The sequence below is a fragment of the Armatimonadota bacterium genome (genome assembly GCA_036504095.1).
Taxonomy (GTDB): Bacteria; Armatimonadota; DTGP01; order JAKQQT01; family JAKQQT01; genus DASXUL01.
Map to the genome: position 1 here is coordinate 1 of DASXVS010000059.1, position 57671 is coordinate 57671.

The window sequence follows — 57671 nt, forward strand, 5'->3', positions numbered from 1 at the left end:
ATCGGGACTGCCCGATGGCGCGCCGGTCCTAATCTTTCATTGCCAGGCTGGATTACAGCCCGATGGAGCGGTCCGGTCTTACCAGCGTCCGCCGCCACCGCCGTAGCCGCCGCGATCGCCGCCACGGTCACCGCCGCGGTCGAACCCGCCGCGTCCGCCTCCGCCGCCGCTGCGCTCTTCGCGCGGCTGTGCTTCGTTCACCGTAAGCGTGCGGCCTCCGAAATCCTTGCCGTTAAACGCCTCGATGGCAGCGTCGGCCTGGCCATCGTCAACGGTCACGAACGCGAAGCCGCGCGGGCGGCCGGTCATGCGGTCCGTGGGCATATGTACGTCGGACACACCGTACGGTGTGAAAGCGCTCTGGAGGTCGTCTTCCGCTGTGTTGTAGGACAGGTTGCCCACAAAGAGACGTTTGCTCATCCTTCTATCATCCTTCCCAATACATGGCCCAATGAGTGGGCGATTAGTCGCGAGTGGTGTAGTCGAGACCTCGATCTGGGAAGGAAGCGTGCTAGCCCTCGACGGGCTGTGACAACCAATAGCCAGGAGAGTGAGTCTCCTCCGATGAGGCAACCGAAACGGACTGGATCTAATCTGCGGGATCCCGGTAACCGATACGAACCCATCTGGAAGGCGCACCACGCGCACAGCAATATTACCACAGAAAAAACACAAATACAACCCCCTTTGAGCCTCTTTTTTCGGGAGTCCAGTCGTCACGCAGAGCGACCGGGCGCGGTCATTTGCCCTTGCCGCGCGCCATGACGTAGGATGTGCTTGTGATGAGACGCACCCCCCTATTCAATGCCCACGTGACCGACGGCGCGCGCATGGTGGATTTTGCGGGCTGGCAGATGCCGGTCCAGTACGGAAGCATCCTCGACGAAGTCCGCGCGGTCAGATCCGGCGTAGGAGTCTTCGACGTAAGCCATATGGGACAGGTACGCGTGTCAGGCGCCGGCGCGTTGGGCGCCATTCAGCGCCTGCTCACGAATGACGCTTCCAAGCTGGCTCCCGGCCGCGCCCAGTACAGCCTCATGTGCGATGATGGCGGCGGCATTCTGGATGACTTGATCGTATACCGAAGGGATGGCGGCGCCGGCGCGCCGGATTTCCTCATCGTCGTAAACGCGTCAAATCGCGAAACGGATTTCGACTGGATGAGCGCGCGAGGGAGCGGGCCGGATGCTGTGTTCGACGATGTTTCGGACGACTACGCCCTGATCGCGGTCCAGGGCCCGATGGCGGAGGCAACCCTCGCACCGTCGCTCACCGGCTGCGATCTGGCTAAGCTTCCGGCTTTCTCACACGCCGCGGCGGTATTCGGCAGCGCCCCCGTCCACGTCGCCAGAACGGGGTACACAGGCGAGGACGGCTTCGAGATTTTCTCCGCGCCGACCGCCGCGGAGACGATATGGCGGACGCTTCGGGACAGCGGGGTTGTTCCCTGCGGCCTCGGGGCGCGCGACGTTTTACGCATCGAAGCCTCGTATTCGCTTTATGGCCATGAGATCAACCGGGAAACCAACCCCTATGAAGCAGGGTTAGGTTGGGTGGTGAAGCCCTCTAAGGGCGATTTTATCGGGCGCGAGCCGATCGTGGCCGCCAAAGCCGCCGGGCTCACGCGCCGTTTGACGGGCATTCTCCCGGACGACGTGAGGGCGATACCAAGGCAGGGGACGGTGGTTACCACCGCTGCCGGAGCCGGAATTGTGACGAGTGGCACGATGTCGACCACGCTGGATCGTGCCATCGGAATCGCCTATCTGCCCAAGGACGCCGAAGGCGACGTGACGCTGGCAATGCGAGGGAGGGAATTACCCGCCCGGATTGTCGACTTGCCGTTCTACAAGCGCTGCCGCTGAACGGGAATCTCATCCCCAGGAAGGAAATCCACAGCATGAACAACCCCACCGACCTGAAGTACTCCAAAACGCACGAATGGGTGCGCGTGGAAGCCGACGGCACCGCAACGATCGGCATCACAGATCACGCTCAGAGCGAACTGGGCGACGTGATCTACCTCGAACTGCCCGCGATCGGCGCCTCACTGACCCTCGATGAGCCGTTCGGAACGGTGGAATCGGTCAAAGCCGTCTCGGACCTGGTCGCGCCCCTTTCGGGCCGGGTTGTCAGAGTCAATTCCGATCTCGTAGACGCTCCGGAGGCGATCAACCCCGATCCGTACGGCTGCTGGCTGCTCGTTATCGAGGCATCAGCCCTCTCTGAGGCCGCCGATCTCCTCAGCGCCGAGGATTACGCGCTGTTCACCGAGGAGGGCTGACACACCTTGCCGGGATACGTGCCCCATACACCCGAAGACCAGCGCGGAATGCTGGATCGCATCGGCATCGCCGCCATGGATGAGCTGTTTGCGCAGATCCCCGGGAATCTGCGCCTGGCGGCATTGCTGGACTTGCCGCACGGGCTTTCCGAGGCGGAGTCGGTCCGCCACCTGGAAGGGATCGCCCGCACAAATCTCGATTGCGGGCGCGGCGCGTGCTTCCGCGGAGCCGGCGTTTACCGCCACTTCACACCCAGCGTCGTCCCGGCCATCATGGCCCGCGGCGAGTTCCTGACGTCGTACACCCCCTATCAGCCGGAACGCAGCCAAGGGATGCTGCAAACGATTTACGAATTCCAGTCGCTCGTCTGCCGCCTTCTCGGGATGGACGCTGCGAACGCCAGCATGTACGACGGAGCGACGGCGCTGGCCGAGGCCGTGGTTATGGCGAGTTCGATCACGGGTCGAAAGCGCGTCCTGATCCCCGCATCGCTTCATCCTGCTTACTATGATGTCTGCCGGACGTTTGTGCAGGGTCACGGGATTTGCCTGGAAACGGTCCCGCAGACCAACGGGCTCACCGACATCGACGATACGCGTAAGCGCTGCGGGAACGACGTTGCGGCGGTCGTGGTGCCACAGCCCAACTACTTCGGGATGATCGAGGACGCCTCCGGCCTCGCCTCAGTCGCCCACGAAAACGGAGCCCTTGCGATCGCCGTCGTCAACCCGATGTCGATGGCCCTGTTGCCCCCTCCGGGTGAGTGGAAAGCGGATATCGCCGTGGCCGAAGGACAGGCCCTCGGCCTCCCCATGAACTTCGGCGGGCCGCTGGTAGGACTCTTTACGTGCCGCAAGGAATTCGTTCGCCAGATGCCTGGGCGTATAGTCGGCGGAACGGTGGACAGCGAAGGCAAGCGAGCCTATACGCTCACACTCCAGACCCGCGAGCAGCACATCCGTCGGGAAAAGGCCTCGTCCAATATCTGCAGCAACGAAGCGCTCTGTGCGCTGGGCGTGACGATTTACCTGAGCCAACTCGGCAAGATAGGACTGCGCCGGGTCGCGGAAGTCAGCGTGCAGCGCGCCCACGAGGCATTCGAAGCCATTCGGACCGTCCCCGGGTTCGAACCGCTTTTCGACGGACCGTTCTTCCACGAATTCCCGATGCGCTGTCCGGTTCCGGTGGCCGAGATCAACACGAAACTCGCGGAACGAGGCATCATCGGCCCGCAGGACCTCGGCGCGGACTATCCGGAACTCGGGAATGCCGGCGTGTTCTGCTGCACGGAGATGATTTCGCACGAGGACATCGCCGCGCTCGTCGCCACGCTCAAGGAGATCCGCTGATGTTCGACGAACCCACAATCTTTGAGCGGTCGCGTCCGGGACGCTGCGGCATCAACCTTCCGGAGGCGGACGGCGCTGCCCTGGAAACCTTGCTGCCCGGTGTGGCGCTCCGGGAGAACCTGCCGCTGCCGGAAGTCAGCGAGATAGACGTTGTGCGGCACTTCACGCGACTCAGCCAGACGAACTTCGGCATAGACCTCGGCATGTACCCGCTTGGCTCCTGCACGATGAAGTACAACCCGCGCCTCCACGAGCGCGTTGCAGCCCTGCCCGGGTTCGCCGATCTTCACCCCACGCAGTCCGCATCGACCTGTCAGGGCGCCCTGCGCCTCTTGTACGAACTGCAGGGCTACCTGGCCGAAATCGCCGGCATGGACGCCGTGACCTTGCAGCCCGTCGCCGGCGCGCATGGAGAGATGACGGGCCTGCTACTGATCCGCGCGTACATGCGACATCGCGGGGAGACCGCCCGCACGCAGATTCTCGTGCCGGATTCGGCCCACGGGACCAACCCCGCGACCGCCAGCCTCGTGGGGTTCGAGATCGTCAAGATCCCCAGTAACGCGCGCGGTCGGGTTGACGTCGATGCCGTTCGCGCCGCTGTTGGCGAGCGCACCGCCGGCATGATGATGACCAACCCGAATACCCTTGGCCTGTTCGAGGATCAGATTGCCGAAATCGCCGGGATCGTACACGACGCCGGCGGCCTGATGTACGGTGACGGCGCCAACATGAATGCCATCGTGGGCGTCGCGCGTCCCGGCGATATGGGTTTCGACGCCATGCACTTCAATCTGCACAAGACGTTCACCACCCCGCACGGCGGCGGTGGACCGGGCAGCGGCCCTGTCGCGGTGAAGGCCCCGCTGGAGCCATTCCTCCCGGCGCCGCGTGTTCAACGCCTCGACGACGGAACCTACGACTGGGATGCCGGGCGCCCCGAATCGATAGGCCGGATGCACGCCTTCAACGGCAATTTCGGCGTTCTGGTGCGCGCGTACACCTACATTCGGACGCTTGGCCCGGACGGCCTGAAGGCGGTAGCGCAGAACTCCGTTCTCAACGCCAATTACCTCCGCGTGGGGGTCGGCGAAAAGTACCAGATCGCGTATCCTGAACCCTGCATGCACGAGTTCGTCGCGAGCGCCACTGAACAGAAGAAGACCACGGGCGTGCGGACGCTGGACATCGGCAAGCGCCTCATGGACTATGGCTACCACCCTATGACGGTCTACTTCCCGCTCATCGTCCCCGAAGCGATGATGATCGAGCCGACGGAGACCGAAACACGTGAAACGCTGGATGAGTTCGTCGCCGCGATGCACGCTATCGCCGCCGAGGACCCCGAATTGGTCAAGTCCGCGCCGCACACCATGCCGGTGAAGCGGGTCGATGAGGTTCGCGCGGCAAGGGTTCTGGATATCGCGTGGGAGGGGTAAGCGGCTTGCCCGAGGTGGGCCGCCTTCTGCCGGTCGAAACAGCGAACGGCGCGTATCAGATGCACCGGGATGAAAGCCTTCTGGCCGAATGCTCGCTCGGGCTTGCCGGCGCGGGTCCGCGCCTCCCCTACCCCGCGCTGCGGTTCTACCACTGGGATCCCCCCTGCATATCACTCGGCAGAAACCAGGACCTCGCCAACCCCCGCCACGGATTTATCGATCAAGCTTCGGCCGGACAATTGGGCGTGGAAATCGTCCGCCGCCCATCAGGTGGAAGGGCTATCCTTCACTTCCATGACCTGACTTACGCCCTGGTGATGCCCGCGCCGTCGGACGACGTTTCGTCGTCACACCGAACTATCGCGATGGGGCTTGCGGCCGGATTGCGCCTCCTCGGCCTGAGCGTGGATGATGGCCTCTCCATCATGCCGGCGGACCGGAATCCCGCGGATTGCTTTGCCGCCGTGGCGGGCGCCGACCTGCAGGCCACAGGGCGCAAAGTGATGGGAAGCGCGCAGCGGCGCGCGGGCGGCGCGCTGCTGGAACACGGGACGCTGTATCTGGAATCGCCGGAGCCTCTATACAGCGAGGTGTTTGGGCAGCCGTTCGGCGGCGCTGTCATGGCGCTGGACGAAGCATTGGGGCGGCAGGCGACATTCGACGAAGTGGCCCAAGCCCTCCGCCTGGGGTTGGAGGCAGCGCTGGGCGTCGCGTTTCGTCTAGCGTGAAGCGGCAGTCATCGACGTAACGGCCGTCTTCCCGGCGTCGTTGGCCGCATCGATCATCCGGCTGGGCGCGAGGAACGCGAATACCGTGAACAAAGCACAAGCCGCGACGACGATGGCGATCCCGGGCGCTACGTGCAGTTTCCGCGAACCGGGCTCACCCTCCCGCATCCACATGGCAACCACCACCCGCAGGTAGTACCAGGCGCTCACAACGCTAGTGAGGACGCCGACGACCACCAGCCCCGTGTACCCGCGTTCAACGGCGTGCGCGAACAGGTAGAATTTGCCGTAGAATCCCACCGCCGGGGGGATCCCCGCGAGGCTGAACATAAACACGCTCATCGCCAGCGCGAGGCCCGGGTTACGATGGTGAAGGCCGTTATAATCCTCGAACGTATCGTAGTCCCGTCCCTGACGGCTCATCGCGGCCACCACGGAGAAAGCGCCGAAGTTCATCACTGCATAGCACAGCAGGTAGAACAGAATTCCGGGCAGGTCGCCGGCAACGATCCCGATAAGCACGTAGCCGGCGTGAGCAATGCTGGAGTAAGCCAGCATGCGCTTTACGTTGTTCTGGCATACCGCCACGAAGTTGCCGACGATCATCGTGGCCAACGCCATCGACGCAACCAGCGGCTGCCACGACTGGCTGGCTGTGGGAAACGCGAACAGAAGGATCCGCCCCATCGCGCCGAACGCGGCGGCCTTTGTCGCAACGGACATGAACGCCGTAACCGGGGTTGGAGCGCCTTCGTAAACATCGGGCGTCCACAAATGGAACGGCACCGCGGCCACCTTGAACCCCAATCCCACCAGCATGAGGCCTATTCCCGCAGGAAGCATGTAGGGGCCAACGGCCGCCAGTGCTCCGGGCTGGGCAAGCGTGTCTGCGATGACGTTCAGGTTGGTCGTCCCCATGGCGCCATAGATGAAGGCGATGCCGTACAGGAGGAACGCGGAGGAGAACGCGCCGAGCAGCAGGTATTTCAGGCCCGCTTCCTCGGAGCGCTTCTTTGATCTCGCGAAGGCCGAGAGCACGTACAGCGAGATCGAGAACGTTTCCAGCCCAACGAACAGGGTAATCAGTTCCGTTGCCTGCACCATCAGCATCATGCCGCTGATGGCGAACAACATCAGCACATAGTATTCGCCGTGCATCAGATTGCGCTGGGCGAGCCATGTGTGCGATATCCACGCCGTCGCGAGACCGACCGACACAAACAACATGCACAGGAACAGCGCGTAGTTATCCGCGATCAGCTGGCCCGCAATAGGCGCGTCGATCGGCGCGAAAGTCGCGTGGAAGCCATTTCCCCAAAGGCGCAGGCAGGCGAACAAGGCGACGACGAGTCCGCCAATGGTCACGAGCGCCGTGTATTCCTTGCGCTTTGAGAAGGCGTCGGTCATCATGGCTCCCATCGCCGTCAAGACAACGATGGCGATGGGAATAGTGATGCCCCAGTTGACGGAGATGCCGGGCGCGCTCCACAGGCCGACAGGCATTGTGTTCATCGGGCGCTCCCTCCCGGAACGGTCCAGTCAGGGGATACTCTGTCGTGATAGGCCTTCACCGCGTTGGTGACGGTTAAGTGTGTCTTATTGAAAACCGTGTCCGGGTGCACACCAAGCCAGACCATCAGGGCGAGCAGCGGCAGCAGATAAGCCATCTGCCATCGGGACAGGTCCTTCAGCGAGCGCGTCTCTTCGTGGGTCACGGGGCCGTACATCACTCTCTGGAACATCCACAGCAGATAGACGGCCGACAGGATCACTCCCGATGTCGCGAGCACGGTCATCAGCGGATGCGACTGGAATGCGCCAAGCAGGATGGTGAATTCCCCTATGAATCCGTTGAGCCCGGGCAGACCGGCCGATGACAGCACGGCTATCAGGAACACCACGTTCAGGAGAGGCGTAACCTGTGCCACACCACCGTACTCGCGGATCAAACGTGTATGCCGCTGATCGTAAAGTACGCCTACCAGAAGGAAGAGGGCGCCCGTGCTGATACCGTGATTCACCATTTGGATCACGGCGCCCTGCCACGCCTGCGCGTTGAAGGCGAACAGCCCCAGCATAACGAATCCCAGGTGACTCACAGAACTGTATGCCACGAGGCGCTTCATATCCGGCTGTACGGCCGCTACGATTGCCCCATAGATGATTCCGATGACCGCCAGGACAATGAACAGTGTGCTGAATTGCCGGGCCGCGTGCGGAAACAGCGGAAAACAGAATCGCAGAAAGCCGTACGTCCCCATCTTCAGCAACACTCCGGCGAGCATCACGGAACCTGCCGTGGGGGCTTCCGTATGCGCGTCGGGCAGCCAGGTGTGGAGCGGGAATACCGGCACCTTGATGGCGAATGCCAACGCGAACGCCAGGAAGAGCCACGTCTGGACACTTGGGGGAAGGTTCGCAGTGCGGGTAAGGGTTTCGATGTCAAACGTATGCCCCGCCTGGCTCCAGAGCCACATAATCGCGACGAGCATCAACAGGCTGCCGACGAGTGTGTACAGCACAAACTTGATGGTCGCGTAAACCCGGTTTGCGCCGCCATACATCCCGATGAGGAAGTACATCGGGATCAACTGGAACTCCCAGAAGCCGTAGAAAAGGAACAAATCGCGCGCCACGAACACTCCGATGAGCCCGGTCTCCAGCATCAGGATGAAGATCAGGAACTCACGGACGCGATCCTTGATGCTGTTCCACGAGGCCATCAGGCTGATGGGGGTTAGCAGCGTCGTCAAGAGCACGAGGAACAAGCTGATCCCATCTACCCCAATGCTGAAATTCGCCTTGAAAGCGCCCGCGGAAATCCACGGCACGTCAACCTGAAACTGGTAGCCGGACACGTTGGGATCAAAGCCGGTATACAGCCCCAGCGAAACCAGGAACAGGAGGATGGCGCCCGAGAGCGCAATCGTCTTCTGCAATCGAACGTTGGCGCGGGGCACCAGAGCAATCGCCAACGCGAAAAGTAGCGGGCCGACCAGTAATGCTGTGAGAAGGAGGCCTGTCATCTCAGAACGCCCCCTTCCCTACTAACGATACCGGCGGCAATGGCGTCGCGGATCCCTGTGCCGCCGCATGGAGCAGGAGATAGGCGACGATGATAATGGTGCCCACAAGTACACTGAACGCGTAACTCCTGGCGTAGCCCGTGTTCCATTTTCGCAGAATCCTACCGACGATGCTTACCACGCGCCCGATGCCGTTGACAGCGCCGTCCACAATCCGGGCGTCAATCACCTGCCAGAGGAAACCGCCGAACTGCTTTCCGCCCGTTTGAAACACCGCTCCATAGGCTTCATCTACCCGGTACTTCGATGAGAACAGAGCGTAAAGCGGTTTCGGAAGCCCGGACGTTTCGAGGGTGCGCTTGCCGAACAACACACGGGCCGCGAGCATGCCCGATATCGCGACCACGAGTGAAACGGCCGCAAGTGCAAGGTGGCTAACCACCTCCGGGTGGTCCGTCACGATGTGACCGCCGACGGCCGGTTCCAGCCAGCGCTCGAACGAGAGGTTTTCCAGAGTTCCGCGCCACAGGGATGCGACTCCGAACACGCCGGCCACCATGCTGCAGGCAGCCAGCACCCAGAGCACGAAACTCATACCGGGCAGTTCGTGGATCAGTTGGTGCTTTTCATCGGGCAGCGGTTCATACGGCTCGTGCTCGGGTTCCGCCTCGCCCGGGTGCCCGTGACCGTGCTCCGATGCGTATTTCAGGTGCGCCCAATCGATCTTTTCATCGCCCTCGAATGCCAGGAGATATGATCGGGTCATGTAGAGCGCGGTCAGGAACGCGGTCACCAGCCCGATGGCGTAAATGGCGTAGTAATAGCCGCCGCGGTCAAACGCCGCCGCCAGGATATCATCCTTGCTCCAGAACCCCGCGAACGGGAAGATTCCGGCGATGGCGACGACGGCGATCAGGTAGGTGATGCGCGTTGCCGGCATGTATTTCTTCAGGTTGCCCATCTCGCGGACATCGATCCGGTTAGCCAGGCCGTGCATCACCGCGCCGGCGCCGAGGAACAGGCAGGCCTTGAAGAACGCGTGCGTGAAGAGGTGGAATACGCCCGCGGCATACGCTCCGGTCCCCACCCCGATGAACATGTAGCCCAACTGCGAGACGGTGCTGTACGCGAGGATCTTCTTGAGATCGAATTGCGTCATCGCGATCGTTGCGGCCATGAGAGCGGTGAGTGCTCCAATTCCGGAGACGACCATCTGCGTCGTCGGCGAAGCGCTGAACAGCACGTGACAGCGAGCGACCATATAGACACCGGCGGTGACCATTGTGGCCGCGTGAATCAGAGCGGACACCGGGGTTGGGCCGGCCATCGCGTCCGGAAGCCACACGAAGAGAGGTATCTGGGCGGACTTACCCGTTGCCCCGAGGAACAACAGAAGGGTAACGCCCAGCAAGCCTGTATCACCGAGCAAGCTGGCATGGTCGAAGACTTCCGCAAATCTTAACGTGTGGGTAGCGGAAAAGATCCAGAACATCGCGACCAGGAAACCGAAGTCGCCTATCCGGTTCACAATGAACGCCTTCGTGCCGGCGGCGGAGTTCGCCATGTCCTCCCACCAGAATCCGATGAGGAGGTATGAGCACAGCCCCACCCCTTCCCAGCCGATGAACATCATCGGGAAGGACGCGCCCATCACGAGGACGAGCATGAAGAAGACGAACAGGTTCATCAGGCTGAAAAAACGGCTGTAACGCGCATCGTGAGCCATATAGCCCATCGCGTAAAAGTGAATCAGCGCGCCAACACCCGTGATGATGAGCGTCATAGTGACGGAAAGCGGATCCAACAGTAAGTCAACGCCAAGGGTCAGCGACCGCGAACCCGCTTCGGCGCCGGGGATGGTGATCCATTGCCACAGCGTCGTGTCGAACGATCGATCCCCTGCCGCCACGCCAAGCATGGTCCGAAAGACGCCAAGAGCCAGGACGAAGGAAATGCCAATGCACCCGGTGGCGACGGCTCCGACGACCGTCTTTGGGATGCGCTTCCCGGCGAGGCCACAGAAGATGAAGCCCAGCAACGGCAGGAGCGGAATAAGTATAAGCAGAGTGTTCATATATTCGAAGTAGACGGGAATCTGGAGATGGTAGGCGCTAAGCAGTGGCAAGGCGCTTGCGGCCACTGCCTGCTCTCCACTTTCCTCACCATTTCATCACGTTCATCGAGTCCACGTCCACCGTGTGCTCGCGATTCCGGAATATCGCCACGATGAGGCCCAGGCCCACAGCCACCTCGGCGGCTGCCACTGTCATGACAAAGAAGACCATTACCTGGCCGTCCAGATGGCGCCATTGGCGCGAAAATGCCACAAGGGCGAGATTGGCCGCATTCAGCATTAATTCAACGCTCATGTAGATCACCAGCGTGTTTCGCCGCGTGAGAACCCCCACGATTCCGATCGTGAACAGAAAGGCGCTGAGGACCAGGTTCCAGTGCAGTGGGATTTCAGACATTGGTACCTTCCGTTTCGCCGTAGTCGTCCGTGTGGTCGCCTTCGTACCTGCGCCCAAGATACAAGGCCCCGACCAAAGCTGCCAGCAGGAGGATGGAAGTCGCCTCAAACGGCAGCAGGTAGCGGGAGTAGAGAAGGCGACCGATAGACGCTGGATCGCCCATCGGGGTGGGAGTGCCGCCGGAGTCAGGTGGCGCGATCTGGAGCCAGCCCACGGTGACGATGCCGACAAGGAAGGCCGCCGCGGCGATCCAGGCCGCGGGCCGAAGCCAGCCAAGGTGGGGATGAGCGCCTTCCTCTTTGCCGGCGGCAAGCAGCATCACAACGAACAGGAAGAGGACAACGATTGCCCCGGCGTACACGATTAACTGGACTGCCATCAGGAACGGTGCGTTCAGCAGGTAATAGATGACTGCGAGGCTCACGAGGTTCAGGATGAGCCACAACGCACTGTGGACCGGGTCCTTCTGCGTAATCACCATCACCGCGGAGGTAACCGCTACAAAGGCAACAAGTATGAAAATGATGACGGGCGCGCTCACGATGGCTCGATCCTCGGATCCTCACCGGCCCCATGCCGGAATCGCAGGGCTCAGACGGCCTCCAGCGGACTCAGCGGGGCGTTATCCTCCGGCTTGTCCACCAGCAGCCTATCCTTGTGATATATGAAATCTTTACGATCGTAATCGGCGAGTTCGTAGTTTCCCGTCATCACGATCGCGGTTGTCGGGCAAGCCTCAACACAGTAGCCACAGAAGATGCATCGCAGCATATTGATGTCGTAGACCTTCGCATAACGCTCTCCTGGAGAACGCCGGTCCTCATCCGTGTTTTCGGCCGGCTCAACGTAAATGCAGTCGGACGGGCACGCGGCTTCGCACAGCGAGCAGCCTATGCACATCTCCAGGCCATCCGCGTAGCGGCGCAACTGATGCAGTCCGCGGAAACGCGGATACGGAACCCATTTCTCCTCCGGGTAACTGATCGTGACGTTCGGGCGAAATATATGCTTGAACGTCGTCAACAGACCCACGGTGAAACTGAATACCGTGTTCCAGGTTTTCCGCAGCGGCAGCTTAGTGCCGCCGACAACCTTCGCCATTATGTAAACTCTCCGGGCAGGCGCTCGCGAGTGAGCCTTCACTCACGCACCAAAGCCCCAAGACGAATATCTACTAGCCTCTAAACACAACCCATACCGCAGTCATTGCCACCCAACACAAAGCGGTGGGGAGCAGCACCTTCCACCCGAGTTTCATCAGGCGGTCGTAGCGCAGACGCGGCCACGACGCGCGAATCCAGACATAAACGAACATGAAGACGGCCGTCTTCAACAGGAACCATACGAGCCCGATGATCGGGATTTTGTCCACCAGCGGACCGTGCCACCCTCCGAGGAATACCGTAACGGCAAGCGCGGAGAATGTGATCATATTCACATATTCGCCCATATAGAACAGCGCGAATTTGAAGGACGAGTATTCCGTATGGAATCCGGCAACCAGTTCCTGCTCCGCCTCCACGAGATCGAACGGAGCGCGGTTCGTCTCCGCGACCATACAGATCAGAAAGATGACGAACGCTGGGAACTGTTTCCACCAGAGCCCGCTGAAGCCGACGATCTCGTCGGGGCGAAGGGTGCCGGTGTATATCAGGACACTGACGAGGGCCAGCCCCATCGACAATTCGTAACTGATCATCTGCGCCGAAGAGCGGATGCCGCCCAGCATGCTGTACTTGCTGCCGGAGGACCACCCAGCGAGAACGATGCCATATATACCCAGCGACGCCACGCACAGCAGGAACAGGAAGCCGATGGGCACGTCCGCCCCGATATGCAGCGGAATCGTGTAGCCGAACGCCTGGATGTCCGGCCCGAACGGAATGATCGCAAACGCGAGAAGGGCGGCAATCAGCGAGATCATCGGCGCGATCACGAATACCGCCTTATCGGCGTTGGCCGGCGTGAGGTCTTCCTTCATCGCAAGCTTCAATCCATCCGCGGCCGGTTGAAACAAGCCAAACGGGCCGCAGCGGTTCGGGCCGATGCGTACCTGGATGGTTGCGATGAGCCGGCGCTCAAACCACGTCATAATGGCGAAGCCGCTCAGGAGCCCCACGGGCACCAGGATGATCTTGACCAGAAGTATGAGTATATTGATCAGCATTGGGTTGGTTGGGAACTCGGCGGAATCAGTCCGCCTTCCGGGCGATTCGAACCCGCTGAGTCTCGCGAATGGCGCTGGTGAGGGTGTTCACTCGGAAGGATGCGACCTTGTTCGGAATGAAGACCGTTCCGGGCGATACCTTGTCACCCACTCGGGCCGGCAACTCCACCACATCAAACTCCGACGACACGGTGATCGTGTCCCCATCGGCGATCCCGGCGCTGGCGGCGTCGTGCCGCGAAACATCCACCCAGGGAGCCGGCTCAATCTCAGCGAACGCGGATGTCTCTCGGGTCAGTGGACCGTTGTCAAACAGCAGGTCACCGGTGAGAAGGACCAGCGGCAAGGCCGCGCTTCCTTCTGAAGGCACGTGCGGCGCCGGCGGCACGGGGTGCACGGGCGGCCTGCGGTCATCCACCATCACGCCCGTGTCCGGGATGGACCCCGGAACCGCGCCCTGATACTCGGGCACCGCGCGCGCAATCTGACGCGTGACGTCCTCGACTGTTTTCACCCCGGGATCTCCGCCGAGGGCTTTCAGCAAGGCCGCGCATATCTCCCAGTCCGGACGTGCACCGCCCATGGGGTCGATCGCCTTTGAGAAGAACTGGATGCGACCCTCAAGGTTCGTGAACGTTCCCTCGCGTTCGGCAAAGGCCAGCGCCGGAAGGACCACATCGGCACGGGCCGTCAGTTCGGACTTGGCGATATCCTGAACTACCAGGAACGGCACCGTATCAAGCGCCTTGTTGACCAGCGCCGCGTCCGGGAAGTTGGCCAACGGATCAGTGCCCATCAAATACAGAACCTGCATGTCTCCCGCGAGCGCCGCCTGAAGCATCCGGGTTGCGTTCATACCGGGGCGCGGAACGGGGAGCCATCCCGGGCCGTGATCGGGCACGGCGCCGAGGTCATACGCGCCGCGTGTATTATTGTTCGAATGCAGCAATCCGAAGCGGGCCCCCGGAACGGAATCCATCAGCGCCCAAAGCGCCTTGACGATGTCGGCGCCGTCCGTTTTCCGGGTTACGCGTGGACCGGCCACGAGTACAAACCCGCCCCTCAGGTCAGCCGCCAACTCCTGAAGCGCGTCAGGTTGAACCCCGGTCAGGCCGGCCCCCGCAACGCTTACATCCGCGGCCCCGAGCATCGCGGCCAGGCTCTCCAGAAGCAGTACGTCCGCGCCGGCCTGATAGCGGACAAGACGGTCCGCGAAGCCATCCGCCTCGGAGCCGCGTTCATCGATGATGATGAGCCTGGTGCCGCTGAAATGCGCATGGTGGGCGCGGAGCCAAACCACCGGTGCCTCCTCACGCGCATCGCAGGCGAACAGCACGACGGTCTTGGCGCGCTCGATCTCTTCGAGCGGAAGCCCGGTGCCGGGGATCAGGGACGATGGGAAAACGGCGCCCTCGCGGTGGTCGATGTTGTTTGTCCCGACCCCGTCGCGCGCCAGTCGTTGGAACATGAAAATGTCCTCGTTGGACACCTTCTGGCTGCCGAGGAATCCGATCGACTCGGCGCCGTGCGAACGCTTCGCCGTTTCCAGCGCCTGCGCGACAGAGGACAGCGCCTCCTGCCACGAAATGGGCACCAGCCTATCGCCCCGGCGCCCCATCGGCGTTTTGAGCCGATTGCCGCTGTTGACGTAATCGAGGCCGAACTTGCCCTTGTCACAGGTCCATGAGACATTGACATGGACGTTTTCGCGCGCAACGATGCGCACCAGTTCGTTCTGCCGCGTGTAGTTGGTGATGTTGCAGCCGACGGCGCAGTGAGGACAGATGCTCGGCGTTGCGTCCATCTCCCACGGGCGGGCCACCAGGCGGAACGGTTCGCTTGTCAGCGCGCCGACGGGGCAGACTTCGGTCGTGTTGCCGCTGAATTTGCTCTCGAAAGGCCCGCGCGCGAAGGTGGTGACACTGGTGGACGCGCCACGTCCGAAGAAATCGATGGCGTGGTCGCCGGACCATTCCAGTCCGAACCGGATGCACCGCTGGCACTGGATGCAGCGATCCATATCGCGCGCCACAAGCGAACCCATGTCGTAATCGACAAAATGCCGCTTTGTCTCACTGAACAGGCTGTGCCCACGTCCGTGGCCGAAGGCATTGTTCTGAAGGTCGCACTCGCCACCCTTGTCGCACGTCGGACACTCCAGCGGGTGATTGGCGAGGAGAAAACTCACGATGCCTTCCCGCCAGCCGCGAACTTCGACGGACGATGCGTCCACGACCATCCCCGGCGAGACCGTAGCCGTGCAGGAAGCGACCGGCTTGGGGACCTTCTCAACCTTCACAAGGCACTGCCGGCAGCCGCCAAACGGCGACATGTGCTTGTGGTAGCAGAACGACGGCACATCGACGCCAACGCTTCGGCACGCCTCAATGAGCAGCGTGCCCTTGGGAACGCTGATCTCCTTGCCGTCGATCACGCAGGTTACCATCTCCACTTGTGTTGTGGTTTCTGTCATATTACCGTGTCAAGTCAGAATCCTGAGAGCGCGAATCAGTGTGCCAGGTGCAATTCAAACGGGCAGTGGCCTTCCGTGATGTGGCGGTCGTAGTCTTCCCGGAACTTCTGGATGCTGGTTCTTACCGGCACAAGAGCGCTCTCACCCAGCAGGCAGAAACACTTGCCGTCCATGCTGTCCGTCAGCTTCAGAAGGAGGTCGATATCCTCCTGGTTCCCCTTGCCCGCCTCGAAGCGGCGCAGCAGTTTGTAGAGCCAGTCGGTGCCTTCCCTGCACGGCGTGCACTTGCCGCAGCTTTCGTGACGGAAGAAGTGGATCAAGTTAAGCGCTACGCCCACCATACACGTTGTGTCGTCCATCACGATGATCGCCGCGGAGCCCAACATGCTGCCGGCGGCGGCGACGCCCTCGAAATCTAGCGGCGTATCCAGCGCGTCCGGCGTCAGAATGGGGGCGCTCGCCCCACCCGGTATGACCGCCTTCAACGTTCGCCCTGGCCGGAGACCGCCCGCGTAATCATCGATCAACTGCCGGAGCGTGATCCCGAACGGCGCTTCGTAAATATCGGGCTTCTGCACGTGGCCTGAGATGCAATAGAGCTTCGGGCCCTTGCTCTTCTCCGTGCCGATGCCCGCGAACCATGCGGCGCCCCGTTCGATGATGTGCGGCACGCAACACAGCGTTTCGCAATTGTTGACCACCGTCGGCGCGAAATACAGCCCCTTTGCCGCCGGGAAGTACGGAGGGCGTAGGCGCGGATTGCCGCGCATGCCTTCCAGCGCTTCCAGCAGCGCCGTTTCCTCTCCGCAGATGTATGCGCCCGCGCCGCGATGGACCGCCAGGTCGAAATCCCAGCCGGTGCCGAGGACGTTTTTACCGAGGTAGCCCTTCCGGTATGCCTGGTCGATGGCGAACTCCAGGCGCTCCGCGGCCAACGCCATCTCGCCGCGGATGAAAATGTAACTCTGCTTCGCGCTGATCGCGTACGAAGACAGGATCATCGCCTCTATGCACTGATGCGGGTCCCATTCCAGAAGCTGCCGGTCCTTGTACGTTCCCGGCTCCGACTCGTCCGCGTTCATCACAACGTATCGCGGAATGCTCAAATCCTTCGGGATGAAACCCCATTTTCGCGCCGCCGGGAATCCCGCCCCGCCCCTTCCCCGCAACTGCGAGTCGGCGACCTCCTTCATCACGTCGTCTGGCGACATGGTCTTCAGGCCCTTGCGCGTAGCAGCGTATCCGCCCCGGGATTCATAGACGTCTATGTCCCATGCGCGGTCAACGAAGCGGTTCTTGAGCAGTACTTGTTCGAATTCAGGCATATCAGGAAACGATGAACGATGAGAGATGAACGCCGGAATGGCCGGCGGTTCACGTCCCTCAGGCGTCATCCGAAAGATCATGGTTGTCGTTCAGGCCGGTGCCGGCGGCGGGCGTGTTTTCCCGGCCGACACTGGTATACCGGGTGCCGCTTGCCAGGCCCTTGTAGCGCGGGTCGTACGCGCCGGCAATTTCACGCCCGAAATGCCCGGTCTTGCCCCTCAGTTCGTCGATCAGCGCGTCGGCCTGTTCAAGCGTCAGGTTCTCGACGTAAAGATCGTTCACCTGCATCATCGGAGCAGTCCCGCACGATGCGAGACACTCGACCGGCACCAGCGTGAACTTGCCATCCGCGGTCGTCTGGCCCGACTTGATGCCCAGCTTATTCTCCAGATGGTGCAGCAAGGCAATGCCGCCGCACAAGGCGCAACTCAGTGTCGTGCAAACCTGGAGGACGTGCTCGCCTACGGGCTGTTTGGCGTACATCGTGTAGAAAGTGGCGACGCCCTCAACCTCCGTGGGGTGCATCTCCACCATTCTGGCGATTTCCAGGATGGCCCCGTGAGTGACGTAGCCGTGGTCGGCTTGCGCCACAAACAGCGCCGGCAACAGCACTGACTGCCTGCGCGGATAGCGGGCCATCAACTGGACGATCTTCTGGCGCGCCTCATCGCTGAGAGGCCGCATGTCCGGCGATCGCTTCGTCAGTATCTGGATGGGTGTGTGCCCGGTGGTCTCCGTCATCGGTCCACCTCGCCCAGAACGATATCGATACTTCCAATGAGGGCGACCACGTCCGCGATCATCCGTCCTTTCACCATTTCCGGCAGGGCCTGCAGATTCACAAAGGATGGCGGCCGCACACGAACCCTCTGCGGGCGTCCGCTGCCGTCACTCACAATATAGAAACCGCACTCACCCTTGCTGGATTCCACCGGAACATAGGCGTCGCCTTCGGGCACCGGGAATCCGGCCGTAGCGATCTTGAAATGATGGATCAGTTCCTCCATGCCCATCATGATCGTGTCCTTGGGCGGGCGCCGGTATTTGTCGTCGCTGATGTTGATATCGCCGCCAGGCATGCCGTCGAGCACCTGATGAAGGATCTTGACGCTCTCCCGCATCTCGGCCATGCGGACCTTGTACCTTGCATAAACGTCGCCGGCCTCTTCCACGCAGACTTTGAAGTCCAACTGGTCGTAGATAAGATACGGGTTGTCCTTGCGAAGGTCGTGGGCCACACCGGCCGCTCGCAAAACCGGCCCGGTCACCCCCAGGGCAAGAAGCCGGTCGGGGGCTATATATCCGATCGACTGGGTCCGTTCGAGGAATATCTCGTTGTGGGTGAGAAGCGCTTCATAGTCATCGATCTTCGCCGGAAGCGCGTTCAACCACTCCTTGCAGCGCTTCTCAAAACCCGGGGTGAGGTCCGCGGCCATGCCCCCGACGCGGGTGTAGGAAGTGGTCATGCGGCCGCCGCTCAATTCCTCGAAGAAGTTGAGCACATCCTCTCGGTCGCGGAACGCATACAGGAAGGTGGTTGAGGCCCCGAGGTCCATTCCGCTGGTACCGTACCAAACCATATGTGACGCGAGACGCTGGAGTTCGCTTACAAGAACCCGGACGTAGGCGCATCGAGGGGTGATCTCAATGCCGCACAGTTTCTCAACCGATTGAACGTACGCGACGTTGTAGATCATCGCGCTGAGGTAGTCCATGCGGTCCGTATACGGGATGGCCTTGTGGTAGGTCTTGGCCTCCATGTTTTTCTCGAAGCCGGTGTGCAGATAGCCCATGTGCGGGATGCAGTTGACAACGGTTTCGCCGTCAAGCTCCAGCACCAAGCGCAGCACCCCGTGGGTGCTCGGATGCTGCGGACCCAGGTTCAACGTCATCGTCTTCTGAGTCACGCTGCCGGGCGTGCCAATCTGCTCTTCGAGAATGTCGGTAGGCATGGTCTGAATTCGTTTCCCGTTTGGCCGGGCAAACTCGGTGGTCCCTAGAATACGTCCGTCACGCTATCGTACAACTTCACAACACCAGGGCCTTGCAGAGGGAAATCCCTGCGCAGCGCAAAATACGGCCATCCCTCGGGCGAGAGTATGCGTCGGAGATCCGGATGCCCGGTGAAGACGACGCCGAACATATCGTAGACTTCGCGCTCAAGCCAATTGGCCCCTTCCCACACCTCGGTCACCGTCGGGCATTCGCACGGCTCTGCGGAGACACCCACCTTCAGGCGCAGATACGAGTGCGAATCCAGCGAGTACAGGTGATAAACCACATCGTACCTGGGGTCGCGATCCAGAAAATCCACGCAAGTCAGGTCGGCGAGAAGCACGAACCTGTAGTCCACGGCGTCGCGCAGCCACCTGCTTACAGGCACGATCGCATTGGGCGCCACACGCAGGCACGGCATGTCTACGCCCGGCGTAACCTGAAGGATGGAACCCGGGAATTCCGCTTCCAGGCGACCGGCCAGCTGCTCCAGCGCCGTATTGTTAGTAGTAGATTCGGTCTGCATGCTTGTTCCGATGGTTTACTCCCAACGCGAGCCTTTGCCGATTTTCTCCTGCAGTTTCAAGATGCCGTAAATGAGCGCCTCGGGGCGCGGGGGACAACCGGGAACATATACATCCACGGGAACGATCTCATCCACGCCCTGCAGGATGGCGTAATTGTTGAACATGCCGCCGCTGCTGGCGCACGCGCCCATCGAGATGACCCATTTCGGATCCGGCATCTGGTCGTACACCCGCCGCAGGACCGGCGCCATCTTCCGGCTCACGCGGCCGGACACGATCATCAGGTCGCTCTGGCGCGGCGACGCCCGGAATAATTCCATGCCGAATCGTGCAAGGTCATAGCGCGAACTGGCGGCGGCCATCATTTCGATCGCGCAGCACGCGAGGCCGAACGTCACCGGCCAGATGGAGTAACGGCGCGCCCAGTTGACGAGCTTGTACAGATTGGTGGTGAGCACCGTTTCCTGAACGTCATCGCCGTCATCGAGGCGAATGATCGTCCCGCGCGGAACCTGGGCCCGGGGATCGTCGCGCATTTCCAATCCGCTGTTGTTCGGTTCTAGTCCCATTCGATGGCCCCCTTCTTCAACATGTACACGTATCCGACGAGAAGGATTGCCATGAAAATGCCCATCTCCACCAGGCCGAACCGCCCAAGGCTGAATTGCCCGGCGTGAGCGCGGAGCAAGATGGCCCAGGGATACATGAAAATGGTCTCAATATCGAAGATAATGAATACCATTGCCACGACGTAGAAATGGACGGGAAACTGCTGGCGAGCCGCGCCGATCGGGTTCATGCCGGACTCGTAAGGCATGCCTTTGGCTCTTGATGGCCGACGCGGGCCTAGAAACACGCTGACACAGATGAATATCCCCGCCAGCAAGGCAGCGAAGAGGAACAGCGCGAGGATAGCGGGAAACCCCGTGATGGGTGGTGGTTGCGTCACGGCCGGTCAGTCCTCCATAACTCCTGGCGCTCTAACAAGCGACGAATACCGCGCGGAACCGACGTCCCGCATCGTTTACAACCCTCGAAAGCGCCGTCAGGTTTCGCCGAAACCGCGGTCATTCCAATGTGAGCGTCACCTCACCGCAGTCATTACAGTAGCACGATCTGATGACTCCCGCGGATTGTGATCCGCCCGACTCGCCCAACAGGACGAAACTCACCGGGTTACCGAGGGAGTCATGAATGCGGCCAATGAGGATCATCTCGCTGGCGCACCGGGGACACTTCGGCCTCACCCGCCCCCGAGTGTTTATGTTGATCGGCGGCTGGGACGGTGAATCCATTATCCTGGTCCGTGATCGAGCAGGAACGGGTTCGACCGCGCCTCTCGCCCGATGGTCGTTTTTGGCCCGTGCCCGGGGTACACAATCGTGTTTGGGGGTAAGGATAACAGGTTTCGCCGTATGCGGTCAATCAGCGTGAGGTGGTCCTGCCCCGGCAGGTCTGTACGCCCGATACTGTCGGCAAAAAGCGCATCTCCCGTAAACACTATCCCGGGCGCGGAGTATGCCACACCCGCGGGGCTGTGTCCCCTCACGTCCAGCGTGTCAAACTCGATTGGCCCAAACCTGAGCGTGCTTCCCGGGGTGAACCATTCATCCGGCGGCGGCGGTTGTGGTACGGTGAACCCCCAAAGCGTGCAGAATTCCGAAGCCAGCGCCCACAGATCCTGTTCCCCGTCCGGGGCAAGCACCGGCGCTCCAAACGCGTCCGCCACGTCATGCGCCGCCACGATATGGTCGGCGTGCGCGTGTGTGATGAGGACAGCCAGAACGCGAAGGCCCTGTTCCTTCGCCCGCGAGACAATGCGGAGGCCCTCAGAGCCGGGATCGATGCACACCGCGTCCCGCGAGTCCGGATCGCCGTAGAGGTAGCAGTTCACACCGAGCGGCCCGACGACCAGGCGCTCGAAGAGGATGGGTTCAGCCATTCTGGAGTTTGCTCCAATCCAACGTCCCGGTGAGGACCGCGCGCCCCTCCTCTGTGGAGACGCCGCTGATAACGAGCGCGGGATATACGGTCGCGAAATCGAACGAACGGGTGACCGGTATCGGGAATGGCAATCCGGCGGCGGTTACTTTATCCGAGACGAATTCGATGCCCGCGACGCCCACGACACGCGCCTTACCGGTGGCGACGATGCTCACCGGGAGAGCGCCGAGTACGGCGTATCTGCCGGAAATGACAATCTGGTCGGGGCGAATTACCACAGAGGCGTCAGAGATCGTCCCTTCGTCGTCCACCATTTCCGCGAGGGAATTCGCGGTGACGTAAGCGCGCGCGGTGGTTTCTTCGGCGGTTTCGACCGTGCGCTTCCCACGGTCAACCTTCACGTTTCGTGCGCTTACGAATATCTCGTCCAGTATGAGGCCGGGTCCCGGCCGGACGTTCACACCGTGAATGTCAACCCGAGCGATCCGACCATCCTGGAGACGCTGGAGACTGTCCCGTGACGTGGAAACATCGTAGCGATCGGCCGGCCCAAGATGCCGGATGGCAAGCGTGCGAATCGTCTCCCGTACCTTCCGGTAGGTTCCCGGGGGGGCGCAGCCGGCGAGGCTGAGCGCCGCGACGGCCACAATAGCGATTCGAAGTTTCATCGGATCCCGAGGCGCCGGACAGCGGTCAACAAGCCGAGGATCGTCTTGCTGTCGCGAAATTCACCGCGGTCGAGTGCCGCGAGAGCATCGTGCCATGGCATCTGGACCACGTCTATGAACTCATCGTCATCGCATTCGGCCGTCGCGGGAGACAGGTCCTGGGCCAGGAAGAACCGCTGCAGCTCGCTGGTGTAGCCCGGCGAGACGTATCCTTCGCACAGAAGCGTAAGGCGGGCCGGGGAAAGGCCGAGCTCCTCGGCGGTTTCCCGGGCGGCGCAATCTGCAGGATCTTCGTTTGCGCCCATGGTCCCGGCGGCGAGTTCCAGGAGAATTTCACCCGTGGCGTGACGGTACTGTCGGACGAAATAGACGACATCTTCGTTGCACGCCACGATGACCACCGAGCCGCGATGCTCGACAATTTCCCGGAAGGCCTCCCTGCCGTTCGGCAAAGTGACAATGTCCTTGTGGACGTTGAGCGTCTTGCCGGTGTAAATGGTCTCACGGCGCACCAGGGTCTCGAGAAGGTTTTCGCTACTCACAATTGGCCTCCCGCCGAAGGTTCATCGCCAGAATCCCCGCCGCGGCAGCGGCTTCGTAATACAGCGGGTCCTCGGAGCGCCCCCGCCCCATCGTCTTCCAGGCCCGCCAGTCGTTTTCGAACGATTGCAGCGCTTCCGTCGCGCCTTCCACAATATACCCCGAAATGCGCGGGCCCGTTTCGGCGCAGAGCGAGCACCATGCCTCCGCGTACCGGGACGCGAATCCGGCCGGCCACGCCGCCGAGAACGGGGCGGTCGCGACGCGCGTAAACACCGTGCGCGTATGATGGCTGATCCCGGTGTGGCGGCCCCGAGCCTCCGCGCCGCTCGCGCGAACAACGCCGATGGGGCGACCCTCCAGTGCGGCAATGGCATTGATGGCTTCACCCTGCCGGACACCGCTGAAGCCCCACTTCGTTCCCGTGCCCACGGTGCCCGGCCCCGGCGTCACGATGGCGAAAGCCGCGCCGCAGGCAATCCTGGCGGCCAGCAACGCCGAATGCACGTTCACCGCCTCCAGATCGCCGCCGAACGCTTGCCCCGCCGTGATGACCGAGCATACGAATCCGCCCGAGCGCAGGTCCATCATGAGGTCGGAGTATTGCGCGGGCAGCGCGGCCTCATCGGAGACAGTGAGTGCAATGCGACCCGGTTCACCCCGGGATCGCAGCCCGGCGATTACCGCGGGAACCTGGCTCACGAGTTCACAACAGACCACCGGCATACCGGCCAGTGAATCGGCCGTCTCGATCGCGGAGTGGAATTCCGATGCCGGTTCCTCCACCGCGAGGAGCGCCATCTGATGCGGCGTGTACCGCAGTTTGACAATATGGCCGGTGGATTCGCGGGACTCACCCGGGTCCGAATCACGGGCGATGATGAAATGCACGCCGCCGGATCCAAGCGCAAGGTCGACCGCAGTCGTGTTGAGGAGGACGCGATCGCCCTCGGCGATGGTTCCGACGAGTTCCGGGTAGCCAACGGCTTCCGCCTCCGTCCCGTCGTCCAACCGGCAGAGCGCCCGGCTCAACCCGGACCGACCGGCGCGGATAGAGACCACGGACGCCCACGCGCGGTTCATATGCGCCGTGGACCGGATTGGCGTCTCATCCTGGTCAGGCATCGCTTACCCGCTTGTGCTCATCAGTATCTCGCGCGCGACGGAGTTTATCACGGAGCCATCCGCCCGGCCCTTCGCCGCGGGCACGGCATCCTTCATCACTCGGCCAAGGTCCGCGGGTCCTGTCGCTCCCGTGCGATCGATGGCGGCCATAACGAGCGCGCGGATTTCGTCCGCGGTCATCTGCGCCGGCATATAGGCGCCGAGGATATCGAGTTCGGCCTGTTCGCGATCCGCCAGGTCATCGCGTCCCGCCTTCCGGTATTCCGCGATGGAATCCTTCCGCTGTTTCACTTCTTTCGCGACAACGCGGGCCTCGGTTTCTTCGTCGAGTTCACCCTTGTGGTCGATCTGCGTGAGCTTGAGGCTCGAAATCAAGAGTCTTATGGTATCGCGCCGGACAGTATCTCCGGAGCGCATCGAGGCCTTCAGGTCATCGTTCAGGCGTAGAATGAGAGGCATGTGGTACTCCTTTCGCGGGGTTTGAGCCGCCGTGTTATGATAGCACCGCTCTGCGCTCGTGTCTTGCGAGGGGCAGCGCATCCGCTTCCGGGCGGGGGCAGTTTCGCGCGGCAAAGGAAGAGTCATCATTCCTTAAGGCCGGACATCACGATGCCCTGGATGAAATATCGCTGCCCCGCAAAGAAGAGGACGAGAAGCGGGATGAGGACCATCACCGATCCGGCCATCAAGAGGTTCCAGTCGGTGCCCCGGATGGTTTGAAACGTTCGCAGACCCAGTTCCAGCGTGTGCTTCTCGGTGGAATTCAGGTAGATGAGCGGCCCCATCAGGTCCTTCCAGGAACCGATGAAAGCGAACAACGCCACGGTCACGAGCGCCGGCCTGCAAAGGGGCATGAGTATCCTCCAGTATACCTGGAGGAAACTGGCGCCATCGAGGCGCGCGGCCTCATCGAGCTCGCGGGGAAGGGTCAAAAAGAACTGGCGCAGCAGGAATACGTTGAACGCACCGGCGAAATACGCCGGCACGATGAGCGGATAGAACGTATCGATCCAGTGAAGGTAGCGGAACCCGATATAGGACGGAATGGTCGTCACGATCCCCGGAAGCATCATGCTCGCCAGAAGCAGCACAAACAGACGGTCGCGCCCCGGGAAGCGCAATCGCGCGAAGCCGAAGGCAACGACCGACGACGACAAGGTCGTTCCCAGCGTGCCAAGAACCGCAATCAGGAGCGAATTGCGGAAGAACAGCGCGAAGGTGACATCGGTACCCTCGATTTTCCAGGTGCGAACATAGTTTACCCACTGTGGAACCGCGGGGAGCGACCACGGATTCTGCGCAATCTCGGCGCTGGTCTTCAGCGACATGACCAGCATGAGATAGAACGGTGTCAGCGTAAGAAGGGCCCCGACACACGCCACAACGAAGAGCAGGACGGACGCACGCTTTCTGACTCCGCGCTCGGACCCGCGTTTGCCTGCGGGCTGCGCCGAGGGGACTATGGGACGGGCTGTGTTCGAGGCGTCCATTTACTTCGCCTCCCCTCCCTCGTAGTGAACCCAGCCCGAGAGCCTTAACTGCAGGAGCGTGAAGGCAAGGGTGATCAGGAAGAGAACCCACGCCATTGCGCTGGCGTAACCCATTTTCAGGAATTGGAACGCATTCTGGTAGAGGTAAAGCACATAAAAGAGCGTTGCGTTGTTCGGACCGCCTCCGGTCATGACGAACCCCTGGGTGAACACCTGGAACGATCCGATGACGCCCATTATCAGTGTGAAGAAGATCGTCGGGGTGAGAAGGGGCAGTGTCACGTTCCGATACTTCTGCCACGTGCTGGCGCCGTCCACCTCGGCTGCGTCGTAATACGCCTGCGGGATGCCCTGCAGGCCCGCGAGGTAGATGATCATACCGCCGCCGATTCCCCACAGGCTCATGACGATCAGGCTGGCAAGCGCCGTTTTCTCGGAGCCCAGCCAGTTCACATAGCCCTTCACGGGGTCGGTCAGGCCCATCGCCTTCATCACGGGGGTCAGGCGGGCGGCGTCCATCAGATAGTTCACCAGCCCGCTCTCCGGATTGAAGAGGCGCAGCCAGATCAACGACGCCGCCACAGCAGACGCAACGGCCGGGATGTAGTACAGGGTCCGGAACACGGACTGCCCACGAATCTTCGCGTTCAACAGCAGCGCCAGGCACAACGATCCCGCAACGCCGAGAGGCACGGAAAACAGAGTGTAGATGGCGGTGACGCGCAGGCTGGTGACAAACCGCTCGTCTGCCGCCATTTCCTGGAAATTGCCCAGCCCGACCCATTTCGCGGGTCCGATGACGTCCCACGATGAAAACGCGAGAAGGAGTGATACCAGCATCGGGCCGAGCAGGAATATGACAACCCCCACGATCCAGGGCAAGATGAACAGGAAGCCCGCCCGCTGTTCCGCCCGGGAGCCCATCAGCCGCCCGGCCTCCCGATCGGCGCGTGCGCCGGCCATGACCCACCACACGAGCCCGCCGGTGACAGCAAGGAGACCCGCGAGGCCGAGCGGCCAGTTCAGGTTGGAGTGGGCCGGAGGGTTGTTCAGTGAATCCAACATGGCCTGCGCCTTCGGCAGGAACGCCTCCACCGCCTTCTCCGGAGTGATGCTCCCATTCCACACCAGTTCCAGTTTCGGGTTGATGATGCCTTCAACCTGCGACCAACTGGCGTGAATCACGTCCAGGCGGACGTATTCCACCTCTTCGATGGTGAGTTTCCGATTCCGCGGTCGCTGCCCGTCCAGCCAGAGCGGCGACGCAGCGATATTCGCCAGCGCAGGCTGCGCCAGGCCGGTTTGGGCGAGGCGCGAGAGGCCGGGCTTGCCGGCAAGGTATTTCAACAGGTTCCAGGCTTCCCGCGGATGGCGCGTCGCCGAAGTCATCGCGTATCCCGACCAGCCTGTTGCGACCCCCCGCAGTCCCGTGGGGCCCTTGGGAAATGGGGCGATGTCCCAATCGAACCGGTCTGCGATCTCCTCGCGAAAGCGCGGGACCTCCCAGATGCCGGACATATACATCGCGATGCGGCCCTGGGCGAACAGATCGTGTGTGCTGACACCGGAAGCCTGGAGGTCGGTGGAGGACGGCGTTACGTTGTACTTGTAACAGAGGTCCTGGGTGAGACGCATGGCGTTCAACACCCGCGGGTCGTCATACAGCAATTTCGTCGGGTGGAAGACATCATCCACGAATGCCCCGCCGGCAGAGAACACAAGGTTATTCATCGTGTTGCTCGGCCATGCGCCGGAGTAACCGTAAACGGTTCTCTGGCTGCCGCGCGCGGCCCGATGCGTGAGCTTCTGTGCAGACGTCAGGAAATCGCGGTGACCCCTCTCCGGGTGGGGCCGGTAATCCCACGACCAGGACTCGTCCGGGTATGGCACACCGGCCGCATCAAAGAGGGCCTTATTGTAATAGATGAGGCCGATCGGCGCGATGTCACGCGGCAGTGCGTAGAGCTTCCCGTTCTGTGAAAACAGCTTGACAAGCTGCGGATAGTACTCGGAGAGCCTGACGGCGGGATCCCGTTCGACAAACGGCATCAGGTCGAGGAGCATCCCTTTCTCCGCGAACTGGGCGAACTGTGAGCCGCAGAAAATGACGTCAGGGGTCAGCCCGGCGGCCTGTTCTATGAGCAGTTTCTGCGTGTACTCGCCGCCCGCCGGGACCCTCTCGCCGCGCACCGTCACGCCGGGGTAGTCCCTTTCGAACGCCCGGATCGTATCCTGAAGCGCCTGGATCTCCTTGAAATCGCCCCAATACCGGAACCTCAGCGCCACCTTCTGCTCGTCGGCCCTCGCGCCGAACGGAGACAAGGCGAGCATCACGAGCATCGGCACGGCCGCGCGTAACCATATCTCGCAGCGGCGACGAAATCGGCTTCGGTTAGTCATCAATTGCCGGCTTCCCGGGTTATCACAACGGCGACATCACGGAGGACCTGCGGTGTCGCGATCGATAACGCGCCGTCCTCGGCGACGAAAACCCTGTTCTTCCGCAACGGCCTGCCCGCCTCGGTGTCCCACCAACGAACGGTGCACCCGCCGCGTTCCAGCCCCGGAACCTTCAGCGTCCCGGAAACAGGCGTGTCCGTCCGGTTGTAGACCCACAAAACCGCGCAGGCACGGTTCGCCTTGCCGGCGACGCCAAGCCGGTATGCGTACGGATCCAGCGTGATGGATTTGAGGCAAACCCAGTCTTTGCCCGTGTTATCGAGCCTTATGTCGTGCCGGCCGGCAGGCACGGGAATCTCCACGCCGGCGTCCACGTCCATGTCCTTGTCGCCGGCCGGGAAATCGCGGGTGGAAAGAGGTGCGCCATCAAGTGACAGGACGATCCGGGCTCCGGCTTTCGCCACCTGTCCGATCCGCACCGAAAACGTGCCGGGTTTCGCATACTGCACGTGGAACGCCGCGTAAGGGAACAAGGCGCGGTGGGCGTCGCCCTGCAGGAAACGGGGCATTTCGGCAAGTCCCCGAACGTCGCCCGAAGGCGGCGCTATGAAGTCGGTCTGCTTCGCCGCCTCCCATTCGCCGCCGGGGCCGAACGACAGCGGGCCACGGTCATCCGTCTTCACGGTCGCGGCCACTGCCTTCAATCCGTGCATCTCCGCGAGACTGCTCCACGTCGCAAACGCCGCGGCCGATCTGAATATCGGAAAGAGGTTGTTCACATCGACGATGTGCCAGTCCCAGAACTGCGCCGCGCCGCTCGACTCGGACATCAGGCTGCCCCACAGGGCGCGACGAAGGAACGATGTGACATCAACGGAAGCGCTTCCACCGGGACCGATCTCGCCGAAAAAGGCGGGACGATCCGGCGGGAGCCCGTTCAGGCGCGACACGGCGGACAGGGGGTCGGATGTGTAAACGTGGGGCTGCCAGTAGTCCAATCGATTGCCCAGGATCTTCGGATCCATGCTGAAACTGCTCGTAACGAGGTGCTTGTACGGATCGTGTTGGCGAAGGAATGCCGCCATGTCGTCGTGCCAGGCCGCGACGACCTTTGGATCCCCGCTTCGCGCGGCATCGGTCCACTGAACCTCGTTGAACAGCTCCCACGCCATGAGGCTGGGGCTGTATCCCCACCGGGCGATGATATAGCGGTACTTCGCCTTCGTGAGGGCGATCGCCCGGGCGCTGGTGAAGAATTCCTCCGGCTTTGAAAGGAAACCGCCGTTAGCCACGTTCCACGGATTGTCCGCCCAGTTTGAATCTGTGCCGGTAGTGTACGGCCCGTGATGCTGGAGGACCAACTGGAAGAGCACGCCGCTCTTTTCAGCCGATGACACAACCGCGTCCCAGCGTCTGGCGACGCCGAGGTCCAGCGACCCGAACGGGATCGATTTGTGTTCCACCCAGTCGAGGTTCTTGCCGTCCCAATGGTCCATCCAGATACGCGCCCAGTTTTCGCCCGCCCGTCCCATTTTGGCGAGCATCATCTCCACGGTGTCGGCTGAGGTAATCGTGTCCCACGCAACGTTGTTTCCGATGGGATAGTAGCCGCTGCCATTGTCCCTCACGAATCGGTGGGGATCGTTACGGTCCCGCCGTACGAATCCAGGCGTCGGGACGCCGCTTACAACGAAAGCCGAGCGGCTGAGGCGAATCGGATGGATGGCATTGCCGTTTCGGGTGACGCCGGTAATCGCGTGCCTGCCGACCTGCGCGGGCGTGAAACGTACGCGCCAGGTCATTCCACCGTCAAAAAACGCCGGGATCTTCCGACTGCTTCCGTCCGGCTGGCGTATGGCCGCGACGATGTCGTTCGCGGTGAAATCGAAAGGGTTGCCTTGAACGCCGGGGATCTCGAAACGGATCTCGACCCTCGCGTATGCGCCGGCAGGGCGTGTTGTCTTGCCGGCGGAGCGGGAGACGACAGGTTGTCGGGGCCTCGGGGGCACAGGGCTGGATGCCATAGACGTAGAGGGTGACAGTGCGCACAGCAGAGTGATCAGTGTCTTCATTCGTCGCTTTCGCAGCGCCGGCGGCATTCGCCCCTACGCGAATGTCGTACAAACGATGCCATACATTGCATATTGTGGCGATCCGGGGCCAAACTCAGAGGCTTTCCGCGAGTCCGGCCGGCGAGGCGTCCACGGTCATTGTGACAGCACCAGCGCATCGAGCCCGAACAGGAAGCCGGTGGATGCCGCGTCCTTTCCAGTGACTTCCACAACCAGAGGGTTGTCACCGGCGGCCAGGGTGACGGTTCCGAGCGCAACGGCCCCGGTCGGGACCACGTCGGGGCCATAGAAGTTCTGCTCCGCTCCCACGTTGATCGCGCCCAATTTGACTTGGAACTTGCCGTAGTCCTTCGCCCTGGTGAAGTACCCCGTCAGGGCATACGTTCCAGCCGTGGTGGCCGGAATGTGCAGCGTCAGCCTTGCTCCAATGGCCGTCGGCTGCCACCACAACTGCTGGCCGCCGCTCCAGCCAGACCCGAAAGTCGTCATTTCCTGGACGCTCACAGCCCCGGCGGTGGCCTGGGCGGCGCCGACAAGCGACTCTCCCTCGATAGCGTTCGGTATCTGGTATGGCGGCGGCGCCACATACGGGAGGAGGAGCGAGGGATCGGTTGGGAACGCCGGGAACGCGGCATGCGGCTCGGCTTGATACCAGTAGGCGACGCTGCTGTAATCGCACTCGGTGTCGTTATTGGTTCCGTGCTCGATGGTCACGCGGATGGAAGTGGCGAAAGGCTTGGCGTCCTCCACGTGCCAGCGATACGTGGAAACGCGACCGAGAGTCGTGTCCTTGATGATGCAGCCGTGATACGGGGCGGAATACGTTCCGTGATCGTAATACCAACCGCTGCTGAAATAGTCTTCCGTACCGGTGCCGGAGACGCTCGGAGTCGTCTCGCCATCCATGTACATCATCTCGTCGCCTTCGAGGAAGCCGAGGCCGGTTCCCTGGCGATTCTGCATGAAAAGCGCTGTGCCCACGAACTGTCCGCGGCCCGTGGCATCGAGGACGGTGTAGTTTTTCCCCCTTGAAGTGGGGTTCTCGCGACGCCATTGAGCGTGGAAATGGTGCAGGTCGCCGGGCAGCGAATCATAGGAGGTGTAATCGATGTTGTAGTAGAAAGCGTCTATGCGCTTCGTGCTCATATTGGTGAGCGTCCACCGGGCCGACTTGTGGAACGGCATCTCCCAGTAGCAGTTGTAACCGCCGCTCGTTTCGTTCAGCGGAAGCGACGTGAAATCTATCTGTTGTCCAAACCCCACCCCGAAGAAGGCGCCCACAGGAACTTCGACCGAGGGTGTGGTCTCCCCGTCCCAGTACATTCGCAGAACGCTCTGGCAGTGAAGGAGCAGGTCGGCGCGGGGGGCGATGGTGCACCAGAACCTTTGCAGGATGCCGGCGCCCTGCGCGTCGAATAGAGTGATGGTCTGCCCCGGATCGACGGTGCGGAAATCGGCGTTGCCGCCGGAAGTATCGTGGCTTCCCTGCTGCCTGGCGTGCCCGGTCCGCGCCTTGGCCAAACCTGCCAGCGGACTACCGAGCCCCGCCGGAGGTCCCGAAATGGACAGGGTTTCCGCTACACGCGCGTATGGCGCCGCTCCCAGCGGAAAGCGCGGGGTCATCTCGGCATCGCCAGGCATTTCGACGCTGAGGTAGTACGGGTGGTCGAACGTCAGTGCCGGTGGAAACGGGTTCGTGTCACCGAGCACGGTGGAATAGACGCCGCGGGCAACGGGGACCGTCTTCGTTTCCTGCCAGAGAGCGACGCCGCCTGCCGGTTGGTCATACAGACGAAAGGTTGTAAAATATCCCCCGTCGGACAGCGGCGATCCGTTTGCCGCGGTGATCCGCCCCTGAAACGGGACGCCCGCCGGCAGGTCGGCGTGAGCGACAAATACCATCGAAAGGGCAATGACGCCTAGAGCGGATAGACGGCGGATAAGTTTCATCTCCCGGGGCCTCCGAGGAAAGTGCCACCCGGCGCTTGCCGCGCCGGGTGGCGAAGCGCCGGCGCCCTGCCTGACCTCCTGGTCCGCAGGGCGCCGGCCGTTTGTTACAGGCCGCTAACCTTTCTCAGAATCGAGACGGCGTCCTCCAGCCCGATGATTCCGGCGGAAGTGCCCTTCACGACGTCGAGACGGAGCATGTCGGCTGATACGGCTGTCTGAAGTCCTCCGGCGACGCGGAGAGCGTTGACAGCATCCTGGCGGCTCAGCGGAACCGTTACCGCCGCGCTGCCATAGACCGCCACGTCGCTGATCTGAGATCCGGCCGGAATCGTGGCCTTGTACTGAACGTACCGACCGGCGACTCCGGTGAGGATAGAGGAACTGGTGGCCGCGTAGGTGGTGCCCGATGTGCCATCCGGTCCCAGGTACGGAAGAGCCGCCAGAGCGCCGAGTGTGTCGGCTGCCCGGTACTGGAGTTTCGCAGCGGTGGAGTTGCCACCGAGCGTGTCGGAGATCAACGTCAAGCCGGAGACGCCCATGTCGAGGACCCGGCTCTCGATCACGCCCGTCGTTGTGAGCGGCGAGAACTTGAAGTAATCGTAGTCGATAGGCTGCGTTCCGCTGGCCTGGTTCCACGTCTTGGCAAAGAAGCCGACGTACATGCCGGGCATCGAGTGCGAAAGCGTGAACGAGGTCGTTGGGGTGTAGGTGACACCGTCCGTGCTCACGGATCCGCTGAACACGTTGCCGGTTTTCCGGAGTCGCAGATAGTACGCGGTGTCGGTATAGCCGCCAACGCCTCCATCACCGTAGACGTTGTTATCGGCATGGAGCATGAAGATCGCGTCCTGGCGGTACGGTCCGTACGCGATGAGGTTTGTCATGTCGAGGCTGGCGTCCGGTGTGGGACCCGTCGCGGTCTGGATGATCGCCAGGCCCTGGTTGCGGTCCGTGTCACGGCCGTTGGGGAACGACACGTACGTTTCGAGCTCGAAGTCGCCCGTCACGGGGGTTGCGTTGTAAAGGATGATGCGCGGCTTCTCAAGCGATGTGCCCGGCGACCAAGTGTCGCAGGGGGCGGTGGCGTTCACGCGAGCCCACCCCGGGTTCTCCGTAAAGGAATACGTACTGGTTCCCGGGGGGGTATTGCTGAACAACCAGCCTGTTGTCGATGCGCTGAAGTTCTCCGTCACAGGCGTGCCGGTCCCAACGGTGGGGGTAACAACGCCGGGGATCGTCGTCATGTCGATGCCATTCTTGACTGTGGCGGCGGCGAAGTCGGCGGCGTTGGTGTCGCGGACTACACGACTGGACGCGGTGGCATATTGAATGCCGGCAGCGTGTATCACCGGCACGGCGGACGAGGTGGCGCCTCCTAGGAAGAGTCGCAGGTTCGGCGTGGTGACGCCGTCGAGCGCCGCGGGAATCTTCGGCTCATTCGCCGTGAAGAATGTGCCGGCGGTTCCGTCCGGCCCAACGAAAGTGCCGCCGGGGCCCTGAACTTGCGCCTTCATATTGGACGTGTTCGAGCCATCGGCGAACGATACCAGGGCGTCCGGGTGGCTTCCAGCCGGGATCGTGATGGTGAAGTCCTTCTGCCCCGCGGGGGTCAGGTTGGAGACAGACAGGTAGTTGTAGTCGTAGTTGATCGGCGCCTCGTCGGCCAGATCGTAGGACTTCCCGAGGAAGCCGATCTGTACTGGAACGAAATCCGCGCCGCCCGTCGCCATGCCCTTCGTATCGCGGTAGGCCAGCACACGCCAGGAGGGCGAAGCGGAGTCGGGGTCACGGAATGAAAGGGTTACCACAGTCCCCAGTTTTGTAACGCGCAATTGAAGCGTGTTTGAGCCGTAGTTGTAAGTGACGGGGCCGGGTCCAAGGTTGTTCAGGACGGTGTCCTCAACCGGGCCCACATCATACGTGTCGGAGAAACGGCGGGCGAGGCCGATGCCCATGAAGTCGTTCGGTCCCATCCACATCTCGAGTGCGGCGAAACGGCTCTGCTGGGTCTCCAGGTTGACTTCAGTTTCAATTTCGAAGTTGTTCACGTCCACGCCTGCGGGAATGTTGCGCAGGAGTTTGACGCCGCCGAACTTAATCGTGCCGGTGTAGTAATCCTGGGGCCAGCCAACCTTCATGCGGAAATAGCCGGGGCGTTCCGTGAGGGAATAGTCGCCGACCACAGTCGGATCAAGGAGGGTATAGCCGGAGTCAAATGTCCAAGCAGGGTCCAGAACGGTCGACGCAAAGTCGTCACGGAACACTTCCGTGCGTTTCAGTGAGACGTCGCCATTGCCCGACTGCGTCTGAATCCCGCCGGCATCGGCTCCAAACTCCGGGCCCGACGAGAGAAGCGTGGCGGTCAGGCCGGCTGGGTGGAATGTGGCGCTGATGCTGCGGAGGAATGCCGGGAGGTTGGCCGGGTTGATCGTGTCATTCCCGGCAGGGGGCGTCGCCGCGTCCATGAACAGCTTGTATTCGAGGTAGCGCTTTCCGGTCGCGTTGGGCGCCACCTGGGCGGCGTCATCGGTGAAGAACGTGGACGAGGTGCCATCGGGCCCAACAAAAGACCCCGCATCGGTGAGGGTGCCCGCGGCCAGGGTGTTACCGGCCCGCAACTGGTATTTCAGAGTTTCTTTGAAATTCGTGTTCAGCGCAACCGTTTGCCAATCCGCGGCCAACCCGGCATCGAAGACGTTGGTGAAACTGCCGGCCATGGCGCCGATCTGATTCACTTTCAAATAATCGAAATCATCGTCCTGATACTGCGCCGCGGAAGGGTTTGTACCGCCCCAGGAGATGGCCACGGGGCCCACCACCAGGCCGGGCCCGGCGGCCAGGTTCGGGTTCTTGAACCACTGATGGAATACCCACGGCGAGGCGTCGCTGTTTTTCACATAAGTGAAGAAGTAGGCCCCGCGCTTGACGACCCGGACATACCAGGTTTGGCCCGGGAAACTGGTGGACGTGTAGTTCAGGGGGTACCCGTTCACGTTCGGGTAAATCCGGGAGCGGCTTATCGCCCGGGCAACGGGGTCAACTGTCACACCCGCCACAATATAGAGCGTGGTGTTGTCCAGCGGGACGTCGGTCGCCTGGCCCACATCGCCGGCAGCGGGCTGGCCGATGTAGATGCCGTCCACGCGCTGGTTGTTCGTCGCGCGATCCTGGGCGATGGTGAACTTCGTCTCGGCGACCCAATCGCCGGTAAGGATCTTCTTGTTGATGGCGAACATGGGCGACTTCTGGCCCGGCAGGCCCGTGTTGAAAAAGTCCTGATTTCGCGAGCAGTGGAGGCGCAGCGCGCCGGCTGCAGGCGCCGTTGCTTCAGGCGCTGTGGGCGTGTCGGCCGAGAAGAGGAATTGCGAGGGGAAGGTGGCCAATTCGGCGTGATCGGCTGTATTGGGCGTTAAGAAGAGGTAGTTGGCAGACGCGCCGGCTACCGTTGTGTAGTTGAAATCGTCATTGATGATTGAGGCGCCAAGTGCCGGCATGACGCCGACCGCACCGGAAGGAGGTGTGCCGGTTGTCGTTTCCTGCATCACTTGAACGATGCCGTCCGAGATACCGGTCTGAAAGTCCGACTGGTTGGTGTGCGCAATGGTTGTTGCAGACGCGGTTCGGCAGGTCAGGAGACCCGCCACGCAGAGCGCTGCCACCGAGAATCGATGAAGACTCATTCGATTTCCTTTCATCTAAGGTCTTGCGTCTTGCTTGAGAGTACGAAAGTGGCGTCCCCGGAAAGGTCGCGCCATGACGCACTGGCCGTGGCGCGCCGGGAGATGATCCGCATGGCTGCCTGGATGGAGATCTTCCCCCGGGGTTCGTCAATTTCTTCAGGTGATTCGATGTCGCTTGTCAGATTGTTCGTCGCTCCGACATCGGGGCCAGCGTCACGGATTGGGGAAGCTGTATGCTCGGCCGGACGCGAGATAGCCGTCCGTTTCAGGGACTCCCCAAAGGTTCTTCTGGTAAACCTCCGGCAGAGTGTAAGCCTGCGCGTGGCCTTCGGCGAACACGATGTTCATCCTCCTGTTGTGGGTGAAGAAGGCGCTGAACTTGCCGCCGTTGCCTGCATCGGCGGGCAAAGCGCCGGTGACGTCGGTAGTCCAGTTGTAGGTCCAGGGGCCGAGGTCCGGGTTAGCGGTCCGGCATTCGATGATAACCATCAGGGAGGCGGGGGATTTGATCATCGAGGTGCGCCGGGTTCCGTTCTGCTCGTGGAAGAAGCCGCCATTGTACGCGTAACCGGAGGGCAGCCATCTCGATTTGTCGGCTTTGATGGCGGGGTCGAGAGCGTTGCTCTCATCCCCGATCTTCAGCGAAAAGGGAAGCAAGCGGCTGCCCGCCGCGAGTTGGGCGCGGTTTGCCGGACAGCGCCAGACGTCGATGCTCTTCATGTAGGGCGTGAGGGCGCGTTTCCACGTGTACGGGCTGCCCGGGTTGAAAAATCTATTGGCGGGATAGCACTGCTCGTTGTCATCCACGTACATCATCAGGCCCTTGCCTATCTGGTTCATATTCGACAGACATGCGGTAACCAGTGCTCGGTCCCTGGCCTTGGCGAAGACGGGGAACAGGATGGCGGCCAGAATCGCGATGATGGCGATAACCACCAGCAGTTCAATCAGCGTAAAGGCCCTTCGAATCATTCCAATGTCCTTTCCCTCCACGCGTGGAGGCAGCGGATATATAGAGCGCGAGCGGACTTATTCCGCTTCCGTAGAAGCACGGATGATAAGGCGCGGTGTCGTACGCACGTCCTGAGACGGCTCGGAGTAATCGGGTTCGAGACGGCGCAGCAGGAGCTCCACCGCGGTTCGGCAAATGTCGACCAGTGGCAGATCGACGGTCGTGAGTGGGGTGTCGAGCTGAGATGCCAGAGGGATATCGTCGAAACCGACGACCGCTACATCCTCCGGCACGCGAAGTCCGGCCCGGCGGAGCCCCATCATGGCGCCGATCGCCACCAGATCGTTGAAGCAGAGCAGGCCGTCGAAGGGTTCAGCGGTGCGCGCGATGGATTCTGCAGCCTCGCGCGCCCGGCTTACGTCGCCCAGCCTGCTCTCATAAGGAAAGACCGCGGGAGGCATGCCGTGCGCGGTTAGGGTGTCGCAGAATCGCTGGAGGCGCAGATTTCCCGACCACAGCATCAATGATTCGCTCGGGCAAAGGTATCCGATGCGCCGCCGCCCCTTCGCCAGCAAATGCTCCACCGCCATCTGGGCGCCGAGTCCGAAATCCGCCGTAACGCAGTCCACTACTGTGCTGGGATATCCGAAGATGACAACCGGGCAACCCATACCCTTCTCCACCAGGCGGCGCCCCTCGGTCTCGCGTTCGCTCCACATGATGATCCCGTCAACGCCGCGGGCGTACAGCGTCTCCAGAAGGGCATTGTCATCGAGGTATCGCCCAGCGTCCATGGCCATCACCAGCTCGTAGTTTGCGTCCAGCAGGAAGCCTTCGCAAAGCGTCGCCATTTCCGCGAAGAATGGGTTCTGGACGGGTCCGGCTGCCAAGCCGATGGTCAGACTGCTCTGGCGTCGAAGAGCCTGGGCCGCTCGATTGGCGCGGTAACCGAGTCGCGCCGCGGCATCGAGCACCCGCTGCCGGGTTTCGGTGCTCACGACGGTGCTGCTGCGGGCGCCGTTGAGGATGACGGCGGCCGTGGCCATATGCACGCCTGCTTCGGCGGCTACGGTGTGCAGGGTCGTTCTCTTGGCTTGTGGCGTAGAACGCTTCACGGGAACTCATATCCTCGCGGTTGGCCAATCCTTTGGTTCCGGCGTGGGCCCATCAGCGTGAAAGATAGCTAAACCGTGCGTAAACTGACGAATCATCGTCACACCAAAGGTTTGGCTAAATCGTTACAATGCATAATACACCGCGGCGCGATTATTTCCTACAAACAATCGGCCCGAATTTTATCAGGCCGATGAAGAGGAGCCGAATCCTCGCCACGTTCCGCGACGAGGATGCGCTGCCGGTTGCGCTCTATAAGACCGGTTGGATGCCGGCGGCCAGGCGATGTTACAATGAGTGACGGCGGGACGCTGGCGCGCCGGGCCGGCGCGTCCATATACCCTGCCGAATGCTCCTGTAGCACTTCAGGAAGGCCGCGACATGCGCAGTTCAGCCCATACTGTCGCTCCTGGCGTCGCTCTCAACCTTCGCCGCGTACAGCGGGAAAGGCGCCCGTTAGCGGGAAAGGCGCCCGTTTGCGGGGAAGAGGCGGCCCCCGGGCGTTGGCTCTCCAAGGGAATCCGGAGCCCGAAATGAGATTACATAAAGTGCCTTCGAGGGCGTGGCTGCGGTGGATCTTAGCCGTCCTGATCCCCGCGATAGCAATCGCCCTGCGCGCCGACCCCCTGTCGGCGGTCGCGGACAGATCGCCTTATGTGACGTTCTACCCCGCGGTCCTATTGACGGCGCTGTACGGGGGTGTATACCCCGGAGCGCTGGCGACCGCCATTTGCGCGGCGGCCGCAACACTGTGGACCTCCCCGGTTGGACGCGTCATCGGCTTTCGCGATCACAACGATATCCTCGGGCTAGCCGTCTTCGCCGTGAGCTGCCTGCTGATTTCGTGGGTCTGCGAGGCGATGCACCGTTCAAGCCTGAGGGCGCAAAATGCCACGGCTCAGTTGATGGTTGCGGAGGAGCGCCGACGGGCGAACGAGGCGCGGGAACGTTACGAACTCCTTGCCCGTCACAGTCGCGACATTATCCTGTTCGTTCGCAGAGAGGATGGCCGCATCGTCGATTGCAATGAAGCCGCGGAACGCGCCTACGGATGGGGACGCAAGGAACTCTGCTCTCTCACGATCCACGATCTCCGCCTACCTGACGACCGCCACCTGATCGAGCGGCAGATCGACGTTGCGGACGCGGAAGGTGCGCTCTTCGAGACGTTTCACAAGCGCAAGGATGGAACCACATTCCCTGTTGAAGTCAGTGCCTCGGGCTCAACGATGGGAGGCGAACGGTATGTATTCAGCGTGATCCGGGATATCACCAGGCGAAAGCGCGCCGAAGATGCCCTGCGTGAGGCCGAAGCCAACGTGCGGGCAATACTGGACGCGGCCGCGGAATCGATCTACCTGTTCAGCGTCGACGGCATTATCCTCAGCGCCAATCAGACGGCCGCGCGAAGGATCCAGAAAACGCCGAAGGAAATCATCGGCAGGCCGTTCACCGATTTTGTGTCCGAAGATCTCGCCGAGAAACGCTGGATTCCATTAAGACAGGTGGCGGCCACGGGCCTGCCTGTGCAGTTTGAGGATGAGCGCGAAGGGATCGTGTTCGACCACACGTTCTACCCCGTGTTTGACGAGGGAGGCGCCGTCCATCGCATCGCATCATTCAGCCGCGACATCACCGAACTCACAGCGGCCGAGGCCAAAGTACGTGACAGCGAACGGCTGTACCGGGCGATCGGCGAGTCGATCGACTACGGGGTCTGGGTCTGTGAACCGGATGGCCGCAACATATACGCCAGCGAATCCTTCCTCAACCTGGTGGGAATGACGCAGGAGCAATGCTCGAACTTCGGCTGGGGCGACGTGCTGCACCCTGATGACTCCGAGCGCACCATCGCCGCTTGGAAAGAATGCGTACAGACAGGAGCAACGTGGGATACCGAGCATCGTTACCGGGGCGTCGATGGACAATGGCACGCGATCCTGGCCCGCGGCGTGCCGGTCAGAAATGAGCGCGGAGAGGTCATATGCTGGGCCGGCATAAACCTGGATATCAGCCGGATGAAACAGGCCGAAGACGAGGCGAGACAGGCCAACCGCGCCAAAGATCAGTTCCTCGCGATGCTGGCGCACGAACTCAGGAACCTTCTGGCGCCCATCTCCAGTTCGGCGGCCCTCATCGAAATGCTCGAGGCCGAAACGGAGGCCGTGCGTGAGCCCCTGGGAATCCTGAACCGCCAGGTGCGCCACACCGCCCGCCTGTTGGACGATCTACTCGATATGTCGCGTATCAATCACGGGAAATTGGAGCTGAGGATGGAACCCGTGGACCTGGGCGCGGCCCTTCTAAAGGCCGCGGAAACGGCTCGTCCGCAGATGTGCGCGATGCGGCACACATTCTCGACCCGCCTGCCCAATGCTCCGGTATGGGTATTCGCAGACCCCACTCGTGTGGAACAGATCGTTGGAAACCTGCTTCATAACGCGGCAAAGTACACGGATCCGGGCGGGGAGGTCACGCTTGAGTTGTCAGTAGATGGCGAGCAGGCGGCCATACGCGTCCGGGATAACGGAAGCGGCATCGAGCCCGAGATGCTCTCCCGAGTGTTCGATCTGTTCACCCAGGAAGAACGGTCACAGGATCGCTCGCGCGGCGGGGTCGGTATTGGCCTCAGCCTGGTCAAAACCCTGGTGGAAATGCACGGCGGTTCCGTGGAAGCTCTCAGCAACGGGCCAGGGTCCGGCAGCGAGTTCATTGTACGCCTGGGAGTCCACGATCCCGGCGCCACTGCTCCCCTTCCCGCGCGGTCGCGGGCTGGAACCCGGGCTTCCAACATCCTCGTTGTGGACGATAACGTCGATGCGGCAGAATCACTGGCCGCGGTCCTCGAAGCGTGGGGGCATAACGTTGACTTCGTGCATGACGGCACAGCCGCGATCGAGGCGGTGCGCCGGAACCGGCCCGAAGTGGTGCTCCTGGACATCGGCTTGCCCGGCATGGACGGTTATGAAGTAGCCCGCCGCCTTCAGCTTGAGGACGGTGCGCCCATGCGGCTGATCGCTCTCACCGGCTATAGCCCGGAAAAGGACTGCAGCCAATCCCGGGATGCAGGCTTTGACGAACTCCTGATAAAGCCTGTCGACCTGGAGGCACTGAGCCGGGTGCTGGATCAGGGACCTCCCGCGGCAGAGCCTCAACGGCCGTAAGCATCCGGATCGGGGCGATCAGCGATTGCGGCCGTACCCTGGCCGTTCGCAACTCGCGGCCAATCTGGGCTATCATTGTACCAAGCGAACTGCTCTCCTGGCTTTGGCCACCGCTGTCACCCGGCGTCATATCCCATTCTGCCAATGGGTTCCCCGGGCAGGCGCCGGCGATGGCCGCTTGTGGACGCGGACCCATGGTCCCGCGTTCGCCGGCGCCATCCGTGATCGAGGTCTCCGCAACATGCGGGACGCCCCTTCGCGCCAAGGGCTCCGTTTGCGATGACGGTCTGAAGATACCTGAACGTGAACTAAGCGATTAGTTGCGCGTCCGGCGTTGGTCGCGACCTGGCCGGTTACCGGCCTGGAGGACTACCGTTGCAGTGGCACGCTTTATACACCTCCGGTCTACAAAGAGGTCCGACGGTCCTCGGTTGTAGCCTACACCACGACTCCGGCGCGAACCCCCATTGCCGGGTGAACGCACTCACGCTTCCACCGCAGCCTGCAAATCGCGCCGCTGCGGCCGCCTCACATCGGCGAGCAAGGGCTTCCGTGACAGCCCCACACCGCGCCGAGCAACTCATCATCGTCACAGAGTTTTCCCCTGCGACGGGTCCGAGCGGGCCCGCCACACTCGTGGAGAAGGGAAGAGAATCTTGAGAAGACACCTTTGGGCCGTATTGGCCACTCTCGCCGGCGTTGCGCTCGGCGGCGCGTCGTCAGCGCAATCCTATCGAGTCTATTCGGCAGTGAGCCCGGCCGTGGTGCCCGGCAGCGCCACGACAAGCTACTCCGGTATGAACGTCAACCGGAACCCGGGCAGCCCGTATTACGGCTATCTGTACGTCTGCGACAAAGCGTCGACGACGCTGAAAGTGAAGATCTTCGCGCCCAACGTCCCGGGGCCCGCGGCCACCACATACACCGACACGGGTTTGACCATCGCGCCAACCGGTGCGGGCGCTACGGGGCCATGGGACGTGGAGATCGGACCGGATGATACCGTCTGGATCATGAATCTAGGCGGAAACACCATCCAGACCGCTCCGCCGGTGCCCCCCGCAGGGACGAGTGTCACGGCAATCACGCAGATCGACAGGGTCCGCGACACGCCCACCAGCGTGACGATCGCCCTCGGAGGGTTTCGCGGGTTCGGCGTGAAGGGGCCGATTACGGCCGCTCGTGTCTACATCGCCGAAACCTCCAGTTCTGCTTATCAGGTTTTCGACGTTGCCACCGCCAATCCGCTTACCGCGGGGACTCCGACCCACGTTTGGTCGAAGGTCTCTGCCGGCGGGGCTACCGCGATGAACTACGGTGTAGCAATCGATCCCGCCGGTAATTCGTACTGGACGCAGTCCGGTGGGTCCGCGAGTTGCCTCTCGAAAATGGACCCGGCGGGCAATGTCGATCCGAGTTTCTTCGCCAAGAGCCCGTCGTTTGCGGGTACGCCCACGTTGTCGGATGCCACGTTCATCCCGGATGCAACCGCGCCCGGCGGAGCCGGATACATCTTGATGAGCTGCCGTATCACGCCGAACGGTACGGTTTCCAACTCGAATCCGCAACGCGTGGGCGTGTTGCGGTTCGCCTTGGACGGCACCTGCCTCGATGGCTTCGGACCGGCAATGACCAGTTCCACTCCGCTATGGAGCACTGTGGATCTACGCGCGCGAGGCGCATCCAAATCGACCGGGACGGCGTCCAGCGCCCAGTACTGCGGGTTCGATGACGCCGGCAACTGCTACGTTGGTACGGACGACGGCGTCAATAACGGCCAGATCGTAAAGGTTCGCGCTACACCAGCCGCCTCCACCGGTCCGTGGGGCGACGTGGACGCAGACGGGCTCGTGACGGTGGCCGACGCGAACCTGGTGGACACTTACATCGTCGATCCCACCTCCCTCTCGATGGAGCAGCGGGAGCGCATTAAGCGCTACGGTGACATCAACGGCACCCAAAACGTCTCTGTCGTCGGTGACGGCGTCGTCGACATGAACGATCTGCTCCGCATCGCCCGCGTCGCCGCAGGGATTTTGGACCCGGGAACCGCCGGTGCACAGTACCCGCACTACGGCGATGTGGACAACGACGGCAAGGTAACGATCGCGGACGTGGTCCACGTAGCGCGATACCTTAACGGATTGGACGCCGGGCTGAACAAAGCCCCCGGAGTTGGCGATGTTGCGCCCACAACCCAGAAGGTAACGTTCGGCGACGGCCAGATCACCACCGCGGACAGCCTCCTCATTCGCCAGAGGGCGATGGGTACCGAGGTCAACCCGCCCGCCTATCGGGACTACTGGCCGATGATCCAGGGCGATCAGCACCAGTTCACCGACGTCAATCATCGCTCCGGCGACGCACTGAGCCAGACCAGGTTCGGAACGTCCGCGGGAACGAGCCCGCTCAACTACGCGTTTGAGCCGAGAGGCTACACGCTCACCGAAGTTGCCGGCGACGACGGCGCCAGCCTGGCCGGCGTCTTCAAGGGCATCAACGGCAGTATCTATGCGCTCTATGTCCAGTTCCCCTACTTCTCCGCCCAGCGGATGGACTTCCAGTCTCCGATGAAGGTTCTGGACGTGACGCAGCTCACGCCTGGGGCGACTTGGACCGGCGACCTCACCAGCAAGATGAGCCTCGGGCAGCGCCCGGTGCACTACAAGGTGACCGTTCTGCGCGTCGGCGACACCTACACCAATGCGGCCGGCGCCTACCAGGCGTCCACGCCTATCGCCTCCACGTGGTCGAAATCGGTTTCCGTTCGGATTGATATCGCGGTTCTCGGAGTTCCCGGAAGCCCGATGGAGATGCAGCAGGCCGTGTTCTTCGACTTCGCGCCGGGCATCGGGGTAGTGAGACGCGGACAGGCCCCGATTCAGGGGATGGCGGCCCCAACAACCGATCGCCCTCTGCTCGAGCTCGACCAGACGGCCGTGCGCGGCATCACGTACAACCAGACGACGCCTGCCCCGTAATTCGGGGTCGGCATCGCGGCCTTGACCGGCCAACTACCGAGCGGGGGCTTGCCAGATTCTTGGCTGGCCGGCCCCTGCTCACCAGATTGTGGGGCCGACCGGGCTGTCGCCCGCACGCTTCACGATCTGCGGCGCACCGGATGCGGCGAAGCCATCGGGGGATTTAGGAAAAGCAGCCAAGCGATATTGTGCTCAAAATGTGCGTGGGAAGTGGTATAATGAATACGTATCTGTTGATTCGCGCAGGCACGTGGCGCCTTTGCAGAGGCACTCCTCCCGAAGCCCCCTTGTCGCGGCGTATCCCCATCTCAATCAAGTACGCCTGAGAACGACGCAGGAACCGTGCGACCCTGTGCCGGTCACGAATCGGATGATCGATCCATTCGTGGCTTTGTAACGTGAATTCCTATGAGCATCCCGCGGTCACGATATTCCCTTGCCCTCGCGAAAGCCTGCATCGACGCAGGCCTTGTTGTGCTTTCATGCTTCCTCGCTTTCTACCTGCGTTTCGAAGGACACGTTCAGCCCTCCTATGTCGCCCTCGGACTGCGGTGGCTGCCGGTTCTGGTGGCCTGCCGACTCGGAGCGATCGTCGCGGTAACCCGTTACCGCCTTCAGTGGCGCTCCACGGGCGTAGGTGAGCTCATTTACATCGGCATCGCGATAGCGCTCGGCAGTTTCGCATTCGCCTCGCTGCTGTATACGAGACACGTTCATGCTTATGGAGTCAGCCTCCTTCTACTCGAGGCCTTCCTGACCATCAACCTGATGATTTGCGTCAGAGTCGGCACGCGCGTGATTGTCGGCTACCACGCGCGACGCCTGGAAGGCAATGATGAGCGCTGCAAACGTGTACTCGTCGTGGGGGCGGGCGCGGCTGGGGAGCGCATCGTCCGCCAGATGAAAGAGGACGTACGCGCGAATCTGCTCCCGATCGGCTTTCTGGACGACGATCGATCCAAAGCCCATCGCCTGATCCACGGGGTGCCCGTCCTCGGGAATATTAGCGACATCAAGTCAGTTGCCGCCGGGCGCGAGGCCGACCAGATACTCATCGCCATCCCGTCTTTGTCGGGGGCGGGAATTCGCGATATCGTGAGGGCGTGCTCGGGAACCCGGGCCGAACTCACGATCCTCCCCTCGCTGCCGCAGCTTCTCGCCACGGGTTACTCCACGAATGGCATCCGAAAAGTGAAGGTGGAGGATCTTCTCGAACGGTCGGCGCTGCGTATGGATATGGACGCGATCGCGGCATATACCGTGGGACAACGAATTCTCGTTACCGGCGCCGGCGGCTCCATTGGCAGTGAGTTATGCCGCCAGATCGCCCGTCTGAATCCGGAATCGCTCATCCTTCTGGACAACGGTGAGAACAGCCTGTTCTGGATTGAACACGAATTGAGGAACGAGCACGGGTTTCACGCCGCGATGGTAATCGCGGACATCAGGGACCGACACCGGTTGGAGGAAGTGTTCCGCAAGTTCCGCCCGACGGTGGTGTTCCACGCGGCGGCCCACAAGCACGTGCCTATGATGGAAGCGAACCCCGGCGAGGCGGTAAAGACGAACGTATTCGGCACCGTCAACCTCGCGGAGTTGTCCATGGAATTCGGCGTTCACAAGTTCGTCTTCATTTCCACGGACAAAGCCGTCAACCCGACAAGCGTTATGGGAACGACGAAACGCGTCGCCGAAATGGTTGTACAGAGCTTGGCGCAACGCATCGAGGCCGCATGCGCCGGCGTCGGCCCCTCGCAGGCGTGGGGATTCGAGGCGATCCGTCCGGACCGTGTCAAGACTGCCTTCTCAGCCGTCAGGTTTGGAAACGTATTGGGCAGCAACGGGAGCGTGATTCCGACCATGGAGCGACAGATCGCCAAGGGCGGGCCCGTTACGGTCACGCATCCCGAAATGACGCGGTACTTCATGACGATCCCCGAGGCAGTGCAGTTGGTCATTCAGGCCGGCGGCATGGGCGTGGGCGGCGAGTTATTTGTGCTCGACATGGGTAAGCCGGTGCGCATCATGGACCTTGCCTGGAACCTGATCCGCCTGTCCGGCCTAGTGCCAAACGTGGACATCAAGATCGAGATCATCGGAACGCGCCCCGGCGAGAAGCTGTACGAGGAGCTCTTAACCACAGAAGAAGGGACAAACCTCACGCGCCACGAGAAGATCAGGACAGCCAAGGCGAGCGCCATTGACCATCGTACTCTCGGCGATGAGCTGAAGCGGTTGTGGCAGGCCGCCCACGAAGGCGATCCCGAATCGATCAAAGACGTGCTTTACGCGTTGGAGCCCTCCTACGACAGACACGGCGCGCTCAGATCGGCCGGCGTCGCGCCGACGGCTCTGCGGAAGGCCAAGCCCGCCGCCGGCAGGGGTCTGTTGTCACAACCGGTGTCCGGCGGCGATTGAGGACGTCAGGGCTTTACACACAGAAAGAATGAACCGGCGCGCGGGTTACTCCCAGGCACAAGCCGGCGAGGATTTTACTTTTGGATACGGCTGCGAAAAGGATATACCTCTCCTCCCCGCATATGGGTGAAGAAGAGGAGCGATTTGTGGCGGACGCTTTCGCCACCAACTGGATCGCCCCGCTGGGCCCTCACGTGGACGCCTTTGAGGCGGAACTGGCCGGCTACGTCGGCGTCCGTGGCGCAGCGGCGCTTTCGTCGGGAACGTCCGCCGTCCACCTCGGCCTGAAGCTGCTGGGCGTCAAAAAGGGGGACACGGTCTTCTGTTCGTCGCTCACTTTCGCCGCGAGCGCCAACCCCATCGTCTACGAAGGCGCGACGCCGGCGTTCATCGACTCTGAACCGGGGTCATGGAACATGTCGCCCGCCGCTCTTCAACGGGCGATGCAGGAAGCCGATCGCGAACGGCGCCTGCCGAGCGCCGTCATCATCGTGGATCTCTACGGTCAGAGCGCCGATATGGATCCGCTTCTCGCGATCTGCGAGCGCTACGGTGTTCCGGTCCTCGAAGACTCCGCCGAGGCGCTGGGCGCAACCTATCGGAACCGCAAGTGCGGCGGCCACGGCCATATGAGCGTATTCTCGTTCAACGGCAACAAGATCATTACGACATCAGGGGGAGGCGCCCTCGTTTGCGATGATGTGGACGCCCTGGCAAAGGCTCGGTTCTGGGCCACGCAGTCGAGGGACCCGTCTCCCCATTATCAGCACACCGAGATCGGTTACAACTACCGTATGAGCAACGTGTGCGCCGCTATTGGGCGCGGACAGCTCAGAGTGCTGGATCAGCACATCGAAAGCCGCCGCGCGGTCTTCAGCCGCTATGCTGAGGCCCTCGGAGGTCTGCCAGGCCTCGGCTTCATGCCCGAATCCCGCTTTGGGAAAAGCACACGATGGCTCACCGTGCTGACACTTGATCCCCGCGAAGCCGCCGCCACCCCGAGCGAGGTGATGAATGCCCTGGCTCAAAGCAACATCGAGTGCCGGCCGGTGTGGAAGCCGATGCACCTGCAGCCGATTTTTCAGGGCTGCCGCTACTATCGCCACGCCGCGGAGCTGGACGTGTCGGGAAGAATATTTGAAACCGGCCTTTGCGTTCCTTCAGGCTCCAACCTCAGCGCCGATGACCTGAATCGGGTCATCGCCGCGCTCAGAGCGGCCCTCGGAGCGCCGGCCCTGCATACGAGCCAAGCGGCCGGCAACCAACCCGCCCTGCGCCTCTGACGGCGGCGTCAGGCTTTCAAATTGATAGTTGCGACAAAGCGCCGGCAATAAGCCAGTCCACGTGGGCTGTCATACTGCCGGCGCTTTGTCGCATTGTCATGGCGGTCAGCAACTACCGCCAAGCTTGAATGACCGTCACTGTTTGGCGGGTGAGCCGCCCATGGCGACCGTGGGCTTTGGGGCACCGGCCGGCAGCGTCGCCTTCCACTCGGCCCAGAGGTCCGCAATCGCCTTGTTGGTCTTCTGCTTCCAGATATCGTCGGAGTAGGTTCCAGCGCGCATCGCAGTGTTCAGTTCCGGCACCAGGTTCTTGTCATATTTGGCCTGAGCCCAATCCAGGAACTGGGCGCCAATCTGATAGGCCTGGGGATCGTTCGGCACACGGTCAGCCGTGAAGTGCAGGGCCTTGCTCATCGGTTCATATCGGTAAAACCGGATGTAGTCGTCCACTGCTTCCACAAGCCAGCCAGGATTGTTGCCGTGGTAGTTCTGTATCACGTGGGTCATCTCGTGCACCACTGCGCCGTAGTCATCCGGGTGGCTCCGGAAATAGGCGGCCGAGAAGAAACAGCCGTCGCCTGACGTGTAGGCAACGCCCGACATCTCTCGATAAGTCTGGGTGAACTTTGATGGGGGCGTGACACCATCGGAATGCAGATAGGCGGAAATGAACGGGTAGTAGGCCTCGCAGATCGCCTTCGCGCGTCCCGCAAACCCGGCAAGGTCCGGAGCGCCGGTTGTGTCGAGCGTGATCTCGGGTGTATCCTTTTCCAGTTTCGCCTTAGAAGCCGCCAGCGCCTCCGCGGACAGAGCGGGCGGCGAAGGGGGGGTGACGGTCACGCTGGCCGGACGCGCGGGAAGCAGAACGACGCGTGTCGCGGTGAACGATCCGTCGTCCTTGGCGGCCCCGTAGACACCGATTCGGGCGTCCACTTTCAGGTCCGCCCGTGACGCTTTGCCATCGGGGATGCGGTCGATGGTCGCAGTAGCCGGTATCGTCACCGTCACGTCCCCGCGGCGGCTCGTGAGGGTGAAGACGTCGCCCTTGATGTCTTTGATCGTGCCCGAGCGGTCGGGACGCGTGAATCCCGCGCTACCCGGGCCAGCGGGAGGCGTCACCGGGGCGGCCTGGAACGCTTGGGAGGCGCCTGCGGCAAGCAGGAGAACAGCCCCGCAGGCGACAACAGAGGACAGATTGGCATGGCGATGATTTGTACCGCAGATGTGGTTGAAACGCAGCTTGGTAATCAACTGACCTAACCTCCATTCACAGGGGCGCCCCGATCCCGGGTGGCCCGATTGGGGTTGCGCGCTCTGCGGAGTGTTCAAACTCCGCAGAGCGCAAGTGGATCAACGTTTGGCAAGCGCCGCGATATGCTCCGGCAAGAGGGCCTTGTCGTAAAGCCGGAAGTCTGCTATGTCTCCCGCGTAGAAATCGCGAACTGGTGCGCGAGCGCCCTTGGTGGCGATGCACAGGGGGTCAGATGACGTCGCGATGGCGCCGGTGCCGTCTGCGCGGGCAACGGAGACCCCGTCCACGTAGATAAAGATGTTCGCGCCGTCGTAGGTTGCCGCCACGTGATGCCATTGGCCGGCGGTGGGAAGCGCACATTCCGCCGAGCCCACACCGCTGAGTTCGAACAGCAGTTTCCCCTCGCTGGCCGTGAGGCGGAACTGATTGTCATTATTCCCTTTTTGGACGATGCGGTGATTGTCGTTCCAGTTTGCGGGATGGATCCAAGCGGAGAGTGTGATCGCGTCCGTCGGATTGAGCTCCGCGCGATTCGGCACGATCACGGCGTCGTTCGTCCCGTTGAATGACAGCGCGGCGCCATGCGGACCTTGAACCTCGGCCGGTGCGCCCAGCACTCGCAGGACGATTCCCGGCACCGTTCCCTGGGCGTTATCAAGCCCCGGAAGGAGCGCCAGAATCGGTGTGGCGGGGGAAAAGGCGCGGCCGGCGGCCATCGCGATAGAGTTCGCGTGTGGGGACGTGTCCTGCACGCCGTTGACGCTAAGAGAATAGGACTGGCCGGCTTCCGGCGCCGGGCTCACAGTGATGTCCACGCTCCGCCCGTCCCCCGCGAGCCGGGCGGTGCGAACGGTCAGGCCTTCGATCTTGTACAGGTCCGCGTTCGCTCCGGAGGACGCATTCACCGGCTCGGAGAATGTGACCCGGATGAGAGGTGATCCCGCCGCGGAAGTGATCCCCGTCACCGTCGGAGGCGTACGGTCATCAACTTTGTACGTGCCCGATACGACAGGGCCCGCCGGCTTGTTTCCGTGGAAGGCGCGGGCGCGAATCACGGTATCGTGGCTCACCCGGATGGGCATCTGATAGACGGCGGAGGTGGCGACGGGATCGGAGCCATCCGTTGTGTAGACGAGCTTCGCGGTAGAGTCGTACACGGACGGCCGAAGGGAGACCGACATGGTGTCGTTTGAGCTTCCGCTCGCCGGGCTCAACTCAGGGGTCGAGCCGGTTGTGCCGAAGGCGTCATAGAGATACTGCGCCGGTTTGGCAGCGTCGTTCGTGCCGGAGGCGGCGGTGACGGCGAAAACCCTGATAGCCGGATTCTTTGGCAGTGTGAGCGTCTTTGCGCCGGCAGGCACGTCCAGGCCATAGCGGAAGACATAGGCGTACGCGTAGATGTCATTCCCCCCCGCCGCATTGTGGCGGTGCGTCGCGTAGAACGCGATGGGGTCCCGTTTGATGTAGGCGGGCTGGAGTCCATAGATGCCGCCGTCCAGAAGCTGAAGGCCCGGCGCGCTCGCCGGCTTTTCCCAGATCCGGTTGTCCCACTGGCCGATGAAACCGCTCCAGTCCTGGACCGATACCGGTATTGCCTTTCCTCCGGCGACAAATGTGTCATGCGTGTCGCCCCCGAAGGCGGCGGCCAACACGTACACTCTTGTCATTCCACCGGGCAGCTTCACCGTCTGGCCGTTGCAGGCCAGGGCGGTCTTGGCGCCGGGCGATCTGCGGGCCATCTGGAATTTGACCCCACCCGATACGAACGTTCCGGGGAACATCTCAATGGGGAAGGTGTGGCCCTTGCCATCGAATCCCTTGGCGTTAGCCTTTCCGTCATATCCTGCTGCCACCACGTCGTAAGGGATAGCAAGCGGTTTACAGACGGGCATTGTGAGGCGCGCGGCGGGCTTGCCGAGGCGGATCGCGAACGCCCGCGGGTTGTAGGCGCTCATCTTGAGGCTCAGCGCGCCGCTCTTCAGGTTGGCGGGGCCGATCGTGCGCTCCTGGCCATTGACTTCGCGGGCCGAAACGATCGGCGCGGCCGCGGAGAGTGTTACGGAGACAGGCGCCCCGCTCAGTTCCTGCAGGCGAACGATAACGTCATCGCTGTCTTCGGCCTTCTTGATGGCGGTGATGGCAACTTGGGTTGTATTGACCGTGAACAGGGAGAATGTGCCGCCGAGCTTGCCCGCGTGGGCCGGCGATTGGAAGGCCACGAGCGGCTGGTTGAGCCGCGCTGCTTCCCAGGGCGTCTTGCCCTTCCAGCTGCCATTGTGACCCTCGAGGGCGTAAAGAACGCGGTGAGTGCCTACGTCCTGAGTCGCCTGGTCCGGGTAGGACCTGGCGCCAGGCGTTCGGAGCAGAGTGAGCCGCAGGGTGTGGTCGTCGGGCTTGTCCGAACCGAATTTCGAGTCTTCCAGAACGGACACGCCATAGCGGCCCGCGGCATCGGTGAGGTCGAACCACTCGTGCGAAACAACTTCGTACTTCTTTTCGTCGTCGGTGGAGCGCTTAATGGTCCCCATTCCGAGGTTGTAAGTGGCCATCTCGTTGGACACCGCCAGCGGGAACTCGGTCTTAAGCGTCGTCTTCCGCTCGTTCCAATTGATGGTGTTGTCAAACTCCACGCGGTTGCCTGCTCCGGCCGCGGCGAGGCGAATAACCTGCACGAATTTTGAGCCGCTCGTGTTGCGTGTTACTTCAAGGGCGACCCGCACGGGACCATTCTCAACGACGCGTACCTTGGCCGGTCCCGACACGTAGCCGATAGACGGAGCGCTTTGATCGCGCCAGTCCATATTCCAGGCCGGCCACTGATCGGGCTCTTCAAACCTCAACGCGAGGCGCGCCGGCCCGGCGAGCAGCGGGCGGCCGTTGGCCTTATCCGTGATCTGCTCAACGTCTCCGCCTGCATTCAGCGTGACCTTGTATCGATTGTTCTGCAGGACGCCGCTCTGAACACTCAGGCCGGTAGACATCACGCACGGTTTGGCAGAAGGGCGAACGTCGTAGGTAACGAAGCCGACGGACGGGGCCTTGGCGAGAAACAGTACTTCCACCGTGCCGCCATCGCGCCCGGCAACCTGGGAGGGAACCTCAACGCCGCCCGGGCCGTACACGCGAACAGCCGCCGGCGCCTTGTCAAAACGCACCTTTGCGTCTACCACATCCTCGCGGGCAACGGACAGCGGGTTGTACACAACCACAGAGACGCCCTTGGCGCGCGTATCCATCGCGCGGATCACAGCGCCCGCCCCATCGCTCAGCGCGCTGGCCGAGTGATTCAAAGCGGTCACTTCATCGTTCCAGGAGAACTCGTAAGCCTTCGGGATGCTCGTGCCCGGCAGGATGTCGTGGAACTGACCGCCGAGGATGAGCCGCCACGCATCGTTCATGTGCTGCTGAGGATACTTCTCCGCACCCAGCCAGTCGGCGGCGACGGAGGCGCGCTCCGCGGAGTCCGCCAGAAGCTCGTTCTTGCGGTTCCAGCGCTTCATGTACGCTTGGGAAGTGAGGGAACCGGCGGAGTGCTGGGTCAGTTCCAGGTCGCCCTTATACGTGGGCAGCTTGGAAACCTGCTTGGGGGTCAGATCGCGGAAGATCTGGTCGGACGGGGAAGCGACCACGGTTACAGGGCCGGTCCCGTTTACACTCTTTTCCATCCACTGGGCGGAGCTCTCCGCGGGGGCGCCGCCGACATCACCCGTTCCATAGTAACGGAAGTCCACGAAAGCGCCGGACTTCTCGCCAATCTTGTTGATGCGGTCCAGGATAAACTGGCTCTGGCTGAGATCCTCGTTGACCCTGGCACTGTAGGAGCCGGCATCGAGGGCGGAAGTGACGAACTTGCCGTCCGGGCCATACCAGTTGCCCACCGTGAACGGAATGGGATACGGGAAGCCCCAGGTGAGTTTCTGGGTGGAAAATCCCTTGATCCCGCAGTGCGCGAGAATGGACGGAAGGGAGGCAGGGAATCCGAAGCAGTCCGGAAGGATGAAGTCGATGCTCGTTTCGCCCATCTCTTTCGTAAAGAAATGGTTGCCGTAGAGAAGCTGGCGAATGATCGACTCGGCTGACGGAACGTTCACGTCGTTCTCTTCGACAGAGGATCCCGCCACGAACCAGCGCTTCTTCCGAATGTACTCTTTGACCTTGGCGAAGTCCTTCGGATAGTACTCTTTCATCATCCGGTAGCGGTTGGAACCGGAAAACGAGAAGATGTAGTTCGGATACTTCTCGAACAGCGCGAAGTTATCCTTCATCGTGTTCGGGATGTATTCACCGATCGTATCGAGATAGCTCCATCGCCACTGGGTATCGAGGTGTGAATAGCCGACCTCATAAAGTACCTTGTCCGTCGCCGGGTTGTAGGCGGAACGGGCGCGCGCACGCTGGGCAGCGGGCTGGGCGGCATCGCAAGACGCCGCTAACGCCAGGCCAATCACGGCCAGAGCGAGATGATTCCTCATGACTGCACATGTCTCCGTCGAAGCGTGTTGGTCCATGTTTGGACCAACGGGAAGTTTTGAGCGGCACTTGGTACCGCTTTGGTCAACGTTATACTATTACGGAGCGGCTACCCGTCAGCAAACCGGGGCGTCCCGGACCAGGAATTTCGCCGCAGACGACACCCGAGAGGCAGAGGAATGGCTTGCGAGCACAGTTTTCAGTTCCCGTTAGAGCACGGTTTACATGCTCGCCCGGCTTCGGTCCTGCGGGACGCCGCGGATGCACATAGCGCTGATATCCGCTTTATCAACCATCGCAACGGCATCGAGGCCAACGCCAAGAGCGTGCTGTCGCTCATCGCGGCGGACGTACACCTCGGCGATCCTTGCTCCATCATCGTTGAAGGCGATGACGAACGGTCCGCTTGCGATGCGCTCGCCGCCTTCCTCACAGACGTCTTCCCGGGCTGCGACGAACCGTTGCCGGCCCCGTCCATCGATGAGTCCGGAACAGCCCAGCCGCCCCGCGTTGTCGCATCCAGCGGCGCGACTTTCATCCGGGGTCTTTCGGCCTGTCCCGGTGTCGTTGAGGCGCCGGCGTTCGTCCTCGAAGCGGAGCCCCTGCCGGACGTGCCGGACCGCGCAGACTCGCCGGACCGGGAGAAAGCCATATTCGACATGGGTTTGGACGTCACCGCCAGCGATATGGTGACATCGCTCGAGCGCGTTTCCAATCCCACCGAGGCCGACGTACTGAAGGCGCATCTAGCCATCCTGCGCGACCCGGAGTTCCGAGACCGCGTTAACAGCGCCATCGCCTCGGGCTGCTCCGCCGGCGGAGCGATTATTGACGTTCAGACACACTACACGACGGTATTGGGGACATCGGAAAGCGCCTACCTGCGCGAACGAGCGATGGACGTCCGAGACGTCTCTTCCCAATTGCTCCGCCGCCTGTATCCGGATGCGTCGCGCCGTGAAAGGCCGGCGCCCTCTGGGCCGCATATCCTCGTTGCACAGGACCTCACCCCGTCCGAGTTCCTGTCGCAGGACAAGGCGCTCATCGCCGGAATCGTCCTCAGTGAAGGCGGAATCACCTCCCACACGGTGATCCTCGCCAGGGCGGCGGGAATCCCCTGCGTTGTCGGCGCCCGAAACGCCCATCGCCTGGTTTCGACCGGTGTTCCGATGATCCTGGACGCGCGGCGCGGCTTGGTTTTGCCGGAGCCTCCCGAGGCGGTCTCCCGTTACTACCGCCTGGAGCAGAAGCGCGCCCGGCGGCGCCGCGAACAACTGGAAATCCACGCCGGCGCCCCAGGCCGGACTGCCGACGGCCGTCCCGTCGAGGTCTCCGCCAACGCCAGCAGCGCCGAAGAAGCGGAAGCCGCCTTCATGGCCGGCGCGGAGGGCATCGGCCTGTTCCGCACTGAACTGCTCTTTATGGACCGCTCCCAGCCCCCCACCGAGGAGGAGCAGTTCACGGTTTACTCCCGCCTCGTCACCGCCGCGAAAGGGCGGCCGGTGATCATTCGAACGCTCGATGTCGGCGGCGACAAGCCGGTACCCTATCTCTCTCTGCCCGAAGAACCGAATCCATTTCTGGGATACCGCGCCGTCCGGTTCTACCCGGACCACGAGGATCTGCTGGCGACGCAGTTGCGGGCGATACTGCGCGCCGCGGCCCTCGGACCCGTACGCGTGATGGCGCCGATGATCTCCTGCGTGGAGGAAGTGCGATATGTGAGGGCTCTCGTGGGCAGGGTTGCCGAGGGTCTCGTTGCGGCCGGGCAGGCGCATGGCGCCGTCGAGATCGGCATCATGATTGAAGTGCCCTCCGCGGCGATGATCGTGGACGCGCTGGCCGTCGAGGCCGAGTTTTTCAGCATAGGCACCAACGATCTGGCGCAATACCTGATGGCCGTGGACCGGGGAAATCGCAAGATCGGGAAACTGGCGGGCATGCTGCACCCGGCTTTGCTCCGCACGCTCACCAAGATCGTGGACGACGCTCACGCCGCGGGACGATGGGTTGGCATGTGCGGCGAAATGGCAGGCGTGGAACGCCTCGCCCCGGTTCTGGTTGGCCTTGGGCTCGACGAATTAAGCATGGCAGGCCCCAACGTTACGGCGATGAAGGCCGCGCTAGGGAAATGGCGCACGGACGAGTGTCGCGCGATGCTCGAAGCAGCCTCCAAAGCGCCAACTGCGACGGATGCCGACGCCATCGTGACGGCATTCTCGCCGGCGGGTGAGAAACCCGGCGTCCTCGACGCGGCTATCGTAAACCTGGAATCCGAAGCACGGTCCCGCGACGAAGCCATCAAGGAACTGGTGGATCTCTTGTCGCTCGATGGCCGGATCGGCGATCCGAATCTCGTCGAAGAGGCGATCTGGCGCAGGGAAGACGAATATTCCACGGGAGTGGGATATGGATTCGCCATTCCGCACTGCAAATCCAAAGACGTGACGGTTAACTCAATCGGATTCCTGAAGCTGAACGAGCCGATCGAATGGCAGACGCTGGACGATGAGCCGGTGCGCGTCGTGCTGATGCTCGCAATCCGCGAGGCCGACCACGGCACGGAGCACCTCAGGATCTTCGCCCAACTCGCCCGAAAGATAATGGACGATGACTTCCGTGAACGGCTGCTCACGGAAAATGACACAGTAGAGTTGGTTCGGTTCATCCAGTCAGAGATAGAGTAGAACCGGGCCCAACCCAATGAACACTAAGGAGCACCCCCGATGGCATTTGAACCCCGGCGGCTAAAGCAGTACCTCTTGAGCGGCGTCTCGTACGCCATTCCGTTCGTCGCGTGCGGCGGCATTATGATCGCCTTTGCGCTGGCGTTCGCCCCCAAGGGAGCGAACAACGCGCCTGACCCGTCCGGTTCCCCGGTCCTCTCCCTCATCTTGAATATCGGCGTTGCCGCATTCACGCTGCTGGTGCCGGTCCTGGCCGCCTATATTGCGTACGGAATTGCCGACCGCCCTGGCCTGGTCCCGGGTATGGTTGGCGGCTGGATCGCAACCCACCTGGCGCCGGCCACGAAACTCGTGGCTATCACCGTCCCCGGGCTGAAGGATACGTATCAGCTCAAGCAGCTCACCCAAGCCACGATGGGTAACGGCGATTACATCAGCGCCGGGTTCCTGGGTGGTATCGTCGCCGGCCTCATCGCGGGATTCATCGCGCTGCAGATGAAGCGCATCAAGATGCCCCCCTACCTGAAGCCGATCATGCCGATCATGATCATCCCGGTTGTCTCTTCCCTCATCGTCGGTTTCATCATGTACAAGATCGTCGGCAACCCGGTGGCTGACCTGATGAACTGGCTCACCGGTTGGCTGGCATCGATGGGTACCGGCAGCCAATGGGTGCTGGCCCTGATCCTCGGCGCGATGATCGCGTTCGATATGGGCGGCCCCGTGAACAAGGTGGCGTTCTTCTTCGGCGCGGCGATGATTACCAAGGGCAACCCTTATGTGATGGGCGCCTGCGCCGCCGCCATCTGCATCCCGCCGATCGGCCTCGGGCTGGCCACCATCGTCGCCAAGAGATTGTGGACCGAAGAGGAACGGGAGTCCGGCATCGCGTCACTCGCCATGGGTATGATCGGCATCACCGAAGGCGCCATCCCGTTCGCGGCGGCGGACCCGGTGCGTGTCATCCCGACTATTATGATCGGCTCGATGACCGGCGCGGTGATCGCCATGCTGATGAAGGTCGGTGACCAGGCGCCGCACGGCGGCCCCATCGTACTGCCGGTGGTCATCAACCGCGGATGGTTTGTGGTGGCCATCGTCGTTGGATCGGTTGTGGTAGCCACAATCATCAACACGTTGCGCGCTATCGCGCAGAGGAAAGAGGAAGCGAAAGCATGAAGTATGTAGCCCTGACATCGTGCCCAACGGGCATCGCCCACACGTACATGGCCGCCGAACAGCTCAAGAAGACCGGCAAGAAACTGGGCCACGACGTGAAGGTGGAAACCCAGGGCGCCATGGGCATCGAAGACCAATTGTCGGCAAAAGACATCCAGGAGGCCGACGCGGTGATCATCGCCTGTGATCTGCCCGTCATCGGCCGGGAGCGCTTCGATGGCAAGCGGATTCTGGAAGTGCCGGTTCAGGAAGCACTGAAGAACGCTCCCGGCATCTTCGAGAAGGTGCTGGCGGTCTAGTTAGTCACCAACGTGTGCGCCGCTTCCTCCGGGACAGCGGCCGGCAACACAAAGCGAAGCCTCTCAACGATGGGTTGAGAGGCTTCGCTTTGTGTTGCCGGCCGATTCTTCTTAGCGGGGCTTAGAACCCCACTCTGATCGTACCGATGCCATACGGACGTGTCGTGACGTTGGCCAGGTTCCCCGTAACGGTGATCGAGCCGACCTGCTGGTGCTCC

General features: G+C 62.0%; 41 protein-coding genes and 1 pseudogene (1 of these 42 running past the window's edge). 12 read left to right on the top strand and 30 right to left on the bottom strand.

Annotation, left to right across the window (positions count from 1 at the left end):
• Positions 1–78: 78 nt before the first annotated feature.
• On the bottom strand, positions 79–420 hold the full coding sequence (locus tag VGM51_13950) for an RNA-binding protein (GenBank protein HEY3414139.1): 342 nt from the start codon (positions 418–420) through the stop codon (positions 79–81).
• Positions 421–782: 362 nt separating this feature from the next.
• On the opposite strand from VGM51_13950, the gene gcvT reads away from it, so the two are divergent.
• Genes gcvT through VGM51_13975 form a run of 5 tightly spaced genes read left to right on the top strand, consistent with a single transcriptional unit; the run spans position 783 to position 5801 of the window.
• On the top strand, positions 783–1865 hold the full coding sequence (gcvT, locus tag VGM51_13955) for a glycine cleavage system aminomethyltransferase GcvT (protein HEY3414140.1): 1083 nt from the start codon (positions 783–785) through the stop codon (positions 1863–1865).
• Between the two features lie 35 nt (positions 1866–1900).
• Positions 1901–2284: a glycine cleavage system protein GcvH gene (gcvH, locus tag VGM51_13960; protein HEY3414141.1), complete on the top strand. Its 384-nt coding sequence runs from the start codon at positions 1901–1903 to the stop codon at positions 2282–2284.
• 6 nt (positions 2285–2290) lie between these two features.
• Positions 2291–3634 carry an aminomethyl-transferring glycine dehydrogenase subunit GcvPA gene (gene gcvPA, locus VGM51_13965; GenBank protein ID HEY3414142.1) on the top strand — a complete coding sequence of 448 codons (1344 nt, stop codon included), beginning with the start codon at positions 2291–2293 and terminating at the stop codon, positions 3632–3634.
• A complete protein-coding gene (gene gcvPB, locus VGM51_13970) occupies positions 3634–5073 on the top strand; it encodes an aminomethyl-transferring glycine dehydrogenase subunit GcvPB (protein ID HEY3414143.1) in 1440 nt (479 codons plus the stop codon). The genes gcvPA and gcvPB overlap by 1 nt, the downstream gene beginning before the upstream one ends.
• Positions 5074–5087: 14 nt before the next feature.
• On the top strand, positions 5088–5801 hold the full coding sequence (locus VGM51_13975) for a lipoate--protein ligase family protein (GenBank protein ID HEY3414144.1): 714 nt from the start codon (positions 5088–5090) through the stop codon (positions 5799–5801).
• Here VGM51_13975 and VGM51_13980 read toward each other — a convergent pair.
• From VGM51_13980 to VGM51_14105, 26 genes and pseudogenes are all read right to left on the bottom strand, one after another.
• Positions 5793–7313, bottom strand: coding sequence for an NADH-quinone oxidoreductase subunit N (locus VGM51_13980; protein ID HEY3414145.1), 1521 nt, complete (start codon positions 7311–7313; stop codon positions 5793–5795). The two genes, VGM51_13975 and VGM51_13980, sit on opposite strands and share 9 nt — an antisense overlap.
• Positions 7310–8827: an NADH-quinone oxidoreductase subunit M gene (locus VGM51_13985; GenBank protein HEY3414146.1), complete on the bottom strand. Its 1518-nt coding sequence runs from the start codon at positions 8825–8827 to the stop codon at positions 7310–7312. Before VGM51_13985 ends, VGM51_13980 begins: the two co-directional genes overlap by 4 nt.
• 1 nt (position 8828) lies before the next feature.
• Positions 8829–10967 carry an NADH-quinone oxidoreductase subunit L gene (gene nuoL, locus VGM51_13990; protein HEY3414147.1) on the bottom strand — a complete coding sequence of 713 codons (2139 nt, stop codon included), beginning with the start codon at positions 10965–10967 and terminating at the stop codon, positions 8829–8831.
• Between the two features lie 19 nt (positions 10968–10986).
• On the bottom strand, positions 10987–11298 hold the full coding sequence (gene nuoK / locus VGM51_13995; GenBank protein ID HEY3414148.1) for an NADH-quinone oxidoreductase subunit NuoK: 312 nt from the start codon (positions 11296–11298) through the stop codon (positions 10987–10989).
• A complete protein-coding gene (locus VGM51_14000; GenBank protein ID HEY3414149.1) occupies positions 11291–11839 on the bottom strand; it encodes an NADH-quinone oxidoreductase subunit J in 549 nt (182 codons plus the stop codon). The genes nuoK and VGM51_14000 overlap by 8 nt, the downstream gene beginning before the upstream one ends.
• 50 nt (positions 11840–11889) lie before the next feature.
• Positions 11890–12399, bottom strand: a complete 510-nt coding sequence (gene nuoI / locus VGM51_14005) for an NADH-quinone oxidoreductase subunit NuoI (GenBank protein ID HEY3414150.1) — start codon at positions 12397–12399, stop codon at positions 11890–11892.
• 73 nt (positions 12400–12472) lie between these two features.
• The gene (gene nuoH / locus VGM51_14010; GenBank protein ID HEY3414151.1) at positions 12473–13465 is read right to left on the bottom strand and encodes an NADH-quinone oxidoreductase subunit NuoH; all 993 of its coding nucleotides are present in this window, start codon (positions 13463–13465) and stop codon (positions 12473–12475) included.
• Between the two features lie 25 nt (positions 13466–13490).
• Complete coding sequence (gene nuoG / locus VGM51_14015; GenBank protein HEY3414152.1) at positions 13491–15938, bottom strand: NADH-quinone oxidoreductase subunit NuoG; 2448 nt, start codon at positions 15936–15938, stop codon at positions 13491–13493.
• Between the two features lie 35 nt (positions 15939–15973).
• Positions 15974–17332: an NADH-quinone oxidoreductase subunit NuoF gene (gene nuoF / locus VGM51_14020; protein HEY3414153.1), complete on the bottom strand. Its 1359-nt coding sequence runs from the start codon at positions 17330–17332 to the stop codon at positions 15974–15976.
• Positions 17322–18005, bottom strand: a complete 684-nt coding sequence (gene nuoE / locus VGM51_14025; protein ID HEY3414154.1) for an NADH-quinone oxidoreductase subunit NuoE — start codon at positions 18003–18005, stop codon at positions 17322–17324. Before nuoE ends, nuoF begins: the two co-directional genes overlap by 11 nt.
• The gene (gene nuoD, locus VGM51_14030; GenBank protein HEY3414155.1) at positions 18002–19216 is read right to left on the bottom strand and encodes an NADH dehydrogenase (quinone) subunit D; all 1215 of its coding nucleotides are present in this window, start codon (positions 19214–19216) and stop codon (positions 18002–18004) included. Before nuoD ends, nuoE begins: the two co-directional genes overlap by 4 nt.
• Positions 19217–19260: 44 nt before the next feature.
• Positions 19261–19785: an NADH-quinone oxidoreductase subunit C gene (locus VGM51_14035; GenBank protein ID HEY3414156.1), complete on the bottom strand. Its 525-nt coding sequence runs from the start codon at positions 19783–19785 to the stop codon at positions 19261–19263.
• A gap of 18 nt (positions 19786–19803) precedes the next feature.
• Positions 19804–20355: pseudogene (locus tag VGM51_14040) on the bottom strand (NADH-quinone oxidoreductase subunit B family protein).
• Complete coding sequence (locus VGM51_14045) at positions 20346–20735, bottom strand: NADH-quinone oxidoreductase subunit A (GenBank protein ID HEY3414157.1); 390 nt, start codon at positions 20733–20735, stop codon at positions 20346–20348. Before VGM51_14045 ends, VGM51_14040 begins: the two are co-directional and overlap by 10 nt.
• Before the next feature lie 345 nt (positions 20736–21080).
• Entirely contained in the window at positions 21081–21728 is a 648-nt protein-coding gene (locus tag VGM51_14050; protein HEY3414158.1) for an MBL fold metallo-hydrolase, read from the bottom strand.
• Entirely contained in the window at positions 21721–22398 is a 678-nt protein-coding gene (locus VGM51_14055) for a hypothetical protein (GenBank protein ID HEY3414159.1), read from the bottom strand. Before VGM51_14055 ends, VGM51_14050 begins: the two co-directional genes overlap by 8 nt.
• Positions 22395–22940 carry an NUDIX hydrolase gene (locus VGM51_14060; protein HEY3414160.1) on the bottom strand — a complete coding sequence of 182 codons (546 nt, stop codon included), beginning with the start codon at positions 22938–22940 and terminating at the stop codon, positions 22395–22397. Before VGM51_14060 ends, VGM51_14055 begins: the two co-directional genes overlap by 4 nt.
• The gene (locus VGM51_14065; protein ID HEY3414161.1) at positions 22933–24063 is read right to left on the bottom strand and encodes a DUF3866 family protein; all 1131 of its coding nucleotides are present in this window, start codon (positions 24061–24063) and stop codon (positions 22933–22935) included. The genes VGM51_14060 and VGM51_14065 overlap by 8 nt, the downstream gene beginning before the upstream one ends.
• 3 nt (positions 24064–24066) lie before the next feature.
• Positions 24067–24522, bottom strand: a complete 456-nt coding sequence (locus VGM51_14070) for a GatB/YqeY domain-containing protein (protein HEY3414162.1) — start codon at positions 24520–24522, stop codon at positions 24067–24069.
• A 125-nt stretch (positions 24523–24647) separates the two neighbouring features.
• Positions 24648–25553, bottom strand: a complete 906-nt coding sequence (locus tag VGM51_14075) for a carbohydrate ABC transporter permease (protein ID HEY3414163.1) — start codon at positions 25551–25553, stop codon at positions 24648–24650.
• Positions 25554–27953, bottom strand: coding sequence for an extracellular solute-binding protein (locus VGM51_14080; GenBank protein HEY3414164.1), 2400 nt, complete (start codon positions 27951–27953; stop codon positions 25554–25556).
• The gene (locus VGM51_14085) at positions 27953–30025 is read right to left on the bottom strand and encodes a DUF5060 domain-containing protein (protein HEY3414165.1); all 2073 of its coding nucleotides are present in this window, start codon (positions 30023–30025) and stop codon (positions 27953–27955) included. Before VGM51_14085 ends, VGM51_14080 begins: the two co-directional genes overlap by 1 nt.
• A gap of 135 nt (positions 30026–30160) precedes the next feature.
• Positions 30161–31975, bottom strand: coding sequence for a glycoside hydrolase family 172 protein (locus tag VGM51_14090; GenBank protein ID HEY3414166.1), 1815 nt, complete (start codon positions 31973–31975; stop codon positions 30161–30163).
• 104 nt (positions 31976–32079) lie between these two features.
• The gene (locus tag VGM51_14095) at positions 32080–35655 is read right to left on the bottom strand and encodes a hypothetical protein (protein ID HEY3414167.1); all 3576 of its coding nucleotides are present in this window, start codon (positions 35653–35655) and stop codon (positions 32080–32082) included.
• 213 nt (positions 35656–35868) lie between these two features.
• Complete coding sequence (locus VGM51_14100) at positions 35869–36627, bottom strand: prepilin-type N-terminal cleavage/methylation domain-containing protein (protein ID HEY3414168.1); 759 nt, start codon at positions 36625–36627, stop codon at positions 35869–35871.
• 57 nt (positions 36628–36684) lie between these two features.
• Entirely contained in the window at positions 36685–37722 is a 1038-nt protein-coding gene (locus tag VGM51_14105; GenBank protein ID HEY3414169.1) for a LacI family DNA-binding transcriptional regulator, read from the bottom strand.
• A 531-nt stretch (positions 37723–38253) separates the two neighbouring features.
• Here VGM51_14105 and VGM51_14110 point away from each other — a divergent pair.
• The 4 genes from VGM51_14110 to VGM51_14125 all read left to right on the top strand — a co-directional run bounded on the left by VGM51_14110 (position 38254) and on the right by VGM51_14125 (position 47566).
• Positions 38254–40884: a PAS domain S-box protein gene (locus tag VGM51_14110; protein ID HEY3414170.1), complete on the top strand. Its 2631-nt coding sequence runs from the start codon at positions 38254–38256 to the stop codon at positions 40882–40884.
• A gap of 656 nt (positions 40885–41540) precedes the next feature.
• The gene (locus tag VGM51_14115) at positions 41541–43865 is read left to right on the top strand and encodes a dockerin type I domain-containing protein (GenBank protein HEY3414171.1); all 2325 of its coding nucleotides are present in this window, start codon (positions 41541–41543) and stop codon (positions 43863–43865) included.
• 408 nt (positions 43866–44273) lie between these two features.
• Positions 44274–46283 (top strand): nucleoside-diphosphate sugar epimerase/dehydratase, encoded by a 2010-nt coding sequence (locus VGM51_14120; GenBank protein HEY3414172.1) that lies wholly within the window; start codon positions 44274–44276, stop codon positions 46281–46283.
• A gap of 122 nt (positions 46284–46405) precedes the next feature.
• Positions 46406–47566: a DegT/DnrJ/EryC1/StrS family aminotransferase gene (locus VGM51_14125; GenBank protein ID HEY3414173.1), complete on the top strand. Its 1161-nt coding sequence runs from the start codon at positions 46406–46408 to the stop codon at positions 47564–47566.
• 135 nt (positions 47567–47701) lie between these two features.
• On the opposite strand, the gene VGM51_14130 is transcribed toward VGM51_14125, so the two are convergent.
• Both VGM51_14130 and VGM51_14135 read right to left on the bottom strand, forming a co-directional pair.
• Positions 47702–48817, bottom strand: coding sequence for a basic secretory protein-like protein (locus VGM51_14130; GenBank protein HEY3414174.1), 1116 nt, complete (start codon positions 48815–48817; stop codon positions 47702–47704).
• A 99-nt stretch (positions 48818–48916) separates the two neighbouring features.
• Positions 48917–53290 carry a glycoside hydrolase family 38 C-terminal domain-containing protein gene (locus tag VGM51_14135; protein HEY3414175.1) on the bottom strand — a complete coding sequence of 1458 codons (4374 nt, stop codon included), beginning with the start codon at positions 53288–53290 and terminating at the stop codon, positions 48917–48919.
• A gap of 177 nt (positions 53291–53467) precedes the next feature.
• Here VGM51_14135 and ptsP point away from each other — a divergent pair, with 177 nt between their 5' ends.
• From ptsP to VGM51_14150, 3 genes are read left to right on the top strand one after another with little or no spacing between them, the layout of a single operon-like run.
• The gene (gene ptsP, locus VGM51_14140) at positions 53468–55975 is read left to right on the top strand and encodes a phosphoenolpyruvate--protein phosphotransferase (GenBank protein ID HEY3414176.1); all 2508 of its coding nucleotides are present in this window, start codon (positions 53468–53470) and stop codon (positions 55973–55975) included.
• A gap of 39 nt (positions 55976–56014) precedes the next feature.
• Positions 56015–57154 (top strand): PTS fructose transporter subunit IIC, encoded by a 1140-nt coding sequence (locus VGM51_14145; GenBank protein HEY3414177.1) that lies wholly within the window; start codon positions 56015–56017, stop codon positions 57152–57154.
• Positions 57151–57453 carry a PTS fructose transporter subunit IIB gene (locus VGM51_14150; GenBank protein ID HEY3414178.1) on the top strand — a complete coding sequence of 101 codons (303 nt, stop codon included), beginning with the start codon at positions 57151–57153 and terminating at the stop codon, positions 57451–57453. Before VGM51_14145 ends, VGM51_14150 begins: the two co-directional genes overlap by 4 nt.
• Positions 57454–57574: 121 nt before the next feature.
• On the opposite strand, the gene VGM51_14155 is transcribed toward VGM51_14150, so the two are convergent.
• Positions 57575–57671 carry the 3' portion of a glycoside hydrolase family 38 C-terminal domain-containing protein gene (locus tag VGM51_14155; GenBank protein ID HEY3414179.1) on the bottom strand. 2438 nt of this gene lie beyond the right edge of the window, so 97 of the gene's 2535 nt are visible here — the last part of the coding sequence; the start codon falls outside the window, past its right edge; its stop codon occupies positions 57575–57577.

What these genes read in the sequence shown, in the direction of transcription:
- VGM51_14085 (HEY3414165.1), bottom strand. Translation starts at nt 30,025, where the DNA reads ATGAAGACACTGATCACTCTGCTGTGCGCACTGTCACCCTCTACGTCT.
- nuoG (HEY3414152.1), bottom strand. Translation starts at nt 15,938, where the DNA reads ATGACAGAAACCACAACACAAGTGGAGATGGTAACCTGCGTGATCGAC.
- VGM51_14145 (HEY3414177.1), top strand. Translation starts at nt 56,015, where the DNA reads ATGGCATTTGAACCCCGGCGGCTAAAGCAGTACCTCTTGAGCGGCGTC.
- VGM51_14110 (HEY3414170.1), top strand. Translation starts at nt 38,254, where the DNA reads ATGAGATTACATAAAGTGCCTTCGAGGGCGTGGCTGCGGTGGATCTTA.
- VGM51_14080 (HEY3414164.1), bottom strand. Translation starts at nt 27,953, where the DNA reads ATGACTAACCGAAGCCGATTTCGTCGCCGCTGCGAGATATGGTTACGC.
- VGM51_14125 (HEY3414173.1), top strand. Translation starts at nt 46,406, where the DNA reads ATGGGTGAAGAAGAGGAGCGATTTGTGGCGGACGCTTTCGCCACCAAC.
- nuoD (HEY3414155.1), bottom strand. Translation starts at nt 19,216, where the DNA reads ATGCCTACCGACATTCTCGAAGAGCAGATTGGCACGCCCGGCAGCGTG.
- VGM51_14120 (HEY3414172.1), top strand. Translation starts at nt 44,274, where the DNA reads ATGAGCATCCCGCGGTCACGATATTCCCTTGCCCTCGCGAAAGCCTGC.
- VGM51_14065 (HEY3414161.1), bottom strand. Translation starts at nt 24,063, where the DNA reads ATGCCTGACCAGGATGAGACGCCAATCCGGTCCACGGCGCATATGAAC.
- VGM51_14055 (HEY3414159.1), bottom strand. Translation starts at nt 22,398, where the DNA reads ATGAAACTTCGAATCGCTATTGTGGCCGTCGCGGCGCTCAGCCTCGCC.
- VGM51_14050 (HEY3414158.1), bottom strand. Translation starts at nt 21,728, where the DNA reads ATGGCTGAACCCATCCTCTTCGAGCGCCTGGTCGTCGGGCCGCTCGGT.
- ptsP (HEY3414176.1), top strand. Translation starts at nt 53,468, where the DNA reads ATGGCTTGCGAGCACAGTTTTCAGTTCCCGTTAGAGCACGGTTTACAT.
- VGM51_14095 (HEY3414167.1), bottom strand. Translation starts at nt 35,655, where the DNA reads ATGAGTCTTCATCGATTCTCGGTGGCAGCGCTCTGCGTGGCGGGTCTC.
- VGM51_14100 (HEY3414168.1), bottom strand. Translation starts at nt 36,627, where the DNA reads ATGATTCGAAGGGCCTTTACGCTGATTGAACTGCTGGTGGTTATCGCC.
- nuoK (HEY3414148.1), bottom strand. Translation starts at nt 11,298, where the DNA reads ATGTCTGAAATCCCACTGCACTGGAACCTGGTCCTCAGCGCCTTTCTG.
- VGM51_14090 (HEY3414166.1), bottom strand. Translation starts at nt 31,975, where the DNA reads ATGAAACTTATCCGCCGTCTATCCGCTCTAGGCGTCATTGCCCTTTCG.
- nuoE (HEY3414154.1), bottom strand. Translation starts at nt 18,005, where the DNA reads ATGACGGAGACCACCGGGCACACACCCATCCAGATACTGACGAAGCGA.
- VGM51_14075 (HEY3414163.1), bottom strand. Translation starts at nt 25,553, where the DNA reads ATGGACGCCTCGAACACAGCCCGTCCCATAGTCCCCTCGGCGCAGCCC.
- gcvH (HEY3414141.1), top strand. Translation starts at nt 1,901, where the DNA reads ATGAACAACCCCACCGACCTGAAGTACTCCAAAACGCACGAATGGGTG.
- nuoF (HEY3414153.1), bottom strand. Translation starts at nt 17,332, where the DNA reads ATGACGCCTGAGGGACGTGAACCGCCGGCCATTCCGGCGTTCATCTCT.
- VGM51_14070 (HEY3414162.1), bottom strand. Translation starts at nt 24,522, where the DNA reads ATGCCTCTCATTCTACGCCTGAACGATGACCTGAAGGCCTCGATGCGC.
- nuoI (HEY3414150.1), bottom strand. Translation starts at nt 12,399, where the DNA reads ATGGCGAAGGTTGTCGGCGGCACTAAGCTGCCGCTGCGGAAAACCTGG.
- VGM51_14135 (HEY3414175.1), bottom strand. Translation starts at nt 53,290, where the DNA reads ATGAGGAATCATCTCGCTCTGGCCGTGATTGGCCTGGCGTTAGCGGCG.
- VGM51_13985 (HEY3414146.1), bottom strand. Translation starts at nt 8,827, where the DNA reads ATGACAGGCCTCCTTCTCACAGCATTACTGGTCGGCCCGCTACTTTTC.
- VGM51_13950 (HEY3414139.1), bottom strand. Translation starts at nt 420, where the DNA reads ATGAGCAAACGTCTCTTTGTGGGCAACCTGTCCTACAACACAGCGGAA.
- gcvT (HEY3414140.1), top strand. Translation starts at nt 783, where the DNA reads ATGAGACGCACCCCCCTATTCAATGCCCACGTGACCGACGGCGCGCGC.
- VGM51_14150 (HEY3414178.1), top strand. Translation starts at nt 57,151, where the DNA reads ATGAAGTATGTAGCCCTGACATCGTGCCCAACGGGCATCGCCCACACG.
- nuoH (HEY3414151.1), bottom strand. Translation starts at nt 13,465, where the DNA reads ATGCTGATCAATATACTCATACTTCTGGTCAAGATCATCCTGGTGCCC.
- VGM51_14035 (HEY3414156.1), bottom strand. Translation starts at nt 19,785, where the DNA reads ATGCAGACCGAATCTACTACTAACAATACGGCGCTGGAGCAGCTGGCC.
- VGM51_13980 (HEY3414145.1), bottom strand. Translation starts at nt 7,313, where the DNA reads ATGAACACAATGCCTGTCGGCCTGTGGAGCGCGCCCGGCATCTCCGTC.
- gcvPB (HEY3414143.1), top strand. Translation starts at nt 3,634, where the DNA reads ATGTTCGACGAACCCACAATCTTTGAGCGGTCGCGTCCGGGACGCTGC.